The following is a 57,671-nucleotide window of genomic DNA, read 5'->3' as shown; positions in this document are numbered from 1 at the left end:
TAAGTTTACTTATGAGCATGATGGTAAGGAGTTTATTATCAAATTGTTAAAAGAAAAGAAAGGCGGTGTATTAATTAGTGCCCATATTGGAAATTTTGAGATAGCCGAGCATTTTTTTAGTGAAGTTGATTTTAATCTGCAAATAAATCTGGTTACTACCGATTTAGAGCATTCTGCAATAAAGAAATATCTTGAAAGTATTACTAAAAAACCTAGGATCAATTTTATATTAATAGGAGAAGATTTGTCTCATATTTTCGAAATTAATTCTGCACTGGCCAGAAATGAGTTGGTTTGTTTTACTGGCGATAGGTATTTTGAAGGAGTAAAATCGTTAAGCGAAAATTTATTGGGGCAAGAAGCTCTTTTTCCTGCAGGACCATTTCTTATTGCATCCAGATTGAAAGTTCCTGTTCTTTTTGTTTATGTAATGAAAGAATCTAATTTGCATTATCATCTTTATACCAGAGAAGCCAAAGTAAAGCACCGTGACGAAAAGGGTTTACTGAAAGAATATACAGAAAGTGTAGAAGGTATGATAAAAAAATATCCTTTGCAGTGGTTCAATTATTTCGATTTTTGGAACCAATTAAGTAATAAGTAATTTAACGTTTAATTATGCTAAAATTCAGTTTTTTCATTGATTTTGTATTTTGTAAAACCGCATGCAAACTATGAAAAAATATGATTCAATCATTATAGGATCAGGTGTAGGTGGATTGGCAACAGCAATTTGTTTAGCACGTGCTGGTCAAAAAGTTTTGGTACTAGAGCAGCATTACGTTCCTGGTGGATGGAGTCATAGTTTTACTTTAAATGGGCAACGATTTAGTCCAGGAGTTCACTATGTGGGACTTATAGGCAACGGGCAGTCTACGAATGAATTGTATCGCGGGTTAGGGATTGCAAATGATATGGTTTTTTTCCGAATGAATGACAAAGGATATGAACATGCTATTATTGGTGAAGAAACCTTTAGTTTTCCATCAGGGGTTGAAAATTTATCAGAAACTCTTGTTAAGCGTTTTCCAAAAGAAAAAAAAAATATTGTAGAATATTTAACTCTTGTGCAAAGAGTTAACAGAGAACTCCAATTAATACCTAAGTTAAAAGGGTTTTGGCAAAATATTACAGTGCCTTTTAGAACCAAACACTTTGGTAAGTTTTCCTTATTTTCATTAAAAAGAGTAATCAGTTGGCATATCAAAGATCCTTTATTAAAGGCTGTTTTAAATGTGCAATGTGGCGATCATGGACTTTCGCCAAAGAGAGCTTGTTTTCCGGTACATTGTTCTGTAATGAGTCACTATCTTGAAGGAGGATTTTATCCCATGGGCGGGGGAGGAGGAATTGTAAAGGCAATGACCAACGGTGTCAAGAAACATGGAGGCGAAGTTCGAGTCAAACAAGATGTAAAAAAAATAATTATAGAAAACAAGAAAGCAATTGGGGTTCAACTTAAAGATGGAACAGTAATTTATGCTAAAAATGTTGTTTCAAACGCTGATCCAGCTGTTACTTATTTAAATCTTATTGGAAAATCAAATCTCAGTAAAGGATTAGTAAAAAAATTAGAAAAAACAAAATATTCAGTCAGCTCACTTATTTTATTCTTGACCTTGGATATGGATGTCACTCAGTTTGGGATTGATTCGGGTAATATTTGGATGATGAAGGATGAAAATGATGATGCTAATTTTGATGATTTAATGAATAATGATATCACAGAGGGTGATTTGTTTCCAGCGGTATTTATAAGTTGTACCACAATAAAAGATCCAGTGAGTTTTAATGGCAGGTATCATAATTTTGAAGTGGTAACTTACGTGAATTATGATAATTTAAATGGTTTTAACGGGTTAGAGGATTATCACAATGAAGCATACATTATTTTTAAAGAAAAAGTAATAAATAAATTGATGAATAATATTGAGAAAATTATTCCTGGGGCAAAAAAAAATTGTGTTCAAGCAGAGTTGGGTACTCCTAAAACAAATGAATTTTATGTTAATTCAACAAGAGGAAATGTGTATGGAACTGAAAAAACATTAAATCAAGTTGGTCCGTTCTCATATAAAAATAAATCCGAAATAAATAACCTATATCTTTGTGGTGCGAGCACACTTTCTCATGGAATCGGAGGAGCTACACATTCTGGTGTTGTTGCAGCTTCGCTAATTTTGGGATGCCAACCCGATGATTTGATTATTGAAGATGCGAATCAAAAGTTAAGAATTTATGATGCGGAAGATACTGCAACATGGCCAGATTGGGTTCATGTTAAGAGAGCGCATAAATCAAGAAATTTTAAAGAAATAAATGTCTATTAGTCTTATGTATTAATTTAAGTTATATTCGCTTTTGTAAAAAAAAACATGTATGAAAAATGTCCTTGTAATCTATTATTCTCAATCGGGACAATTAGAAACTATTGCCAGAAATATAGCAAAACCGTTTTTAGATTCAGAAAAAATAAATGTAGTGTTTCATGAAATTAAAATGGAGCAATCTTTCCCATTTCCTTGGAATAATGATGCTTTTTTTAATGCTTTTCCAGAATCATTTTTGCAGATTCCTGCTCCTATTAAACCCATTCCAAATGAAATAATGGAAATGAAGTTTGATTTGATTCTTTTGAATTATCAGGTTTGGTATTTAACACCTTCAATCCCCGTAAATTCTTTCTTGAAAAGTCCAGAAGCCAAAATTTTATTTAAGGATACACCAGTTGTAACAATAAATGGTTCCAGAAACATGTGGTTCATGGCGCAGGAAAAAGTCAAGATTCTGTTAAGACAGAATAACGCCCTGCTAAAAGGAAATATTGCGCTGGTCGATAGAGTTGGGAATTTAATAAGTGTGATTACAATTGTAGAGTGGATGTTTTCAGGAGTTAAAAAAAGGTATCTTGGAATTTTTCCATTACCTGGAGTTTCAGATAAAGATATTCGTGAATCAACAAAATTCGGGGAAGTAATTCTTGCAGGCTTTAATGAGAATGATTTAGATAATTTGCAAACGAAATTGGTTGCGATTAATGCAGTAAAAGTAAGTTCCTACTTAATTAGAGTTGATAAAACAGCTAATAAAATTTTTTCAAAATGGTCAAATTTCATCATAACTAAAAGGGAATCAAGAAAATTTTGGACAAAAATATTTAAAGTGTATTTAATACTAGCTATTTGGGTAGTTTCACCAATAGTTTATATATTACACGTTCTTACGTATCCGTTAAAAATTAAAAAAATAAAGCAGGAATTAGAATATTATAAAGGAGTAAATTAGATTATATGTTTGATGTATATATTACAAAAGCGGCGAAGTGCTTGCCAAATGAAGCTGTTTTTAATGATGAAATGGAAGATTATTTGGGATTGATAAATGAAACAGCATCCAAAGGCAGAAGATTAATATTAAGAAATAATAAGATTGTAAGCCGTTATTATGCACGAGATAAAAATGGAAACAGTACTCACAATAACGCTGAAATAACTCATATAGCCATTCAGGGATTATTTGATAATCGTTTTACTGATCAAGATGTGGAATTGTTATCTTGTGGAACTGCTACTCCAGATGTTCTTGTTCCGTCTCATGCGGCAATGGTACATGGCTTATTAAAAAATAAAAATCTGGAACTTAATTCATCTTCAGGGGTGTGCTGTTCAGGGATGAACGCTTTAAAATTTGGTTATCTTTCAGTAAAATCCGGAAATACAAATAATGCAGTTTGCTCAGGTTCTGAAAAAGTTTCTTCGTGGCTGTCTGCCAATAGATTTGAAAATGAAATTGTTAATCTGAAAAAATTAGAAGAGCAGCCCATAATTGCTTTTAGAAAAGATTTTTTAAGATGGATGCTGTCTGACGGAGCGGGTGCCTTTTTATTGGAAAACAAGCCAACTGGAGCTATTTCCTTAAAAATAGAATGGATGGAAGCTTATTCTTATGCACATGAAATAGAGACATGCATGTATGCTGGAGGAGATAAATTAGAAAATGGCGATATAAAACCTTGGAATGATTTTGATCCAAATGAATGGCTCAGCGAATCTATATTTGCAGTTAAACAGGATATAAAAGTGCTTGATGAACATATTTTGGTTAAGGGTGCCGAAAGTATGAAAGAAGCATTGGATAAAAACAATATTACTGCTGATCAAATTGATTACTTTTTGCCACACGTTTCTTCTCATTATTTTGTAGATGGTTTAAGAGAATCATTGGCAGAAAAAGGAATGGTAATACCAATGGAAAAATGGTTTATGAATTTGGCATATGTTGGGAATGTCGGTTCGGCTTCAATTTATCTGGCCTTAGAAGAATTAATGAATTCAGGTAAACTGGTAAAAGGGAACAAAGTTCTTTTGTCTGTGCCGGAAAGCGGTCGTTTTTCGTATGCGTATGCTTATTTAACAGTGTGTTAATGACGATGACAGCTAATAATCCAATAGGCATCAAAGATTTTGTGGAGACTTTAATTCCTCAAAAAAAACCGTTTGTAATGGTCGATACTTTGTATAGCTATTCTGAAACTGAGTTAGTGTCTGGGTTTACCATTCAGGATGATGCTGTTTTTTTTAAGGATGATTCCTTTGTAGAATCTGGAATTATAGAGCACATGGCTCAGTCTGTGGCATTGCATACAGGATATCAGTTTTATTTGAGAAATGAACAGGCTCCCACAGGTTATATTGGTTCCATAAATAAATTGGAAATAAAAGTGCTTCCCAAACTTTATGACGAAATAAGGACAACAGTTACTGTTATACAGGAATTTGGAGGAGTAACTTTGGTAGATATTGTTAGTAAATTAAACAATGTAGAAATAGCCAAAGGACAGATGAAAACTGTTTTGGCTAAATAATTAAAAACAGTGAATAAGAAAGATACATCAAAACTTGTAAATAGTAACCATTACCTGCCTCATCTTGCTCCCATGCTGATGGTGGATTTTATTTTAGAGATTGATGATGAAAAAGTAGACACTATTTTTCAAATTAAAGCAGAAAATATATTTCTGAAGAATGATTTATTCACGGAATCTGGTCTGGTCGAAAATATGGCGCAAACCTGTTCGATGATTGTCGCCAAGGATTACTTTATTGATGAAAATAATAATGCCAAGACAGGAGCAGATGTGATTGGTTTTATCAGCGGAATTAAAACCTTAAAAATATATTCACTGCCAGAAGTTAATTCAACTCTTGTTACCAAAGCGGTATTAATTTCGAAATTTATTTCGGACTCATATAGTTTGTGTACTATACAATGCAAAACGTATAAGGAAGACGAAATGCTGTCAGAAGGAGAAATTACGTTGTTTATTCAAAATAATAATTCCTAGAGAAAGAAAATGAAAAAAGAAGAAGTACCTCAAGATAAAGGAAATCTTTCTAAAACAAATATGAAAGAGCTGGTGTATGCTACGGATGAAAATGGTAATTATACAACTGCCTTAAGTTCTGGCTGGGAACCAAAAAGTATTGCTCTTTCTAATTCGATTGAAGAAATTAGCGAACGAATTGCTGTTGCCAAGGCTCAGGTAGAAAACAACGAGGTAAGTCCTATTAGTTATTATATGGAGTTATGCAGAATGGATATCGGCGTACTTTCCAGTTATGTGGGAATGTGGCAATGGCGTGTTAAAAGACATTTTAAGCCTAAGGTTTTCGCAGGATTAAGTGACAGTATTTTAAAAAAATATGCCGACTCTTTTAATATAACTGTAGAGGAATTGAAAAATTTTAAGACTAATTAATGAAAACCGATTTTACACATTATCAATCTGCTCATTGTGAGAATGGAGTGGCTTCCAATTTGTTAAAACATAATGGATTGAATATTAGCGAACCAATGGTTTTTGGAATTGGTTCGGGACTTTTCTTCGTTTATCTCCCATTTCTAAAAGTAAATTACGCTCCTGCGATAAGTTATAGACCTATGCCGGGACAAATTTTCAATAGACTGGCGAAACGATTGGGCTTGAAAATTAAAAGACAAAAATTTTCCAGCCAAGCCAAAGCCGTTAAGACATTGGACGAAAATTTAAAAAATAATATTCCTTCAGGATTGCAGGTGGGTGTATACAACCTGACGTATTTTCCTGATGAGTACCGTTTTCATTTCAACGCACACAATCTGGTAGTTTATGGAAAAACAGAAACGGATTATTTAATTAGTGATCCAGTTATGGAAAACGTAACTACATTGACACACGACGAATTAAATAAAGTGCGTTTTGCCAAAGGGGCTTTTGCTCCAAGAGGTCAAATATATTATCCGATTCAGGTTCCTGCAAATGTAGATTTGAAAGGGGCAATTATAAAGGGTATCAAAAATACCTGTCGCGATATGCTGGCGCCAATGCCAATAATTGGTGTTCGCGGAATTCGTCTTGTTGCCAGGCTAATTAAAAAATGGCCAGTTAAGGAAGGAACTAAAAAAGCGAATCATTATTTGGCTCAAATTGTCAGAATGCAGGAAGAAATTGGAACCGGGGGTGGTGGTTTTAGATTTATATATGCAGCTTTTTTACAGGAAGCGGCAGTAATTTTGAATAATGACGAATTGCAAAAATTGTCGCTGGAAATGACTGCTATAGGTGATTTATGGAGAGATTTTGCTGTCGAAGCCTCACGGGTTTATAAAAATAGAAGTACCAAAGTGGATGTTTACAATTTGCTTTCCGACCAGCTTTTAAGTATTGCCGATAAAGAAGAAGTGTTTTTTAAGAAACTCAAAAAAGCAATAAGCTAAATACAATCATATTGAAGTCAATTATCCAAATATCACATCTGTCTAAATTATACAATGATGCCGAAATGTATTCATTGAATGATTTTTCTATGGACATAAACGAAGGAAATATTTTTGGACTGCTTGGGCCAAATGGAGCTGGTAAAACAACATTGATTTCGATTCTTTGCGGTTTGGTAAAACCTACTTCGGGATCTTTCACGATTGACGGATTAAATTACTCGGCCAATGCCAATGAAATCAAGAATAGAATTGGCGTTGTTCCTCAGGAATACGCTTTGTATCCAACCTTGACAGCAAGAGAGAATCTGCTGTATTTTGGGAGTATGTATGGTTTAAAAGGTGACGTTCTAAAAGAAAAAGTAATTGACAGTCTGGATCTTTTGGGATTGCTGAAATTTGCTGATAAGCGTATCGAGACTTTCTCCGGCGGGATGAAACGCCGTGTCAATTTGATTGCAGGGATTTTGCATAATCCAAAGGTACTTTTCCTTGATGAACCTACGGTAGGAGTCGATGTACATTCAAAAAATGTAATTATTGATTATCTCAAGGAACTTAATAAAAAGGGTACAACCATAATTTACACGTCACACCATTTATCCGAAGCGCAGGATTTTTGTAACCATATTGCTATAGTCGACAGAGGAGTAATTTACACTCAGGGGACACCTAAGGATTTAATTGCGGCTACAGCCAATGCCAGAAATCTTGAAGATGTTTTTATTTCATTAACAGGAAAAGAACTGAGAGATGCTATATAAACTTTGGATGTCTGTTTACAAAGAATTCTTGTTGTTGAAGCGGGATATGGGAGGTGTTGTGACTCTTTTTTTAATGCCATTGGTATTAATTATTACCGTTACACTTATTCAGGATAGCTCTTATAAAAAAGGACAAGAGACTAAAATTCCAATAATTTTAGTTAATTATGATAATGGAAAGGTTTCTAAAACGCTTTTTGATAATTTAAAAAAGAGTGATGTTTTTAGTGTCATTACCGCTTTTGACAATAAAAAAATTACTGAAGCTGAAGCCAAAGATGCTGTTTTTAGCGGAAAATATCAAATGGCAATTATCATTCCGCCGCATTTGAGCAGCGATCTGCAGGCCAAAATTGATCAGAATGTTCAAAAAATTGTAAGCAGTCTGGGTTTTTCAGATTCGTTGGCAACGAAACCAATTGCAAAAATTGTCGATCAAAAAGAGGTCAAGCTTTATTTTGATCCTGCGGTTCAATTGAGTTTTAGAAGCGGCGTGATGAATGCTATCGACAAAATGATTGCCCAAATAGAAACCAAATCGATTTATACTTCTTTTCAGGATGAACTTGGCGGCGAGGATGCTCAATTTGAACAAAAAAGTTTTATTACATTCAAAGAGATTATTCCGAAAATAAATGACAAAGAAATTCTTCCGAATTCGGTGCAGCATAATGTTCCTGCTTGGACACTTTTTGCAGTTTTTTTTATTGTAATTCCGTTGTCAATCAATATGGTAAAGGAAAAAAGTCAAGGGACTTTTGTGCGATTGCGAACCAATCCTGTTTCCAACAGAGTTGTTTTGGCGGGTAAAACAGTGATGTATTTAATCATTTGCCTGATACAGTTTTACATGATGATTGCAGTGGCTGTATTTCTGTTTCCGCATTTAGGGTTACCCCCTTTAAATGTTGAAGGAAATTTAATTTTAATGAGTATCGTAGCACTGTTTTCAGGTTTAGCAGCGATTGGTTTCGGAATATTATTGGGAACTATTGCCAAGACACAGGAACAATCGGCTCCGTTTGGTGCTACGTCTGTGATAATTTTGGCTGCTATTGGCGGTGTTTGGGTTCCGGTGTTTGCCATGCCCAAGGTGATGCAGATTATCGCACAATCCTCACCAATGAATTGGGGTCTGGAAGCTTTTTATGATGTACTTTTGCGCAACGGATCTCTATTGGATCTGCTGCCTGAATTATTTTTATTGTTTTTATTTTTTATAGTTACCACAACTTTAGCATTGCTGTATGATAAGAAGAAAAGAGCTGTATAAAGAAGCAGCTGCCTTGACTGTTTCACAGGAAATTCGTGTTCGATTTAACGAAGCAGATTCACTTGGAATAGTATGGCATGGTCATTATATTACTTATTTTGAGGATGGAAGGGAAGCCTTTGGACGTAAACATGGTCTTGCCTATCTGGATGTTTTTGCCAATGAGTTTACGACTCCCATTGTAAAAACAACTCTAGAACATAAATTGTCGCTGCGTTACGGTGATGTAGCCCGGATAGAAACGACTATTGTAGATACGCCCGCAGCAAAAATGATATACAGGTTTACCATTTACAATATAAAAAATGAAGTGGTCTGTACAGGTGAAACCGTTCAGGTTTTTTTAGACAAACACGGTGAATTAATGTTGACAAACCCTCCATTTTACACGGAATGGAAAAGAAAAGTAGGCTTAGTTAAATAGCATGGCAAAAGAAGTTTTTATAACCGAAACGAACTGCATTACACCCATTGGGTTTGATGTTGCTGCCAATATAAAAAACATTGGTAATGGGGTTTCCGGTATTCAATTGCAGGATAATCCAAAGTTACTGAATGCACCTTTTTATGCAGCTGTTATTAATGATGCTGAATTGGATTTGGCTTTCGCCAAAGTGACTTCTGCAGAGGGTTATTCGAGATTGGAGAAAATGATGATTTTGGCATTGGAACCAATCATTAAAAATGTAAAAGCGGCATCAGACGAGCGTACCGGTTTTATACTTTCGACAACCAAGGGAAATATAAACGCTTTAGAAAATTCAAGTAATATTGAATCCGCTTATTTGAATGAACTGGCTAAAAAAATTGCTGCTTTTTTTGGATTCAAAAACGAACCTATTGTGGTTTCTAATGCTTGTGTTTCAGGAATTTTGGCAGTTTCAGTTGCCAAAAGGTTAATTCAGGCGAATTTATATGACAATGTATTTGTTGTCGCTGGTGATGAAGTTTCAAAATTTGTTTTATCGGGATTCAACTCCTTTCAGGCAATGAGTAATTTGCCGTGCAAGCCTTATTCGGTTAACAGAACGGGAGTAAGTCTGGGAGAAGCTGCAGCCGCCGTTTTGGTTTCTTCAAATAAAGAAAACGCTAAAATAAAAATAATAGGCGATGGCTCCATTAATGATGCCAACCATATTTCGGGACCTTCCAGAACAGGAGAAGGGCTTTACCGAAGTATTCAAAGCGCTTTGGCGGAAGCCAAAATAGACAGTAATCGAATCGATTATATTTCAGCTCATGGTACGGCAACACCTTATAATGACGAGATGGAAGCTATTGCGTTAAACAGGTTAGAACTCGAAAATGTACCGGTAAATAGTTTTAAAGGGTATTACGGGCATACATTAGGAGCTTCGGGATTATTAGAAACCGTTATCGGAATAGAATCGGTTAAGGATAATACATTGTTTGCTTCATTAGGATTTGATACCATTGGAGTAACCCAGCCGATTAAGGTTATTGAAAAAAAGACGGATGCGGACATTCGTTATTTTCTAAAAACTGCTTCAGGTTTTGGAGGATGCAATACAGCTGTTTTATTTGAAAAAGTATACTAATGACAGTAAATAAAAATTATATTCACTCTTTTTGTACCATTCAGAAAAATACAGTTTTTTTGAATGGAGAAGCCGTTTTTACTGCCGAAGAGGATTCGTTTGCCGGTTTTTCAAAGAAAGGATATCAGCATTTTGAAATAAATTATCCGAAGTTTTTTAAAATGGATAATTTGAGTAAATTGGCTTTTTTAGGTGCCGAATTACTTTTGGCGACAGCCGAAAATTCAGCAGAAAGCAATACTGCATTAGTATTTGCTAATAAATCCTCGAGTTTGGATACCGATGTTAAGCATCAGAATTCGATTTCAGATTCTGAGAATTATTACCCAAGTCCGGCAGTTTTTGTTTATACATTACCTAATATCTGTTTAGGAGAAATAAGTATTAAACATCAATTGAAAAGCGAAAATTCTTTCTTTATATTTGCGGACTATGACCCGGTATTTATGGAAAACTACTGCAATATACTTTTGGAAACCCAAAAAGCAGACAAAGTTTTATGCGGATGGGTGGAATATTATAATGAAGAGTACAAAGCCTTTTTTTATCTGCTTGATAAAAAAGGCGAAAGAGAACACAATCACGAACAATTAAAAAAACTATACAATAAATAATTATGGAAGCATTAAAGCAGGAATTAAAAAGTAAAATAATAGAAGTTTTAAACCTTGAAGATATCACTGTTGCTGATATTAATGATGACGATGCATTGTTTGGAGATGGTTTAGGACTTGATTCTATTGATGCGTTGGAACTTATTGTGATGCTTGATAAAGATTATGGAATTAAATTAGTAGATCCAAAAGAGGGAAAGACTATTTTTAAGTCTATCGAAGTTATGGCAGCTTATATTTCGGAGAATAGAGTGAAATAATTTTAGAATTTAGAGGACAGATTTAAGTAATAATCTTTTACTCTGATTCAGCATCAGACATTGGGATAAATCATTTGACAAAAAATGTAAAATAGTCTATCTTTGAATTAAAACATCGCAAAATGACTTTTACAGACAAAAATATAATAGAAAATTATTTTGGATTATTCGAGAGTTTAGATTCAATGAGCAAACTTGAACTTATAGAAAAGTTAACGAAATCATTAAAGGCGGAAACTAAAAACAAAGAAAATAATTTTTATAAATCTTTTGGTGCTTTTTCGACTGAAAAAACTTCCGATGAAATAAATGCAGATATAAAATCAAGTAGAAAATTTAGAACGAAAGAAATTAAATTCTAATGAAATATTTACTTGATACTAATATTTGTGTACATTTTTTGCGCGGAAAATTTGAAGTTGACAAAATACTTAAATCAAAAGGTCTCGAAAATTGCTATATCTCAGAAATTACGGTTTTAGAATTAAGATTTGGTGCTGAAAATAGTGCCGACAAAATAAAATCGCACAAAGCAGTAGATATTTTTTTAAAAGGAATTGTCATAATTCCAATCTACGGTTCAATAAAAAAATACGCTGAAGAAAAAGTCCGTTTAAATAAATTAGGTAAACCTCAAAATGATGATTTCGATTTATTAATTGGTGCAGCTGCAATAGAAAATAAATTAATTTTAGTAACCGAAAATATTAAAGATTTCGAAAGATTGAAAGGTATTGAACTTGAAAATTGGATTGTCAGATAATAAGTTTTCAACTCACATTTTGGAGAGTTAAAGTTTAGAAATACTATTTTTATTTAATGTTCTGTTTATTCGAAATCTAAAATCAAAAAATCTATAATGAATAAAGGTGTCGCCATTACCGGAATGGGTATTATTTCTTCAATTGGAAATTCAGTTGAGGAAAATTATAATGCATTGCTGAATAGCCAGGCAGGAATTACAACGATCGAGAATATTGTAACCGTTCATGCCGATGTTATCAAGGTGGGTGAAATTAAAAAGACCAATCAGGAATTAATAGATGAGCTGGGCTTAGGGAAGGACAATAATTTTTCCCGAACCGCCATGCTTGGAACCATCGCTGCTAAACAAGCGGTAAAAGATGCCGGAATTACTTCTATTAACGAGTATAAAACGGGATTAATCTCAGCTACGAGTGTGGGCGGAATGGATATGACAGAACGCTATTACCAAGAATATTTTGAAAATCCTGATGTTGTAAAATACATCAGCTGTCATAATGCAGGTGATAATACCGATAAAATGGCAAACGAACTGGGGTTGGAAGGTTTTGTAACTACCATCAGTACTGCGTGCTCGTCGGCTGCAAATGCCATAATGCTGGGAGCCAGAATGATAAAATCCGGTAAATTGGATCGTGTTATTGTGGGCGGAACAGATGCAATGTCCAAATTTACCATCAATGGATTTAAAACACTGATGATTTTATCGGATGGTTATAATAAGCCATTCGATAATAATAGAAAAGGATTAAATCTCGGAGAAGCCGCTGCCTTTCTGGTTTTGGAATCAGAAGAATTGGTTAAAAAAGAAAACAAAAAAGTTTTGGCAAGAGTTTCGGGTTATGCCAATGCAAATGATGCTTTTCATCAAACTGCTTCTTCAGAAAATGGAGATGGTGCTTTTCTGGCAATGGAAAAAGCATTTAAGGCAGCCCAATTGAAACCGGAGCAGATTGATTATGTCAATGTCCACGGAACTGCAACTCCAAATAATGATTTATCCGAAGGGCGGGCAATGGTTCGGCTGTTTGGCGAAAATAAGGTTCCCGATTTTAGTTCTACCAAGCCTTTTACAGGACATACATTGGCCGCTGCCGCTGCTATTGAAGCCGTGTATAGTGTATTGGCAATTCAAAATAACGTCGTTTTTCCAAATTTGAATTTTGAGACGCCAATGGCTGAGTTTGATTTGGTACCCCAAACAGCTTTAAAGCATAAAAATATAGAACATGTGCTTTCTAATTCTTTTGGATTTGGAGGAAATTGTTCGACTTTGATATTTTCTAAAAGCGAATAAAAATAGAATACTAATTTTACGAATTAGCACGAATTGGTTTGTGAAATTAAAAGGCTAATGTTTTATATTCGTGTAAATTCGTGCAAATTAGTGCAATTCGTGTTAACTTTTTTGATTAAAAATGAGTAAGATTTTTATAAATGGATTAGGCTGTATTTCGGCCCAAAAAACCTTTGATAGTCTTTTTCTTGAAGAATCGGCAGTAAATGAGGTGGATACTGTTTTACCCATTAATCAGCCTGTTTATAAGGATTTTATATCTCCAGCAGCGAGCAGGAGAATGGCAAAAGGAGTTAAAAATGGTATAGTTGCTTCGACTCTGGCTTTGCGGGAAGCTCAGCTGGAGACCGTTGATGCCATTATTACTGGAACCGGAATGGGCTGTATCGAAGATTCGGAGAAATTTTTGAAGGCAATTTTGGATAACAATGAAGAGTTTTTAACGCCTACCTCTTTTATTCAATCGACACACAATACTGTTGGCGGTCAAATTGCGTTGGGACTGCAATGCAAAGCCTATAATTTGACGTATGTAAATGGTTCTATTTCTTTTGAATCGGCACTATTTGATGCCAAAATGATGATGGATGAAAATGATGCTTCTTCCGTATTGGTTGGCGGAATAGATGAAACGGCCGATTATACAATGTCACTTTTCAGACTTGCAGGTTTTGTAAAAAATGAAAACCAAGGACTTGATTCATTTTTAAAAAGTACAACCAAAGGTGCTGTTCAGGGTGAAGGAGCTGCGTTTTTTGTAGTTGAAAAAGAAAAGAAAGCAGCAACAATAGCTGCTGTTTTGGATGTTGAAATTCTGAATATATTGGAAATTGATAAAATTGAAAATAAAATCAGTTCTTTTTTGGCTTTCAATAATTTGAAGCTTACGGATATTGATGCAGTAGTTTTGGGTTATAATGGCGATGTGGATTCTGATTTGTATTATAAAGATTTATCAGAAGTTACTTTTGCAGATATACCACAGATTTATTACAAACATTTGAGTGGCGAGTATAATACTGCCTCGGCATTTGGGCTGTGGGTTGGAGCCAAAATTATTCAGACTCAAAGTATTCCCGATATTGTAAAAGTAAATGCAATAGATAAAGAAACGTATAATACAATTTTGTTGTACAATCAGCGCAACGGAATAGATCATAGTTTCACTTTAATTTCAAGCTGTTGAAGTATATCCTGACAAATGTATTTTTTATTTTACTGCTTTTGCTGCTCGCTTTGGCAAGCTTTTACGTAGTAATCGATGTCAGATATTTTGTATTTGTGGGTATTTTATGGTTTATAATTGTATTTATCGGGTCTTCTTTTATTGGATCAAATTACCATGTAAAAACCTTTTGCAGTAATCCATTAATAACTGAAAAGAAAATAGCAATAACCTTTGATGACGGTCCAAATGAAATGACAGCTGCTGTTTTGGAAGTTTTAAAAAAGTATGATGTCAAGGCTGCGTTTTTTTGCATTGGTAAAAATATCGAATCACATCCCGAAATTTTAACGGAAACCATAAAGCAGGGCCACGCGATAGGAAACCATTCGTACAGCCATTCTCCTTTTTTTGATTTTTACAGCAAAGCTAAAATCATCGTCGAAATTGAGAAAACAGATGCTTTAATTGAAACGATTTTAGGAAGGAAAACTACCTTGTTCAGACCGCCTTATGGTGTTACCAATCCTTCCATTCGTAAGGCATTGGCTGTGACAAGACACAAAACTATTGGATGGAATATTCGATCATTGGATGGAGTTTTTAAAAATAGAAAATTTTTATTGGACAGAATAATTAAAAGAATTAAACCGGGAGGAATTGTACTTTTGCACGATACCTCTATCGAAACGGTTAATGTGTTAGAGCAGTTACTGTCTTTTTTAGAAAAAAACAATTACAGTGTTGTTCCGTTGGAAGAACTCCTGAATATAAAAGCGTATGAAAACTAAAATTTTTATAGTAGTACTTTTTTTGAATGTTTGTCAATTTCAGTCTTGGGCACAAGAGCAAAAGATGAGTGACGGAGAAGTTACTGCATTTAAACAGTCAGTGGCTGTCGTATCTAAAAAAATAAAGACTTTGAGTACTGATTTTGTGCAGTACAAGCATTTGGATTTTCTGTCAAAAGATATTGAAACTTCGGGGAAAATGATTTTCAAAGAGCCTTATTCCTTGCTTTGGCAATATAAAAAGCCATACAATTATTCAATCGTTTTTAAAAATGGAAAGATACTTATCAATGACGAGGGAAAGAAAAGTGCCGTAGATATTGGAAGCAGTAAATTGTTTGGAAAAATCAACAAACTGATTGTTGGAAGCGTGAGCGGGGATTTATTTGATGACAAGGAATTCTCTATTTCGTATTTTAAAAATAAAGATCAAAACATCGCTAAGTTTATTCCCAAAGATGCGACTCTTAAAAAATATATCAAACAAATCGATTTAACTTTTGATAAAGAAGATGCGACTGTGATTCAGGTTAAATTATTGGAATCCTCTGCAGATTATACCCGAATTGTCTTAAAAAATAAAGTAATCAATACCAAAGTCGATGAAGCTTCTTTTTCGAATTAGTATCATAGCCTTTTTATTGGCATCATGTGCCGGTAATAAGTTAGTTAAGGATTACAAAGCTGTGCCTTTGGAAACAGCCGTTTTTGATGTTCCCTATTTTTCAAATCAGGAAATTGATTATGTGTATAAAGCCAATATTTTAGTTTACGGAAATGAGCTGACAGGCATTTTTATTGCCAAAAAAATAAACGATACCACGCATAGAATTGCTTTTACTACCGAATTTGGCAATAAGCTGCTCGATTTTGAAATTTCCGAATCAGATTATAAAGTCAATTTTATTCTGGAAGAATTGGATAGAAAGTTATTGGTAAATACTTTGGTAACGGATTTTAGATTGCTTTTGCGAAGTCATTATATCACAAGCAATCAATTTGATAACGGTGAGGAAAGCGTTTATGAGACTTTGGATAAAAATAAAATGAATTATTTATACGTTTCGAAAGGGACAAATAAATTAAGTAAAATTGTACACGCTACTAAAAGAAAAGCAAAAATTAACCTCTATTATACTTCTAAAAATGATATTTTTGCCGATAAGATTACCATCGAGCATAAAAATATAAAATTGAAAATCGAACTAAATTATTTTAATCAATAACTGAAGTTATGAATAATAAAAATCAATTAAACAAAGGTATACTGGTTTTATTTCTTGTCTTTTTTGGGACACTGCAAACGCAAGCTCAGGTTACTTTTAGGCCAGGATTAAGGGGAGGGGGCAATTTTACTCATTTTACAAAAGGAAATGACTACTATTATTATGATACTGACAATATAGATAGTCAAAGGGGGGATTACTCCACAAAAACTGATTTTTATCTTGGTTTTTATGGTGCTTTGAAACTATCAAAATTTTACACTTTGCAACCCGAAATTAATTATTCGGCTCAAGGTTCAAAATATAAATCACCAACTAATGACAATGGTATGTTTAATGTTGATTATTTGTCTTTTGGGGTCGTGAATAAATTTACTTTTGGTGATAAATTTAACATTCATTTTGGTCCAACATTAGATTTTGTAGTAGATAAAAATTTCAATACGGATGCGAGTGTCGATATGGCTTTTGTTTTGGGAGCAGGAATTAGCATAACTCCTAATTTTGGAATAGAAGCAAGAGTTAAAAAAGGAATCATTCCAGTAATTGATTATAATGAGAGTCATACTAATGTGGTTTTTTCGGTGGGAGGAACCTATACATTTGATATAAAATAAGATATGAAAAAAAGAGTAATTACTATTATTTGTTTTGTATTAATTGGAATTGTACAATCAAATGCTCAGGTGACTTTTCAGCCTGGTGTTAAAGGCGGTGTTGTTTTTTCGAGATTGACAAATTTTGATTCGGATTTTATGACCGGTTTTTATCTAGGAGGTCAATTAGCCATAAAATTTAATAAACTATATACTTTGCAGCCAGAGTTAGTTTATTCACAGCAAGGGGCAAATTCAAATTATAGTGACCTTCTTATAGATAATTATTACAACGAAAGTATCATAACCGTTAATAATTCTGTAAAGCATTCACTTGACTATCTTTGTTTAGGTGCTATCAGTAAGTTTTCTTTTGGAACTGGATTTCATGTTATTGTTGGACCTTCATTAGATTTTAAGGTGAATGATAATTTTGATAAAAGTTATTTTTATAGTGATTCTCCAATAGGATTTGATTTTGCTATTGTTGGAGGATTTGGATTTTCATTTCCAAATGGTTTGTCTCTTGATGCTCGTTTTAAACAGGGAGTAGTTGATATTTATGGTAATAACTACAATACAAATATTGATAACAACAATAATGGGAACTATGACGAAGTAGTTTTGAATCAATCATTTCAGCTTGGTTTATCGTATTCATTTGATATAAAATAAAATATGCTATTAAAAGATTTCTATACAGTAAAAGTGTTGAAAAACATTGTTGATTCCAAGTATAAAGCACAAATCACAATCAATGAAAAGCATGAAGTTTTTGAAGGACATTTCCCTGGAAATCCTATTATGCCGGGTGTATGCATGATGCAGATTATAAAAGAATTAACAGAGCAGATTACAGCCAGCTCCTTATTTATGGAATCTTTAAGTAATGTTAAATTTATGGCATTGATTAATCCATTTGTAAATCCGGATCTGCTTTTGGAATTAGATATAAATACAACGGATGATAATTTGATTAAGGTTAAAAATGTTAGTTATTTTGACCAAACAGTTGCCTTGAAATTAAGCTGTGTTTATAAGAAAATATAATAAATACTGTACCTGTTTTTAATTTTGATGTCATGAAAATTACCTTTCTTTTTATTTTCTTTTTTTTCGCAAATCCTTCGGTTACCGAAATCAGAAAGTTATATAAGACCGCTGCTGCAACGGAAAGCGTTGCAAAAGATATGGCAGTAAAATTAGCGGATGTTACCAAAGAGGACAATAATAAAGTCTTGGTTGCCTATAAGGGAGCATCAATAATTATTCTTTCCAAACTGGAAAAAAAAGGAACCGACAAATCTAAAAAATTCAAGGAAGGAGCAACATTGCTGGAATATGCCGTAACAGCCGAACCCAATGCCATTGAGATACGAATGATTCGTTTGAGCATTCAGGAAAATGTTCCCAAAATAGTCAATTACAGAGGGAATAAAAAAGAAGATAAGAAGTTTTTATTGGATCATTATAAAGAGCAGACAGGAGCCTTAAAAGCGTATGTTGGTGAATTTATTTCACAGTCCAATAGTTTTACCGCTATTGAAAAACAATTGGTTGAATAGCTTAAGAATTAAAAAATGAATACTAGTTTTTCAGAAGCAAAACGTATGGATCAGCATAAGGTTTGTGTTATTATCCCAACGTATAATAATCATAAAACTTTAAAGCGGGTTATCGATTCGGTTTTACAGTATACTTCTGCTATTATTATTGTAAATGATGGTTCTACAGATAGTACTGTTGAAATTCTGAAGGAGTATTCAAGTTTGGTTCAAGTCCACCACCCTAAAAATTCAGGAAAAGGGTTAGCACTTCGAAATGGTTTTAAAAAAGCTTTGGCATTAGAGTACAATTACGCTATTACAATTGATTCCGACGGTCAGCATTTTGCATCTGATATTCCTAGTTTTCTAAATAATCTGGAAACAAATCCAGATGCACTTTTGATTGGCTGCCGTAATATGGTTCAGGAAAATGTACCTAAAAAGAGCAGTTTCGGAAATAAATTTTCAAATTTTTGGTTTTGGTTCGAAACCGGAAATAAATTGGAAGACACTCAATCAGGTTTTAGATTATATCCTTTACGAAAAATTCCTGTTCATTATTTCACAAACAAATTTGAGTTTGAAATCGAGGTTATTGTTCGTTCGGCTTGGAAAGATATTACTGTAAAGAATATTCCTGTTCAGGTTTTGTACGATCCAAAAGAACGGGTTTCCCATTTTAGACCCTTTAAAGATTTCACCCGAATTAGTATTCTTAATACAGTTTTGGTTATTATTGCTTTGGTGTATATTAAGCCTAGAGATTTTTTTAGAAAACTAAAAAAAAAAGGACTTAAACAATTTTTTCTAGAGAATGTACTAGAAAGCAATGATTCGAATACTCGAAAATCGGCTTCAATTGCATTGGGCGTTTTTATTGGAATCTGTCCTTTTTGGGGATTTCAAACTATTTTGGTATTGTTTTTGGCTGTTTTCTTAAAGCTTAATAAAGCTATTGCTTTTGCATTTTCCAATATAAGTTTTCCTCCTTTCATTCCCTTTGTTATTTATGCTTCACTAAAGATAGGAAGTTATTTTGTTAGCAGCAGCAAACCATTGATATTGAACACGGATATGACATTTGATGATATTCAAAAAAATATTGCCCAATATCTTGTTGGAAGTTTTATTTTAGCGACTTTTATGGCCGTACTTTTTGGTCTTACAAGTTACTTGTTATTAACTTTGGCTGGTAATCTAAAACACAAAAAACAGTTACATGCAAAATAAATTATTCGATTTATATACATTTATTACTTCCAAGAAATTACTTTCGTTTGGTATAGCAATTTCGATTGTATTTGTTTTGGCATTTTTGGCATTTAGAATCTCTTTTCAGGAAAATATAAATCAATTGATTCCTTCAAATGATCAGTCTGGAATAACCTCAAAAGTATTGGATCAGGTAAATTTTGCCGATAAGATTACAATTATAATTTCTACCAAAGAAAATGGTTCATCGGAGAATCTTACTGAGTATGCCAATGTCTTTTTAGACAGTCTGGAACCTTGTAAGCCTTATATATCCAAAGTTCAAGGCAAGATTGAAGAAGAAAATATTCAGGAAACTTTTGATTTTGTATACGATAATCTGCCGCTTTTTTTGAACAAAAAGGATTATGAGCATATCCAAAATAAACTGCACAAAGACAGCATTGCTAATACTGTCGCTGCCGACTATAAATCGATAATTTCTCCTGCTGGATTGGTGTCCAAGGATTTTATTCTTAAAGACCCGCTGGGCATTTCTTTTATTGCCTTAAAAAAAATGGAACAGTTAAGTGTAGGTGATGACTTTGCTATCCAAAACGGATTTGTTTTAACAAAGGACAGGAAAAATTTACTGCTTTTTATTACACCCAAATTGGCGACAAATGAAACAGATCAAAACACGTTTTTTATCAGTAATCTTGATAAAATCAAGGCAAATTTAAATCGACAGTTTAAAGGTAAGGCAGAGATGAGTTACTTTGGTGCAACGCCTGTGGCTGTTGCCAATGCTACACAAATTAAGTCGGATGTTCAAAATACATCTATATTTGCAGGTGTTACCTTGATTTTGATACTGGCTTTTTTTTACAGAAGCGTTACCACTCCAATAATCATTTTTATTCCTTCGTTGCTCGGAGCCTTGTTTGCCTTGGCGGTTTTGTACGTCTGCAAAGGAAGCATTTCAGCTATTTCTTTAGGTATCAGTTCTATTTTACTGGGGGAAACCACGGATTATTCAATATATGTTTTAACCCATCTGAGAAACAATAGGAATGTTAAGTTGGTATTCAAGGATATTACAAGACCGTTATTGCTTTGCGGAATTACAACATCCATTACGTTTTTGTGTTTGTTTTTTATCAAGTCGGAAGCCTTACAGGATTTAGGTATTTTTGCTGGATTGAGCGTTGTTGCCACTACTGTTTTTTCAATAATTCTAATTCCGGTTTTGTACAAATTTGACTCCAAAAAGTTTATCCAAAAACCAAATTTGATTGACAGTTTAGGTGCATTTTCGTATCACAAAAGTAAGTTTCTGATAGGTTCAATGCTGGTATTGCTAATTGTTTCGCTTTTTACATATTCAAAAGTTACGTTTAATAATGATCTTTCGGATTTGAATTTCATGACTCCCGAGCTCAAACAGAATGAAAGGAAATTAGACAAAATTGCCAATAACAATGATTCCAAATCTATTTATTTGGCTATTTACGGTAAAAGTTATGATGAAGTTATAGCCAAGAATAATGCTCTTTTTAAAGTACTGGAAAAAGATAAGGCTGGAAAAGGTATCTTGAATTTTAGTTCTATTGGCGGAATTGTTTTTTCTGCCGATGTTCAAAATCAAAAAATTAACGAATGGAATTCTTTTTGGGATTCGCAGAAAAAAGCAAATTTGAATCAGACATTAATTAGTGAAGGAAGTCATTATGGCTTTAAGGCTGATGCTTTTTCAGGTTTTTTTGATTTGCTTGACAAAAGCTTTAAGCCAGTCACTATTGATGAATATCTTAGAGTGAAATCTTTTTTTCTGGATGAATTTGTGGCACAAAAAAATGGCTTTTTTACTATTTCCACCTTAGTGAAAGTGACCAGCGAAAAAAGAGATGTTTTTGTAAATCAAATTAAAAAACAGCAAAATTTGGTTGTAATTGACAGGCAGGAAACAAACGAAACATTTTTAGGAACTCTAAAAATGAATTTCGAAAACCTCGTTGATTATTCCTTCATTGCTGTATTTTTAGTTCTCATAATAGCCTTTAGAAGAATTGAATTGGCTATAATCAGCATCATTCCAATTCTTATAAGTTGGATTTTTACCACAGGTCTTATGGGACTTTTTGGGCTGCAGTTTAATGTTGTTAACATCATCGTTTGTACTTTGATTTTTGGAATTGGAGTAGATTACAGTATTTTTATGACTACGGCGTTACAAAAGGAATTTACATTCGGGAAAATTGAATTGCCAAGTTATAGAACCTCAATTTTACTTTCAGTAGCAACCACGATTTTGGGAATGGGAGTACTTGTTTTTGCCAAACATCCAGCACTAAAATCGATATCATTGATTGCCATTATCGGAATATTTTCGGCGCTGATGATTACATTTATTATTCAGCCGTTGATTTTTCATTTTTTTATAACCAATAGAGTAAAAAAAGGAAAAGCTCCGTATGAAATTAAGCGATTGGTGCATTCCGCTCTGTCATTTACCTATTTTGGATTAGGATGCGTAGTATTATCATTGGGAAGTGTCGTTTTGATGGCGATTTTACCTTTCTCAAGGAAATCAAAATTAAAAGGATTTCATTTTTTGATGTCGAAGTTCATGCATTCGGTTTTGGCAAGTTATCCATCTTTAAAAAGAAAAATAGATAATACTTCAAATGAGACCTTTGATAAACCTGCCGTAATTATTGCCAATCATAGCTCGTTCCTTGATATTTTGGCTATTGGAATGTTGAGTCCAAAAATTATTTTCTTGGTAAGTGATTGGGTTTATAATTCTCCGGTTTTCGGAAAAGGAGTTCGTCTGGCTGGATTTTATCCAGTTTCAAACGGTGTGGATAATGGCGTAGAACATTTGCGTTCCAAAGTGCAGGAAGGTTTTTCCATAATGGTTTTTCCAGAGGGAACACGGTCTGAGGATAATGCAATTAAGCGATTCCATAAAGGCGCTTTTTATTTGGCCGAACAATTAGAATTGGATATAGTTCCAGTACTCATTCACGGATATTCCGAAGTTTTGCCTAAAGGCGATTTTATTATTAATGGTGGAAATACTACGGTAACTATTTTGGATAGAATCAAGTTTGAGGATACCACATTTGGCACAAATCCTGCAGAGAGAACTAAAAAAATAAGCAGTTTCTTTAAACAGCACTATAAAAAACTGCGTTTGGAATTGGAAAGTTTGGATTATTTTAAGGCGAAGCTGATGAATAGCTATGCTTTCAAGGAAATTCAGATAGTAAAAGCGATAAAAGATGATGTTAATCAAAATTTACAGTTATATTTTGATTTAAATAAATGGATGGATTCTAAAGCTAAAATACTTCATTTTGGTGATGATTATGGGCAATTGGATATATTTTTGGCATTACAGGAGCCTCAAAGAAAAATTGATTCGGTTATACTTTCAGAAGAGAATAGAGCCATTGCCAAAACTAATTATATTCTAAAGAAAAGGACGATTCATTATTTCGATCAAGATAAATTGAATGCTCTCAAAAAGTATGATGTAGTATTGATTTCGAATGAAGAGTCAGTGTTCAATTTGGCTGAAGTATGTAATTTGGCAAGCAGAATAATTGTTTTGGGAAATAAAAATTTAAAAGAAAAAATAGTGTCATTTGGTTTTCAAACCGAGCATGAGACAGAAGAAATGATCGTATTAAAGAAAGTGATAGGATGAAAAAGCATTATGATGTTGTTATAATCGGAAGTGGATTGGGCGGACTTGTTTCGTCTATAATTTTAGCCAAGGAAGGCTATAGCGTTTGTGTGCTGGAAAAGAACAATCAGTTTGGAGGTAATTTGCAGACGTTTGTTCGCGATAAAACGATTTTTGATACCGGAATTCATTACATTGGAGGATTAAGCGAAGGGCAGAATTTATATCGATATTTCAAGTACATTGGGATTATGGATAGCCTGAATCTCAAAAAAATGGACGAAGACGGATACGATATAATCTCTTTTGAAGATGTAAATATGGAGTTTCCACATGCCCAAGGGTATGAAAATTTTGTAAATCAGCTGGTTAAGTTTTTTCCTGAGGAAAGGGAGGCAATAAATAAATATTGTGAAGCAATTATTAACACCTGCGATACATTTCCCCTTTATAATTTAAGTGCTGAAGGACGCTATGACAATGATATTCTTTCTGTAAATGCAAAGGATTTTATTGCAAGCCTCACTGAAAATAAAATGCTGCAGGCTGTTTTTGCAGGAAGTAATTTTTTATATGCAGGATGCGGTGAAAAATCCCCTTTTTATGTACACGCACTTACGGTTAATACCTACATGCAGAGTTCATGGCGCTGCATAAACGGTGGCAGCCAGATTACAAAACAGTTGATAAAACAGCTTAAAAAATATGGAGGTGATGTCTTTAAATATAAAGATGTCAATCAGTTGGTTGTCGAAGACAATGCTATTACCACAGCCAAAATGAAAGATGGCACGAGTGTGGACGGAAAATATTTTATATCGAATATAGATCCCAAGATTACCTTGAAATTAGCAGGAGAGAACCATTTTAGGAAAGCCTTTGTTAATAGAATTTCGAGTTTGGAAGGCAGTATTTCGGCCTTTAGCTTATATGTCGTTTTTAAACCAAAAACGTTTAAGTATATGAACAAGAATTATTACCATTGTAAAAATAGCAGTGAAGTCTGGGATGCTCAAAATTATAACGAACAGAATTGGCCAAAAGCTTTTATGGCTTCGATGAATGCTTCTAAAAAAGATGATGGCTGGGCAGAGGGAATGACTTTTATTACTTATATGAAGTATTCCGATTTGGATTCATGGAAAGAAACCTTCAATACCGTAGCCGATGTTAACGATAGAGGCGAAAGCTATGACGATTTTAAAACTCGTAAAACGAATCGTTTCCTAGATGAAATAGAGAAAAAATTCCCTGGAATAAGAGACTGTATAAAATCAGTTCATACTTCTACGCCATTGTCATACAGAGATTATATTGGAGGATATAACGGAAATATGTATGGCTATGAGAAAGATTGTGAAAATCCAATGAAGACATTTATTCCGTCAAAAACTAAGTTAGATAATTTATATTTAACAGGACAGAGTATCAACATGCATGGCGTTTTGGGCGTTACCATTGGTGCGGTTGTTACGTGTTCCGAGATTTTAGGAAAAGATTATCTGGTAAACAAAATTAATCAGGAAGTATAGTGAAATAAACAGAACATTGTCATAATGTTTAAAAACTAATCGAGAACCAAGAATAGTTGAATATGAAAAAACTTACAGCATATATTTTTTTCTTTGCCTTATTCCTTATTTCTTGCGGTACTTCAAAGTCGATGCGTCATCAGCCGGAGATAGCGGCTTATAATAATACAATCCCTATTGTTAAAAAACAATCTGATACCATTTTTTATACCGGAAATAATTTTCTGATCAAAAACAAACAGCATTTATGGGAGCTTTATGTCGAAGGTGATCCATTGGAAAGGGGATTGGCTATTGGGAGCCTGACGGACTCCTTGTTAAAAAAGCAAGAGCATGTCTTTTTTGACAAGATAAATGAATTGATTCCTTCTGATTTTAAAAAATCATTACTTCGAAATTTCCTGAAATGGTATAATCGAAAATTATATCTTAATGTTGATAATGAATTTCAAACTGAAATTTATGGAGTTTCCCAATATGCGCCTAAAGATTTAAACCATATTGCACCCTCTTTTTTAAGAGATTTGTATCTGCATGGTGCTCATGATATAGGACATGCAGTTCAGGATCTGGCAATGGTAGGCTGTACATCATTTGCTGCTTGGGGGAATAAATCAGATGACGGAAGTTTGATTTTGGGCAGAAATTTTGATTTTTATGCAGGAGATGATTTTGCAAAAGAAAAAATAGTTGCCTTTATTAATCCAAAAGAGGGTTATCCATTTATGATGGTAACTTGGCCCGGAATGATAGGTGCCTGTTCCGGAATGAATGCCGAAGGATTGACCGTAACCATAAATGCCGGTAAATCCAAGATTCCATTAATAGCCAAAACGCCTATTTCTATTGTGACCCGTGAAATTTTGCAATACGCCAAAACTATTGATGAAGCTGTTGCTATTGCTAAAAAAAGGAAAGTATTTGTTTCCGAGTCTATTATGGTTGGCAGTGCCAATGATGATAAGGCTGTTTTAATAGAAATTGCTCCCGATAATTTAGGTGTTTTTGAAGCTCCTGATGGCAATGAAATAATTTGTTCCAATCATTTTCAAAGTGATGTTTTAAAAGATAATAAAAGAAATTTGGCTCAAATAAAAGATAGTCATTCCCAATACCGTTTTGACCGAATGACTCAATTACTGAATGAGAATCAAAAAATAACACCACAAATTGCTGCCAATATCCTTAGAAATAAAGAAGGAATAGATAATGTGCCATTAGGGTATGGTAATGAAAAAGCGATTAATCAGCTGTTGGCTCACCACGGAATTGTTTTCAAGCCAGCCCAGCGATTGGTTTGGGTGTCTGCAAATCCCTATCAATTAGGGGAGTTTGTTTGTTATGATTTGAATACAATTTTCAAAAACAAAAAAGAGAATACAGCTGCTATTGTTTCATTGGAAAATTCAGCAATGAATATTCCTCCAGATCCATTCTTGAAAACAGAAGCTTATCAAAACTACATTCAATTTCGTATCGAAGACAAAAAAATGGATTCTTTTCTGGCTAAAAAATCCGATTTGCCATCGAATCAATATCTGGATTATTACCAATCTTTAAATCCTGATTATTGGGTTGTTTATTATAAAGCTGGATTGTACTTTTATCAAAATAAAAAATATAACTTGGCTGAGGAACAATTCGGGAAAGCATTGACAAAAGAAGTTACTTCACGTGTTGAAAGAGAAAAGATTAGCAGTTATTTAAAAAAAGCAAAAAGAAAACTATAATGATTCCAAAAATAGAATTAGCTGCCAAAGCCGATATAAAAGCATTTCAGGAGCAAAAACTGCAGGAAGTGCTGCAGTATGCAAATACAAATTCGCCCTTTTACAGCTCTATCTTTGCCAAAAGCAATATTGATGTTTCCAGTATAAAAACAATTGAGGATTTAGCATTATTGCCTGTTACATCAAAGGAAGATTTACAAAAGTATAATGATGATTTTTTATGTGTTCCAAAGAATAGGATTATCGATTATGCTACTACATCCGGTACTTTGGGCGATCCTGTAACTTTTGGATTGACTGATGAAGATTTGGATCGTTTAGCTTATAACGAAGCTATTTCATTTGACTGCGCCGGAATAAAAGAAGGTGATCTTGTACAGCTGATGACGACAATTGATCGTCGTTTTATGGCGGGATTGGCTTATTTTTTAGGTCTTCGAAAAATGAAAGTCGGTGTAATCCGAGTTGGTGCAGGACTTCCGGAGCTGCAATGGGATTCAATTTTAAAATACAAACCTACTTATCTAATTACTGTTCCTTCTTTTTTACTAAAAATGATTGAATATGCGGAACAGCACAATATTGATATTAACAATTCAAGTGTAAAAGGAGCTATTTGTATTGGCGAACCTATCCGTAATCAAGATTTTACCAGCAATACCTTGTGCCAGAAAATAACAGATAAATGGAATATTAAGCTGTTTTCTACCTATGCTTCGACTGAGATGAGCACTGCTTTTACCGAATGCAGTCATGGAGTAGGAGGGCATCATCATCCAGAGTTAATTATTGTAGAAGTATTGGATGAAAACAATAAGCCGGTTTCAAATGGCGGATCAGGTGAATTAACATTTACCACTTTGGGGATTGAAGCCATGCCGCTCATTCGTTTTAAAACGGGCGATATTGTACAGCTGCATTCAGATTCGTGTTCATGTGGGCGCAATACATTGCGTGTAGGTCCTGTAATTGGCAGAAAACAGCACATGATTAAATACAAAGGAACCACTTTGTATCCTCCGGCAATGAATGATGTTCTGAATAATTTTGGGAATATTGACAACTATATTATCGAAATTTCATCTAATGATTTGGGAACCGACGAGATTTTGATAAAAATTGCGGTTCAGAATCCCTCTTCTGTTTTTTTGCAAGAATTGAAAGATCATTTTAGATCCAAATTACGGGTAACTCCCAAAATTGAATTTACTGCAAATGAAATATTAATGCCATTAATTTTTAATCCAAACAGCAGAAAGCCTATTCGTTTTTTTGATAATAGAAAAAATGCGCTTTGAAAAGAGACTACATTTTTTAGCCCTTAGCATACATTTTTTTCTTATCAATCAAATACTTATTACTAGGCGTTTTTACTATTTTATAATCTTGTCTTTTTGCTTTGATTTAAGTGTGATTTTGATTAATAATAAATGAAAATATAAAATAGTTTAATTATTTTTCCTCACCCCAAGAGGCTGTCCGAAAAGGACAGCCTCCTCTGGTTTAGTTTTTAAATTGAATCATTTGGTTTTATCTAAAAAAGTTAAATGTTTGTCAGAGCAGGAGTATAAAATGTTAGCAGAAAGGTTTTGGTAATCTCAAAATTTTAGAGGCTTTTTTTTAGCAAATAAAAAAGTACATATAACACTTCAGCTTTGCAGCAAATAAAAATAATTACTTTAGAAATTTTCATGTTCAGACTTTATTCAGATTTGAGATAGTATTTTTACGGCATAAATTTTTATTATGCGCTATACAGTTTTTATTACTGCTCTCTTATTCTCTTTTGTGTCATTTGCACAACCTGCTGTAAATAAAGGTAAAATCATAGGTAAAGTAATTGATGCCGAAACGAAACTACCTATAGAAATGGCAATTGTCAGTATTTATAAAGGAAAGGAAATCAAAGTTTTTAACGGATTGAGTACTGATAAAAACGGCTCTTTTTCAATCAATAACCTTCCAGACGGCGATTATCGCATTACTATTGATTTTATCAGTTATAAAACAGCGACCATAAATTCCAGTATAAATCAGAAAGCAGGCGTGTTGAATCTTGGCACTATTATGCTTTCGCCAATGTCAAATCAGCTTAATGAAGTAAAAATAGTTTCGAAAACTTCGACAATTCAAAGTAAAATTGACAAAATGGTATACAGCCCCGCAAACGACCTTTCAAGTCAAGGAGGCACTGCCGCAGATGTTTTGAAAAATGTTCCAATGGTCAGCGTTGACATTGACGGAAAAATTGAACTGCAGGGTAATCCCAGTATTCGTTTTTTGATTAATGGAAAACCTTCCAGCATGTTTGGTGCGAGTATTTCTGACGCACTGCAGACCATCCCCGCTGATCAGATAAAGAGCATCGAGGTTATCACCAGTCCAGGGGTAAAATACGACGCTGCGGGTACGGGCGGCATCATAAATATCGTTCTGAAAGAAAATAAACTCGAAGGAATCAACAGCAGTATCAATCTATCGGCCGGAACACGTTTAGAAAACGGATCATTCAATTTTAATGCCCGTCATGGAAATTTTGGGGCAGGTATTTTTTTTAGCGGGAACAAACAATTAACTACAGAAACAAAAAGTTCCAGCGAGCGTATTTCTTATAGCGAAGCCAGAGACAGTATTAACAGACTCTATCAAAACGGAGTGAATCCTTTTGATAGAAGCGGTTACCGGACTGGAATTAATTTGAGCTGGAGCATCACTCCAAAGGATGAATTAGTGGCATCCTTCAGTTATAATTCTTTTTCCAATAACTCAACGGGACAAACGCAGCAGAACCAAACTTCCTATCTGGCTGATGGAACTCTTGTGTCTGAAATAAAAAGTGAACGAAATTCAATCAGTAATTTTGAAGAAAAAGCTATTGACTGGGGGCTTGATTATAAAAAAACTTTTGAGAAAGAAAATCGGGAACTGGATTTTCAGCTTACATCAAGCAACGGAAAAAGTGACATTAATTCGGGGCACCGAACTTCTTATGAGGAAAATATTCAGCCGTTATCGGGACTTAGAAACATAAATCCGGGCAAAGACCACCAAGTGGGACTTACGTTGGATTTTGCAGAACCTATCTCCGAAGGTTATACCCTTGAAACAGGAGTTAAAGCAAATTTTCAAAACATAGAAAACAATATCGTTACCGATACTTTGGACTCAGATGGCTCCTACATAAACAACAAAGGACAGACCTATGCGTTTAAATACAAGCAGAATATTTATGCGGTTTATGCTTCAAGCTCTTTTGCCTTTTTCAATGATTTTTTGATTGGTAAAGCCGGTCTTCGTTATGAACGTACTAATACTGTGGCAGATTTTGTGGGAGTGGTTATACCGGATTATAATACTTTTGCACCTTCGTTTACTGTTCAGCATAAGTTTAATAAAGATCAATCCATAAAGTTTGCTTACACTTACCGTATCGAAAGACCCGATTATGAAGATTTAAATCCGTTTTTTAATATCAGTGATCCGCACAATATCAGCACTGGAAATCCTTTTTTAAAACCTGAAATTGGTAATCGATATGAATTGGGCTACAGCCAAAATTTCAGTAAGGGGACAAATATTTATTTTTCGGGATACTACCGCCGAAACACTGACGATATCCAAAGTCTGACCACTTTTCATCCCACACTCACTATCAGCGGAACCGATTATACTGATGTAACTTTGACTACACGCTACAACATTGGCTCTGAGATCACCTATGGCGCCAGTCTTTTCGGATCAGTTTCAATGGGGGATAAAATAACAATTCGTTCCAATATTGAATGCGGGCAGAGAACCAACAGTACTCCGGGCTTTGAGAGTGTAAGCAGTTTTATTTACAGGGGAAATCTGAATCTGAATTACCAATTCAATTCAACTATGCTTGGCGAAATATCCGGAAATTACCGCTCCTCCCAGAAAATTGTTCAGGGAGACCGTCCAGCTTCTTATTTTTATAATTTGGCTTTTAGAAAATTATTTTTCAATAAAAATGCAAGTTTAGGAATTACCATGACAAATCCTTTTAATAAATATCTGAGCCAAAAATCGAATAGTTATGACGCAGATTACTCGCAGGTAAACATAAAGGAAATTCCCGTTCAATCCTTTGGTATTTCCTTCAGTTATAAATTTGGAAAACTTGAGTTCAAGAAAGGTGAAAATGAAAATAACGGCGTTCAGGAGCCGGCTTATTAAAGATTTCCTGCGAGCTATTATCTAATTATAATTCTCTCAAAGACGCAAATAAACATTCAATGATTTCAGTGATACTAATGTTTACACAAAATCTACGCCCAATATTGTCATTCCGAGGTACGAGGAATCTCCGCAGCTAATTCCATAATCAAAATCCCCAATCTTTGTTGAGTTTCTAACGGGTATTCCTCTTATCTCGGAATGACAAACTTGAAGAAGTAATCCCTCACAAACAAATTCAGAATTAATTCAGAATTAATTTTGTACTTTGTATTGGTTTTAAAATAGTTATGATGAAATGGTTCAGTTTTTTAATTGTATTTCTGTCAGCACATTTACTGTCAGCACAAAACAGTGTAACCGATACTATTGTAGTAAAAGACACTGTACAGCATTTAAAATTTAATTATAAACAGTTAATAATTCCTTCATTATTAATTGGTTATGGTGTTATTGGTCTAAACAGTGATCAGCTCAAGGGCTATAATCTTGAAATTCAGGACGAAGTAACTGAAAATATCGATCAGAAATTTTCGATCGATGACATTATGCAGTACGCACCTGCAGCTTCGGTTTATGCTTTAAATGCATGCGGAATGACCGGTAAAAATAATCTCAAAGACCGATCGATTATTTTGGCCAGTTCCTATCTGATGATGAGCGCTGCTGTTCTTTCTTTAAAAAATATTACACATGTAGAAAGACCTGACGGTTCTTCGAATAATTCCTTTCCTTCGGGGCATACTGCCACTGCTTTTGCCGGAGCGGAGTTTCTTTGGCAGGAATACAAAGACAAATCCATTTGGTATGGAATAAGCGGTTATGCTGTGGCTACGGCTACAGGTGCTTTTAGAATTGTCAACAACCGTCACTGGCTTACTGATGTAGCTGCGGGCGCAGGAATTGGAATATTAAGTACCAAAGCGGCCTATTGGATTTATCCTTACATCAATAGAAAAATTTTCAGCACTAAAGCAAAAGAAAAGAAAGTTTCCTCTATGGTTTTGCCTTATTATAATGGGAAACAAATGGGCTGTGGTTTGGTGATGCAATTTTAAATTTTAATAAATGAAACAGAAACATTTACCCCAAATAAACCTTTTTTATTGGGCATTAATTATTAGTGCCAATACTATGGGAGAAACAGCAGGAGATTTAATTTCTCAAACATTTAACTTAGGCTATGGGGGAGGAACAATTGCTCTAATCACACTGTTCTTAATTGCGCTGATCATTTCAATTTGTTCAAAAAGCCAAAAACCGCTTTTGTATTGGATAATAATAACTCTGGCAAGTACAGCCGGAACTACAATTTCCGATTTTATCAGCAGATCCTTCTTTCATTTGGAATTAGGATTTACAGAAAATGAGGGATATACATTTGGAACCTTACTACTGACTGTCGCTTTGCTGTTTACATTTGGTATTTGGAAATATCATTCAAAAACCAATACGATAGAAAACGGGCTGAACAAACGAACCGAATTTTTATACTGGACTGCAATTCTAACTTCAAGTACATTGGGAACTGCATTTGGTGATCTGCTGGCTCATAACACACCGTTGGGTTTTGAAGGAAGCACTTTACTTTTGGTGCTATTGCTTTCTGTTGTTGTCGGATTGGTTTATCTGACAAAAATTTCAAGAGAACTTTTGTATTGGTCGGCCATTATTTTGACACATCCAATTGGTGCAACAATGGGTGATTATTTGACAAAACCAGAAGGCATGAATTTTGGTAACATTAATGCAAGTCTGCTGTTGGTTGTTGTGTTTATTATAGTTATTGTGACAGGACAGCTGACAAAAAATAGAATTTTTAGAATGTAATGCTAAAACTGTGCAATTGGTTATTAAAATCGTATTTGATCTCCCACTGATTGATTTCGGTTATCTTTTTTATAATTGCCAGTCCAAGACCATTTCCCTGCGATGAAGGATTTATTTTGGAAAAACGATTGAACAGCTTTTCAATTGCTAATGGTGCCGATTGTCCAGTATTAAGGAAAGTTAATTGATTGTTTTGAATGCTGATGATTATGTTTCCGTTTTTTTCATTATGACGGATGGCATTCAAAAACAGATTATTAATTAAAACTTCGGTCAAAGCCGGATTTCCTGAAATAGAAAGGATAGAGCTGAATTCAGTTGTAATGCTGATATTTTTAGCTTCGGCTTGTTCCGTAAAAAAATCAAGATGTTTTTCAATATAATCATTTAAAACAATAGTGCTTTTTTCAAGATAGCTTTCGTTATCAATTTTGGAAAGCAGCAAAAGATTTTTGTTAAGACGGTTAAGTCTTGAAACATCATTATTTAAAGAACTTAAGACAGAAAATTGTTCTTTATTGAGTTCCAGCTGTAATAGAGTGTCAATTTTAGTCTGAAACAAAGCCAGCGGCGTCTGCAGTTCGTGCGCAGCATTTTCTACAAATTCCCTTTGGTTTTTATAAATGGCAGTATTTTTTTCAATGAGTCCTTCAAGGCTTTTGTTGAGCTGGTTAAATTCATTTATATCAGTTGGGAAAAAATGCGGCGGTTTATTTTTATCGATTTCAAAATCATGCATTTGATGAAGCGTATTATAAAACGGTTTCCATATTTTTGCGGCAGATCTTTTTGATATCCAGATAATTCCGATAAGCAGGATAATTATAATGCAAAGGAACATGATGGCAATATTTATTACCATTCCTTCCATTTCTACCAGACTTATTTTTTCTTTGTATGTATACCTTTTGCCATTTATAGTGACAGGAGCATAAATGATACGGAATGGTTCTTTTTCTTTGGCAACAGAGTCAAATGCCATTTCGTCAAAAATGGAATCTTTAGTTATTCCCATATCGGCACTAATCACGACATTCTGATTGTATTTATTCCAGGCTTCAATGTCATTTTCAGTGAAATTTTTATAACTTTCTTTTACAAATGCGCCTTTATGAAAATGAAGTACCTCATCCGTTTCATAAATATAAAGCTGCTGGCAGATGAAATAAAATACAGGAGCAGATACCAGCAGTATAATGATGGCAAATGCAAGAAAGCTGCTGGTGGTTTTATGTAACAGTTTTTTACTCATTTTCCCATTTGTAGCCTAAGCCATAAATTGTTCTGATGTAATCGCCGCTTCCTGCTTTGTGCAGTTTCTTTTTTAAATTCTTTATGTGGGCGTAAATAAAATCGTGGTTGTCAAGCATATCCGCCATATCTCCCGAAAGATGTTCGGCAATAGCTCCCTTGGACAGAACTTTATTATTGTTGCCAATTAAAAACAGCAGTAAGTCGATTTCTTTTTTGGTGAGATCGAGTTTTTGACCGCTGACAGTTACTGTTTTAGAGAAAATGTCAATAGTGATTTCGTTGAAAACAACACTATTGCTTCCCTGGAAATTCTTCCGGCGGATGAGTGCCTGCATGCGTACTAAAAGTTCCGAAAGATGAAAAGGCTTGGTCAGATAATCATCGGCACCAAGATTAAAACCTTCAATGCGGGTATCTAAATTTTCTTTTGCAGAGATAATAATAATGCCCTCGGTTTTGTTTTTGCTTTTTAATTCTTTTAAAATAGTAAACCCGTCTCCATCAGGCAGCATTAAATCCAATAATATGCAGTCGTAGTCGTAGTTATCAATCTTGGTAAGTGCCAATGCACAATTGGAAGCCGTTTCGCATTGAATGCCGTTGGTCTTAAAATAATCTGAAATGCTTTGAGCAATTTCCTGCTCATCTTCGATAATTAAAATTTTCATGCTGCAATTTACAAATCAATTTTGAAGAAAAACTGAATATTGTTATGCCTGCCATATTGTTGTAATAAAATTTTTTATTTTTTATGTTAATTCAGGATTAATTCAAAATTAAACTATTATTTTGCGCAATTATAAAATAATGTTCCGTATACCTCCAAACATGAAAAAATTCCAATTCTCCAAACCGCTCCTAAATTTTCTTTTAATTGGCTTGTCAATTCTAAGTTTTAGCCGCTTTGTATTGTTTTTTATTTTTAAAAACCGTGTTGCCGAAACTCCGGATTACGGTTACATTTTTCCAATAGGACTTCGGATGGATCTCATTGTGCTGTGCTATCTTCTTTTTTTGCCTTTGGCATTAACAGCTTTAGTGCCCGATTCTTTTCTGAAGAAAATCCAAGGTTTTTTGACCGTATATTTCATTTTGTTTTTGACACTGATTCTGTTTATGGAATTGTCAACGCTTGATTTTATTAATGAATATGACACTAGGCCTAATAAATTATTTGTTGATTATCTGATTTATCCGAAAGAGGTTGTCGGAACTTTGCTCAAAAGTTATCTTTCGTCGATTTTTGTTACCGTAATTGTCTTGGCAGGGTTTGTTTATGCATTAATCCGTTACCGAAAACCGCTTTTTGAAATTAGAGAAACCAATTATAAAACAAAGTTATTAGTATTTCCTCTAATTGCTTTTTTTGTGTTTTTTGGAGCAAGATCCAGTCTGACTTCCAAAAGACCTATTAATGCCAGTAATGCTATTTTTTCTACCGATCACCTTACCAATTCGCTTGGGCTAAATTCATTTTATACGGTTACGTTTGCTTTGTATTCAATGAAAAACGAAATTAATCCAGAGAAAATGTACGGGAAAATGGATTATGCCGAAGCTATTTCGAGGGTGAAAAAATATATGGATGTAAAACCTGCCGATTTTACAGACGATTCTATTCCGTTACTGCACATTCAAAAAGCGGACAGCATTAAAAAGAGACCTTACAATATTGTCATTATTTTGGAAGAAAGTCTTGGGGCAGAATATGTAGGTTCGCTTGGAGGTTTGCCACTGACTCCAGAATTCGATAAACTGACGAAAGAAGGAACATTATTTACCAATTTATTTTCGACAGGAACCCGAAGCGTGCGCGGTATTGAGGCGGTTGTAACTGGTTTTCTGCCTTCTCCGTCTGAAAGTGTAGTGAAGCTGAATAATTCGCAGCGAGATTTTTATACCATTGCCTCATTGCTGAAGCAAAAAGGATATGATACCAGTTTTATTTATGGCGGAATGGCCAATTTTGATAATATGGGATCTTTTTTCAGCGGTAACGGATTTGATAAAATCATCGATGAGGATGATTTTGATGCACAAAAAAGCGCTTTCCACGGAACTTGGGGCTGGTCTGACGAAGATGTAATGGCAAAAGCCAATAATTATTTTAAGAGTCTTGGAAACAAACCTTTTGTATCGCTAGTATTCTCCTCTTCAAATCATGAGCCATTTGAATTTCCTGATGGAAGAATTGCTCTTTATGATAAGCAAAAGAATACGGTAAACAATGCCATGAAATATGCAGATTATTCCATTGGCCAGTTTTTTAAACAAGCCCAAAAGGAGGAATATTATAAAAACACCATTTTTCTTGTAATTGCAGATCATAATACCAGAACCTACGGTAAACATTTGGTACCAATACATAAGTTTCACATTCCGGCATTAATTATTGGTCCGGGAATACCAAAAGGTGGGAAGTACAATAAACTGTGCAGTCAGATTGATATCCAGCCTACTGTACTGGGAAAAATCGGATTTGACACCGAAGTTCCTATGGCAGGACGTAATTTATTTAATTTACCTGACTCGTTTCAAGGGCGTGCGATGATGCAGTTTAATGATATCAATGCTTTTCGGGTAGGAAACGAAGTTGTCATTATGCAGCCGAATAAAGAGCCTTTGCAGTTTCATGTTGAAAAAGATACCATTTTTACCCCCGAAAAACTGAACAAAGATTTAGCTAAAGATGCACTGGCACATGTGATTTCTCCTTTCTATTTGTACAATCAGCAAAAATATAAGCTTAGAAATAATTAAGTGAAATTATAATCGAAATTGAACCTAAACATAATTATATGTTTGGGTTTTTTTTGTCTCATCTCAAAAAAATGCAAAAATAGTTATGAAACCAAAAAGGTGCGTATATATTTGCAACTAATTGGTTTTGTAATAAAAAAAGTAAAATGAGAAGAGATATTTTTCAGGCAATAACAGATCCAACAAGAAGAGCTATTATCGCACTCATTGCGCTGCAGGCTATGACGCCTAATGTTATTGCAGAACATTTTGACACTACACGGCAGGCTGTTTCAAAGCATTTGAAAATTTTGGCAGAATGTGAGTTAGTGAAACAGGAACTGCAGGGAAGGGAAATTTATTATAGTCTAGAGATAGACAAAATGAAAGAAATAGACAAATGGCTGGAGCAGTTCAAAAAGATTTTGGAAACCCGTTTTAACCAATTGGATGATTTATTAGTAACTTTAAACCTAGTTCGATTATTAATACGCTGATTTTATTGATGTTTATAATCCTGCAAGTTTTTTTTAAACCTTGTAGGTATTGCTATTAATGAGTTACCAGTAATTTAAAACCAAAAAAGGTGAAAACAATAATTATAATACTGACATTTATTTGTTCTTTTTCTTTTTACGGACAAAATAAAGAAATTGACAAAGATTGTAGAATCATACAATTTGTAAACAAAGATTCTATAAACAGTATTTCAAAATTAACCCCAATTTACAATAAGAGAGGTTTTTATTTAGTCACAAATGGAGTTTATGACTTTGTAATTGATGGGGAAAAGTATTTTCAATCTATACTACTGAAAATTGAAAATGATAAGTTTTATATTTCTAAAAATTGGCAATCAAATGAACAAAGCGAAATAATTACAGATTCAATTGCAATATCAATTAATCAAGAAATTCAAATTAGAATGGTGTCTATTGATAAAGGTGTTGGAAATATGCCGACTAAAACAAATTTGAAAAAATATAATGTAACAATTATTCCAACAGATAAATACTGTAGATTTGAGAATGTAGAAATATTGAGCAAAAGCGGAAAACATTTGGGTCATTATTATTTCACTGAAATAGGTTTCAAAAAATTAAAAATCGTGAACGAAATTCCTTTTCTATGTGAAGAAAACGGAGAATTTATATTAAGAAGAAACTAAACTACTGGTAATACTTGCTACAAGAGATTTGGGCATTTGGTTTAATTTGAAAATGGTCTTGTATTTGGGAAATTTTGGCAAATCCGAAAACAAGGCTTAATTTAATCCCAAACCTCTTGTAGCAAGGGAACGTTATACCTACAAGGCCATGAAAAAGACCTTACAGGATGAATCGAAAAGAACATAAGTTGTTGATTGTTTGTTTTATATCGATAAAATATTAATCGAACTCAGGTTTTAAAATAATTTAGTGATGAATACTAAACTGATTTTCGATTTAACTGTGGACAAAGAAACGCACACAGTACATGTAAAAAAAAGAATTTGAAGCTGGATTGGCATCGGTTTGGGATACTTTTACTAAGGCTGAATTACTGGATCAGTGGTGGGGGCCGAAACCTTGGTTTACTGAAACAAAATCAATGGATTTTAAAGAAGGCGGACAACGATTGTATGCGATGTGCGGACCAGAAGGGGAGAAACACTGGGCATTATCGGATTTTACTTCTATTTCGCCTAAAGCTAATTTCAAGTTTTTAAGCGGTTTTTGTGATGAAAATGGAAATATAAATAAGGAAATGCCTCTTTCTAAGTGGAATATTGATTTTATTGACAAAGAAAATACTACATTTGTTACTATTGCTATTAAACATGAAACTTTGGTCGATCTGGAGAAAATAATAGCAATAGGTTTCAAAGAAGGATTTACTATTGCTTTGAACGGACTGGATGAATTTATTACTAACTCTAAAAATAATTAATAATGAAAAACAAAATTTTCTTCGTTTTGAGTCTTTTATTTGGTCTGATGTTTATCAACGCAGGTCTGAATAAGTTTTTTTATTATATGCCAATGCCCGAAAATCTGCCTGAAAAAATGCAGAAGGCTATGAACGCTTTTACAGAAATCGGCTGGATTATGCCGCTTGTCGGCGCGGCTGAGGTTTTGGGTGGGGTGTTGATCATCATACCAAGATTTAGAGCTTTGGGAGCTTTAATCATTTTGCCGGTTTTGGCTGGAATTCTCCTTACAAATATTGTCCAGGATACCAGCGGACTGCCTTTAGTATTAGTTTTAAGCGCCATTTTGATTTCGATTATGTATCAAAACAAGGAAAAATATTCAGCATTGTTTTAAACTAAAAAACAATTTGAAATATCATAAAAATGCCCCCAAAGATTTCTAGTTTTTGGGGCATTATAATTTTGACCCCTCTCTTCTATTAAATTGAAGTTCTGCTGTTTAATTAAATCTTCGTTTTGATAGTTCCATTTAAGTTGACTGCAGCTTTAAAACTGATTTTTCGATTTTCGTTTACAATATCTGATCCGTTTAAAGTAAGCTGAAATACTTGATATTGATAACTTCTTATTGCATCATACTTTTGTTTGGAGATGGTAAATTCGAATTCACTGCTCCCTTTTTTTAGCAGAATCGGTGTGTCAAAAAATGGGACGAAATAGGTATTGTCATTTATATCGCTCCGATGATAAATCTGAAGACTGGTGTCAAAATTGATCTGAGAATCTACAGTTCCTTTGACCACTAAATTTCCATTAACAAACTGGGTATTATCATCAATTTTTGAATTTAATTTATTCAGTATTACTTTTTCCATTATAAGCTTTTTGGCGGTTATGGCTAACGGTGCTTCTACACTAACATCATAGGAAATTTTAGCAGCATCATTAATTGTATTTTCCCCCGAGCTAACTCCTTTGTTAAGAGTAATTGTTGGATTTAAAATTAATTTATCAATATTCAAAACATTAAAATTAGTAATCTTAAAAGTATAACTGTCAGGGTCGCTGTTTGGAATTGAGATTAAACTAATTGTTTTTGGCGTACTGTTTCCTTGGTAATAGCATAAGCCTCCATTTGAAAAATTTAAATCAATAGGTACGTTTAAACCGGTTTTATTCAGGTGAACTTTGACTATAACTTCATTGATTGCCATTTCACTGTCGGAACTGCCTTTGAAATTGCTGGGTACAGAAACAGGCAATGAAATTTGATTTGACGGAAGTTCCATTTCTCCAAAAAATCCATTAATAGCTTCATAATTCTGGCCAATATCAAAATCTATTGAAGTTTTTACAGTACCATTTGCAGGAGATGCTGTTTTGTAAATACTTAATTGAATGCCAACAGTTATATTTGGACTGAGGTTCAATGTGTATCCGCCGATATCATCTGAATAATTAAAAATCTGGGTTCCTGTAATTGGTCCTAGAGTTTTAGAATAAGCAATTCCATCTTTAACTAATGATGGTATTTTTATTGTTATGATAGATTGTGAGTTACTGTCTGCGTCTAAATTAAAACTAATTTGGGCACCCGGTTTTAGCGTAATATTTTTAATTACTGCATTGTCAGGTAATATAGTTTCTTTAAGAATTAGTGATGCGATGTCAAGATTTATGGTTTGTTCAGGAGCATCGAAATATATATTTTTTGGTGCTTTTTTGTAGTCGGTAAAATAGTTCAATTTATTCAGATTTATTTCCGCCGGTTTAGAATTAAACACAGGTAAAGTTATGTTCTCTATATTGTAATTGCTCGAAGTAGTATAGCTAAGACTGTAAAGTCCGTCTGCATCTTTTTTGGTTATAGTGTTTGGAGGCATAAACTTGCTTAATGGCATATCTGCCTCAGCCAAAGCTCCAATCATTGAACCGGAAGCTTCAACAGAATCGATAGAATTTATTTTATCCAGTTCGTCAGATATACCGCAGGAGGTTAATAAAAATATAGTAAAAATGCTGATTAGTAAAGAGTATTGTTTCGTAGAAAGGCTCATGCTTATTTTGTAGGTTTTTAAATTTATTGGGGGAAATTATTATTTGTTTTAACCTTGGTTTAAATCATACTGGACGGGTTTTGGAACCTTGTTTTTCCACACCCAGCTTAAACCGAACTGTAAGTCGGCAGACCGCATTTTTGAAGCATCAAATGCTCCTATGATGTTGTTTGAAAAAAGATGCATCTGCAGTACTTTTAGTTTCATAGACATTCCCATTCCTATTCTAAAAGGTCTGTCTTTGTTGTAGCCTGCATTCATTGTAAATTCAGAGAAATCGCCGCCGTTTAGCGTTCCGGCAACCGTTGCTCCCGGATAGGAGAAGGTATTGTCTGCTATATATGCATCTGCTAAAATAGTTGTGTGAAACCATTTTACAGGCTGATAAGTAATTCCTGCATTAAGCTGTGTATTTAAACTTGTTTTGAAAGAATTTGTCTGTGCAGTTCCATTATTAATTATTGGATCCAGATATAAATCATACTTCTTGGTATTATAGTCATACTTAATAGGATAAAAATCAGTGAGTGTAACTACGGTATTATAGGTTAATGGATTGTTTCCCCAGTTTATATATCCTAAATCGTTGAATCCAGCAAAAGCTTTAGTCTGTTTGTTGATTGTATATCCAATGCCAAAATCAGCTGCAAAACCAATATTTTTGGTTAAATTATCTACCATCATTGTTTTGACATCGTTTTTGTATGGAGTCAAATCCTGATTGTAAGCTTTATCGACAATTGGATTTAAAGATGAGGTTCTGATTTTTGAATTTATATCAAATGAGTTTCCGTTTTGAGCTGCAGTAACAATCAGTTTTGAGGAATAGAAAGATGCATAAGCGACACCTGTCAGGTATTTTAGCTTACCGCCCAGATTCCATTTTTTTCCAATTTTAGAGGTATAACCCATAGCTATTTCACTCCATCCCATAGCTCTTATTTTAGAATTGGTCAGATTGGAAACGGTAGGATTTGTATTGTCACTCTCTTCAAAAAAAACAGCAAGAACATTTTTACTGACCATATTCGTAGCAGCAGACGTTTTGAATCTTTGTGAAATTTCGATTCTGGAACCTTTTTTCCCGACTTTAAGGTATACATGCATTAAACTCATATTAGCTCCAGCGAACAAGTTTGAGTTTTTTGAATTTTTCATTCCGTCAATTACTGAGTTTAGATTTAAGACACCTCCGTGAATTGATGAAGTAATGGTCCCCAGATTTAATGCCCCGATTTCTATGTTTCCTCCAAAATCCACAGGGAGTATGGATACAGAGTTTTCCACTGTAGTTGAATCAGGTATCAAAACAGGATTAATTAATGTTGACTGGTAAATTCTTCTAAGTCCTAAAGATCCGTTAAAGGTTTCTTGGGCATAAAAATCATTGTAGAAAAAAATGAGAACATACAGAATTAATAAATTTAAAAACTTCATTGGGGGCTGTGATATAATGACTAGTACAAACTTTAACTAGAATATTACTTTAGGGCGTAATTTCCTGATAATTTGATGGGTATAAAACTAGAAAAGATTATCTATTAAATGCAAATTAAATCGTTATAATTAATTTTTTTATAACAAAAAGAAGTTAAAGACTACAAAAAAGGTGTTTGAAGTGTTTTTTTTACTGATAATGAACTGATAATTTATTGAATTTTCATACAAATAACAAAGTACCAGAGTAAAAACTTACTATTTGTAATTCTTTTGAAATCAGGAAGATATACTCTAAATGAGAATTAATGAGCTGTTTAGTTTAAAAAATAACTGATGGCTGTCATTTTTAAGTGTTTAGATTTTTTTAAATAGATGCCCTTTGATAATTCTTTCATTAAGCATAGAAATGAAAAACGCTGCAAAACTAAAGTCTTGCAGCGCAATCAAATTAAATAATAAAAAAAGGGTATTTTTAGCTGCTGAAAATTTATTCCAATATCAGTTCGGCTAAAGCTTCTTTACTGAACCCCACAAGCTCATTTGTTTTTCCAGCTTTTATTTTAACAGTCCAGTTGGGGTCAGAAAGCAGCGGTCTTCCAACGGCGGCTAAATCAAAATCGCCTCTGTCGAAACGTCTGTTTAGTTCGTCTAAGGAAGCTGGTTCAGAACTTTCGCCCGTAAAGGCACCAAAGAAATCACTGGAAAGCCCGATAGAACCAACCGTAATAGTTGCAGCTCCGGTTACTTTTTTGGCCCAGCCTGCAAAATTCAGATCCGATCTTTCAAATTCAGGTTCCCAGAAACGGCGCTGTGAACAATGCAGAATATCAACTCCAGCATCAACTAGAGGTGTAAGCCAGGCATCTAATTCCTGAGGTGTTTTTGCCAGTTTATAATTGTAATCCGAAGGTTTGAATTGAGAGAAACGCATAATTACAGCAAAATCATTTCCAACTTGTTTTCTAACTTCTTTCACCACTTCAATAGCAAAACGATTGCGTTCTTTTATGGTTTTTCCGCCGTAAATATCGGTGCGTAAATTGGTTTCAGGATTGAAAAACTGGTCAATCAAATATCCGTGGGCACCGTGAATTTCGATGGTATCAAAACCTGATTTTTTAGCATCAGCAGCTGCTTTTCCAAAAGCAGTAATGGTATCTTCAATGGCTGCCTCAGTCATCGTACTGCCATTGATAGTACCAGATTTGCTTAATCCAGAAGGACCTTCGAAAGGAACCGGAGGCACCCAGCCCGAATGATGATTGTCCATAATTCCCATGTGCCAGATCTGCGGTCCCATCTGACCGCCTGCTGCGTGAACTCCATCAATCACTTTTTTCCATCCATTCAATGCTTCATTTCCATAAAAATGAGGAACATTGGCATCATTTGAGGATGATGGCCTGTCGATAACTGTCCCTTCAGACAATATCAATCCCACTTCGCCCTCGGCTCTTTTTTGGTAATAAGCAGCAACCGCATCAGTCGGAATTCCGTTTGGAGAAAAAGAGCGCGTCATCGGTGCCATCACGATTCTGTTTTTAAGATGCAGCGACTTCAGGCTGAAAGGTGTAAATAAATTATTGGTACTCATGATTATTTAAAATTTAGATTATTAATTTGTTTTGGTTTTACCATTAAGAAATAAGACTCAATCTGTTTTACGGTTTACAAACCGTTTTTTTTACCATTAAGATATTAAGGGAATAAAGACTTAATCTATCTTAATGTCTTAATGGTTTATAAATCATTTACTATTACAATTAAGAAATAAAACTTAATTTCCCTTAATATTAATGGTTAAATAAAAATTACCTCCAGCCGCCGCCCAATGCGCGGTACAATTCGGTATTGGCTGTAAGCTGCTGTCTTTTAATATCCGCCAGTTCCAGTTCGCTCTGCAGTAAACTGGCCTGAGCAGACAAAACTTCCAGATATTCTGCCATTCCGTTTTTGAACAGCATTTTAGCATTTTTAATGGCCAATTTCAAGGTTTTTACACGTTCCTGCAGAATAGATTCCTGCTGGTTCAATTTTTCCACTTTTACTAAAGCATCCGATACTTCACTGACTGCGGTTAATACCGACTGCCTGAAATTTAAAACTGCTTTTTCTCTTTCGGCAGTCGCAATACGGTATTGGGTTTTCAGTCTTTTATTATTCAGCAATGGCTGTGTCAAACCACCGGCCACAGTTCCGAATAACGAAGCTGGTATATTGAACCAGCTGCTGGATTCAAACGAATTTAAACCGCCCTGAGCTGTGATTCTTAAAGCAGGATACAAATCGGCTTTGGTGATTCCAACATTGGCATTGGCGGTTTTCAGGGCCAATTCAGCACTTTTCACATCTGGTCTTCTGCTTACGATTGAAGACGGAATTCCGACTGATGCATTGTTTTTTACTTCAACTGCGCTAAGAGCAATGCTTCTTTTTTTAGAATTAGGAAAAGAACCTGTCAATACGCTCAAAGCATTTTCCTGAATGGCAATGTTTTGTTCCAATAGCGGCACCAATTGCGTCGCATTCAGTTTTTGCGCTTCCGATTGCTGAATAGCCAATGAAGTTACCTGTCCGGCATCAAATTTTAATTTGATGATAGTAGTGGTACTGTCAATCAGCTGTACATTTTTCTTGGCGATATCCAATTGAGCATCCAGCATCAAAAGATTGTAATATCCTTTAGAAACATTAGCTACAACAGTAGTCTGCAGTGCTTTTTTCACTTCTTCCGACTGAAGGTAACTGGCAAAAGCGCCTTTCTTCTGGTTTTTGATTTTTCCCCAGATATCTGCTTCCCATGAAAGTGAAGCCCCCGCAGAATAATCTTCAAGATGTTTCATACCCAATGCCTGATTCAGGTTCATTCCCGTAAAACTATTGTCTGACGGATTATTGGTATTGGCAGTTACCAATAAATTCACCTGCGGGACATTTCCCCATTTCGACTGCGTAAATCGGTATTGCGCAATTTCGATGTTTTTTGCAGCGATCTGCAAATCGTTATTTCTGGTAACGGCACTGTCAATCAGCTGCACAATATCTTTATCGGTAAAGAAATTTTTCCATTCTAAATCACCAATACTGGCTGTATCTTTTGAAACCGATGCATTCCTGAAATTCTCAGGAAATGCATCTTTTGGCGTTTCAATATCCTTTGAAACCGAACAGGATATTATTGTGACAATCAGAAAGGTAATCATCACGGTTTTGGTTATATATTTTTTCATTTTTACTTTATCGTAATTAAAATTTATTTTAAACACATAGAAGCATAGGATGTATAGTGTTTAAAAAGAGCTGTATAGACGTTTCACTTTTTCATAGTCCGTCTATGTGGAAAATAGTACTATTGCTATTTATTCTTTTTATTAGTCTTTAAATCTATGTATCTATGTGGTTCATTTTTTATTTATAGAATTACACCAAACGGGTTAGTTGTAATCTTAAATTTCAGGACAAGTGTCTTTTTTAGTTTCAAGATCTTTTGACACTTTATACGCTATGTACGTGAGGCTGATGATGATTGTCACCAGAATTGCTGTGATATAATTTTCCATTTTTATTTTCGTGATTATGAATTACAGCTACTGGTTTTCCAGTAACTTTTTCTTGTAAATATTGGAATACGATGAATAAAACCGGGATGATCAACAGCCCTAGAATTACTCCCGAAACCATTCCGCCCGCAGCTCCAATACTGATGGAGTGGTTACCCTGAGCTGACGGACCTTTGGCACTCATCATCGGAATCAATCCAACTACGAAAGCCAGTGATGTCATGATGATTGGACGCAGACGCAGTTTCGCAGCATCTATCGAAGCTTTGACTAATGCCTGTCCTGATTTTCTTTTCTGTACGGCGAATTCCACGATCAGAATTGCATTCTTGGCGAGCAGTCCGATGAGCATTACCAAAGCAACCTGTACATAAATGTTGTTTTCAATTCCGGTTAATCCGATTGCCGCAAATACTCCAAAGATTCCGGCTGGGATCGATAAGATTACCGCTAAAGGCAGAATGTAACTTTCGTACTGAGCGGCAAGCAGGAAGTAAACGAATATCAGACACAATAAGAAAATAGTTGTTGATTGTCCTCCCGAAGAAATCTCTTCGCGGGTTTGTCCCGAAAATTCATAACTGTAGCCTGCTGGTAATTGCTGGGCTGCGACTTCTTCGATTGCTTTGATGGCATCTCCGGAACTGAATCCAGGTTTCGGAATAGCATTCACCGAAATAGAATTGAACAGATTGTATCTCGAAGCGGTTTCCGAACCATAAATACGGGATAGTTTTACCAAAGTATTTATCGGAACCATTTCGCCGTTTTTATTTTTTACAAATACACGGTCAATCGCCGATGGATCGGCTCTGTCGGCAATATCGGCCTGAACAACGACTCTGTAATATTTTCCAAATCGGTTAAAGTCGGATGCCTGCGCGCTTCCAAAATACGCCTGCATCGTCTGTAGAATGTCTTTTACTTTTACGCCTAATTGATCGGCTTTTTCATCATTAATATCCAATTGCAATTGAGGATAATCGGCTTTGAAAGAGGTAAAGGCTACAGCAATTTCAGGACGTTTCATTAATTCGCCAATGAACGTTTGAGAAATACCACTAAACTTATCCAATTTACCACCGGTTTTGTCCTGCAGTACCAAATCCAAAGCTTCCACATTACTAAAACCTGGTACGGTTGGGAAACTAAATACAAAGAAACTTCCATCTGAAATAGCGCCTAATTTTCCTTGTACATCGGCCATTATTTCGTTGATATCTTTGATTTTTCCGCGTTCTTCATTTGGTTTCAGCAGTACAAAAACCACTGCCGATGATGGGCTGGTAGAATTCGTTAATAAGTTGAAACCTGAAATGGCAGTTACAAATCGTGATGATTCCAAACCTCTCAGTGTATTCTCGGCTTTGGTCATTACTTTCTGCGTTCCGTCTAATGAAGTTCCGGATGGTGTATTCACTGCAATAGCAATAAATCCCTGATCTTCTGTTGGAATAAATCCTGACGGAGTTGTTTTTACCATTACAATCGTTGCAATTGTAATTAAAGCCAGACCTCCTAAACTTACCCATTTGTTACGGATTAAGAATTTCAGTCCGCCAACGTAACGATTCGTTAAAGCTTCAAAACTATTATTGAATCCAGTAAAGAATTTCTCTTTGAAACCTTGTTTAGCGTAAGGAATATTTTCGCCGTGAGCACCGTGATTATCTTTTAAAAATAAAGCGGCTAGGGCAGGACTTAAAGTCAACGCATTTACTGCAGAAATAACAATCGCAATTGCCATCGTGAAAGCAAACTGACGATAGAAAAGACCTGTAGAGCCTTCCATAAAACCAACTGGCAGGAATACCGCAGCCATTACCAGCGTAATCGAAATAATCGCACCCGTGATTTCATGCATTGCTTCGTGTGTGGCAATTTTTGGAGACAGGCGTTTATGTTCCATTTTGGCATGAACCGCTTCAACAACCACAATCGCATCATCGACGACAATACCAATTGCCAGAATTAATGCAAATAATGTCAATAAGTTAATCGAAAATCCGAACAGCTGCATAAAGAAGAATGTTCCTAAAATCGCAACCGGAACCGCAATTGCCGGAATCAATGTAGATCTAAAGTCCTGAAGGAAGATAAAAACCACGATAAATACCAGTATAAAAGCTTCTAATAAGGTATGTTCTACCTGCTCAATAGACTGATCCAATGATACTTTTGTGCTGTAGAATATATTGTGTTTTATTCCTGATGGGAAATCTTTCGAAGCTTTAACCATCAGTTTATTAATCGCAATCTGAATATCATTGGAGTTGGAACCTGCCAGCTGAATCACACCAATAACGATTCCTTTTTTACCATTTAAACGTGTTAAACTGTTATAAGAATAAGCACCAAGTTCCACTCTCGCCACATCTTTCAGGCGGAGTACAGAGCCATCGGCATTGGAACGAATGGCAATGTTTTGATAATCTTCTGGTTTGGTTAGTTTTCCTTTGTATTTAATAACGTATTCGAAAACTTCGTTGCTTCTTTCTCCAAATTTACCTGGCGCAGCTTCAAGACTTTTGTCCTGAATGGCAGCCATTACTTCATTTGGCGTAACGTTATGCGTTGACATTTGCGTTGGATTCAGCCAAACTCTCATTGAGTAATCTTTTACACCACCAAAAATACTGGCAGCACCAACTCCCGGAATACGTTTAATTTCTGGTATAATATTAATTTGAGCATAATTGGCAACAAAAGTCTGATCGTATTTGGCTTCATCATCAGTATACATTCCGATGGCCATGATAAAACTGTTCTGCTGTTTGGCAGTGATAATTCCCTGCTGCACAACCTCCGCAGGTAATTGACTTGTAGCCTGAGCGACTCTGTTCTGAACGTTCACCGCAGCCTGATCAGCATCGGTTCCTAATTTGAAGAAAACGGTGATGGCTAATGTACCGTCATTACTGGCAGTGGAACTCATGTAAGTCATATTCTCCACACCATTTATAGATTCTTCCAATGATGGTGCCACCGAACGTAAAACCGTTTCGGCATTCGCTCCTGGATATACTGCAGTCACTAAAACCGAGGGAGGCGCAATGTCAGGAAACTGTTGTAAGGGCAGTTTTGTGAGTCCCAGTACACCTAATATCACCAGTAAAATGGAGATAACGGTTGCTAGTACGGGTCTTTGTATAAATATTTTGAACATCTTTGTAAAAATTATTTTTTGTTAATGATTTGAGCAACTTTAGTATCTTTTTTTTCTGGCTGGATCAATTGTCCTTCCTGAAGTTTGTCGATACCGCTTAATACAATCTGGTCGCCCGCTTTTATACCGTCTTTGATAAGATAATTGGTGCCGCTTTTTCCGATAACATTGATAGGCATTTTGGTAACTTTATTTTCTTTGCTTACTGCAAAAACAAATATTTTATCCTGCATTTCGATAGTAGCCGACTGCGGAATCAAAATTGCATCGTCGTGTTCTATTCCTAAACGGATTTTTCCTGTATTCCCGGAACGTAACGTTTTGTGCGGATTGAAGAATTTGGCTCTAACCGTAATAGCTCCAGTAGTTTTATCAAACTGCCCGTCGACCATATCGATTTTTCCCGTTTGCGGATAAGCGCTGTTATCGGCTAATAGTAATGTAACCGGAGGCAGGTTTTTGATTTTATCTCCAATGCTGTTTCCTGCATATTGTGATTTGAATTTGATGAAATCCGTTTCACCCAAAGAGAAATAAGCATAGACTTCGTTAACATCCGAAAGTGTTGTCAATGCTTCAATATCATTGGCAGAAACTAAGCTTCCTTGTTTTTTAGGCAGTCTTCCGATGTAACCGTTTACTGGAGCTGTAATATTGGTATATCCTAAATTAATTTTTGCCGATGCGGCTATCGCTTTGGCCTGTTCAATATTAGCGGCAGCAATTTTCTGAGAAGCTTTGGCGGTTTTCAATTGATAATCTGAGACTACTTTGTTTTGAACTAGCGGAGTCAGTTTATCTACTTCTAATTGAGCGTTGATATAAGCCGCTTCTGCAGCATGAAGACTGGCCAAAGCAGTATTTAATTGCTCACGGAAAGGACGTTCATTGATTTTGAATAAAGCCTGTCCCTTGGTAACATACGCGCCTTCATCAACCAGGACACGGTCTAAGTTCCCGCTTACCTGCGGACGGATTTCTACATCTACAGTTCCTTGTATAGCAGCAGGATATTCAGCATCGGTAGTGGTGTTTTCAGTAGTTACTGCCATAACAGGCAGAAGGGGAGCGGGTGCGGCAGCGGGCGCTTGGGTTTTATCTGCACAGCTGATTAAAAATGCTGCCATTAAGCTTAAAAGGGTTATTTTTTTCATAGTTGTTATTTGATTAAAGTTGGTCTTCGAGAGTGCGGGTATTTTTGGAATAATCGTTTCAGAATTCATGATGTTTGTTAGTTAAAGGTTATTGTTTCTGTGAATTGCCTTTCTGAAATAAACGTTTCAGAATCAAAGCTGTAATTTAAAAAATGGTATGCGTATTGGGAATTATTATCTGAAATAAACGTTCCAGAATTTAAGAAAAAAAGAGGAAGCTATTTAAATATATTTTTAATCAGGAATTCTGACATTTTTTTGATTTTGATTGGATTTTGATTGACGATGTATGATTGCTTCCAGCCTGTAAAGGAGGTTGCAATATACTCAGCCATTAATGAGGCATCTTCTGAATTGTCCATTTCACCATCATCCATAGCTTTTTGAACTATTGTAGCCATAAATTCAATGAAAATATCATTTTGTTTACTCATTACATTTCGTACTATGCTGTCATCTGGAGCAATTTCGAAAATCGTTTTCATTCCCAAACATCCTTTGTCACACGATACAATCCAATCTGCTTTATCTGTAATAACTTTCAGCAATGCTTGTTTGGCGGATGTTTCCTTGGCGACTTTTTGTTTTAATTCACACATGGCATTATCAAAATAATTGCCAATGCATTTCATAAATAACTGATGCTTGTCGCCAATAGTGTTGTATAAACTGCTTCGGTTGATCTGCATAGCATCCACTAAGTCCTGCATAGAAGTAGCATTATATCCTTTTTCCCAAAAGACATTCATTGCTTTTTCAATTTTTTCGACCTCGTTAAATTCTACACAGCGTGCCATAGCATTTTAATTTCACTCTGCAAATGTAAAACTATTTTTGAAACAAGCGTTCCAGAATGGATATTTTTTTAGAATTTTTTTCAAAAGGCCTATTTTGCTAAGTATATTGTACTTGATATTATTGGAAGATTATTGGTTTTGTAGTTTTTGGTATTTTTACAATATGAAAAGGCTGTGTCATTACACTGGTAACATCACCAGTCAATAAATTGGCAACAGTTACAATTATATTGTTTTGATGTTCAGCAATATTTGTAATATCAATACTGTGACCTCCATTTCCATAGATTTTATCAAAAATGGCTATTACAGTGTATTTACTAAAATCAATATTTGTCTCACTAAAGCTGTTTGTAACATTATTTCTTGTATTCATTTGCTGCATGAGCTGTGTCCAATCTGAATTTGAATTTATTATTAAATTTTGTTGATGTATTTTTTCATCTCCATTACCATACAGTATGTATTTCCGAATGGTTATTGGATTGATTGAGCTTCCAGCAGTTTCATTATCGATGTTGTAAATTAATGCTGGTTTTCCATTTACGCAGTCCACTTTGGAAGGCTGAATAGCAACATCACAAGTTGAGAAAATCCCCCATTTTTTATTGTACGCTGCTTGTGCTTTGGTGTAACTTTCTACTTTTTTAAGGAATGCGGGAACATCAATTTTCAAGGAATATGGAATAAAACCAACAGAACCGCCGCATGCTTTTGATCCAATCGCTGTAAAAGTCCATTCTGCGGGATTAGTGCATGGAGTAGTATTGGCCATCGAAGCGGTAATAATTTCGCTGTACGCTTTGGATAGGTTTTCCTGGTCTGATTCTTGTGTCGAAGAGTTATCATTATCGCAGTTGAAAAAGAAGATACTAACTGCAATAAATAAGAATTTTATATTTTTCATAGCTGGCTGTTTTGTAAATAGATGCTCTTTTTAATAATTGGTTGCGTTAGTAAAAAAAAGAAATTTTAATCAGTTTTATCTATGTGATATGTTTATAGCTGCTCTGGAGCTTTCGTTTGCAACAATTATTTACTTGCATTTGAAAAAAAACTATGCGGTTTTTAAAGTGCGGTTCCTTATTAATTGGCAGCCAAAGCGGGTTTCAGTTTCATTTAACCCGCGCTGTAAATACTGCGATTCATCTTTTAATTTTAGTAGGCAATCGCCGCAAGGCAGGCACTTCAATAGGTGATCAAATGAGCGCCAGCGACGATAAATTCAAAGATATTGAAAATATTATACTGTTACTATGATTTTTAATATTTACTTTATCGATTTCGGGACAAATTGTAATGTTATAAAAACTATAAAGCTTCATATAAAAGGATTTCAAGTCGTAAATTTGTGACAAATTAAATGGAATTTTATGACGGTACTTACTTTTACGTTAATAATGCTTTTTGGTGCTTTTCTAGCTGGTTTTATAGGTTCATTATCCGGGCTTGGCGGAGGAATTATCATCATACCATTATTAACAATAGTACTTGGCGTTGACATTCATTATGCAATCGGTGCCGCTTTAGTTTCTGTAATTGCCACTTCTTCCGGATCTGCAGCTGCTTATGTAAAGGAAGGAATTACCAACATGCGCCTTGGCATTTTCCTCGAAATTGCCACTACACTTGGTGCTATAGGCGGTGCATTGCTTTCTGCTGTTGCACCAACCTCATTCATTGCCGTTTTATTCGGATTAACATTAATTTTCTCTGCGATAAACTCTTTACGAAAAAAAGAAGAGCATATCGTTTTGGAATCTAGTCAGCTGGCAGGTAAGCTTCGGCTAAATGGTACTTATCCTACGCATGACGGTGAAGTTGTTTCGTATGGAACCAAAAATGTAATTGGCGGTTTCAGTATGATGGGGCTTGCCGGAATGATGTCTGGATTATTAGGAATTGGTTCAGGTGCTTTTAAGGTAATTGCAATGGATAATATTATGCAGATTCCTTTTAAAGTTTCTACTACAACCAGTAATTTTATGATGGGGGTTACCGCAATGGCAAGTTCAGTAATTTATATTCAAAAAGGGTATATAGAACCGGGAGTTTGTATGCCCGTTGTTATTGGAGTATTGTTTGGCGCTATGGCCGGAGCAAAAATATTAGTAAAAACTAACCCTAAAAAACTTAGAATATTTTTTGCCTGTTTAATTTTTGTATTGGCAGTAAATATGATTTATAACGGACTTAATGGAAAAATCTAGAACCATGAAAAACGAAAAATTTGGAGAGAAGGAGTTTCAGACGATTGTTGGAAATTTACTGCGTTATGGGGTTTGGATCTCATTGTCAGTTGCCTTTATTGGTGGAATTATTTACTTAATAAATCATGGGAATACAATTGAAAATTATTCTGTTTTTCATGAAAATGACACTAATATATTCAAATTAATTGCCAATGTATTTAAAGGAGTTGTTCAAGGCGAGGGCGAATCTATTATATTTTTCGGCATCGTATTGCTGTTTCTTACCCCCGTATTTCGTGTAATACTTTCACTTTTTTCATTTTTATTGGAGAAGGATTATTTGTACGTTGTTATAACACTAATCGTAATTGCCATAATTATAGGAAGTATTACACTGGGATTTTCGCATTAAAGCCAATACTTTTACCAAGGTATCATCTGTGTCCTATTTTTTTTAGATGTGTCCAGACGGCAAGACATAAATCCTCTTTGCGGCGATTCAGATTCCATATCTGTAAGGGTGGATGGATGCGGAGTGATTCCGTTCAACACGAGTTTTATTGTTTGTGCTGCGCACGCAACGAAACTCTAGCAGTTGGCAGTAGTTTTTATTTTTCGATATCTAAACTATAAAACTCTCCGAAATCTTTGCATTTTATAAATATTTCGTTTGGCAAGCCATTTTTTAAATTTACGACTGTTACTGCGTTGCAATCGCAATTATCTTTTTTATTGTATGCAAAATATAGTTTCCCATTTTCTAATTTGTCTGGAATTTCATAACTCATACTTAATCCATAATTTCCATAATACGTGTTATTTTGATTGAAAATCAGTATTCTAGTTGTTGCTCTATGTGATAAACCCCAGAACCAAATGGAGTTCATCACTTTGAATGTTTTTCCATTTTTTGTTTTTACTTTTCCTAAATATGTTAAGTGAGTTTCGGTTCCTCCTTTTTTTGACCATTTACCAAAGGTATAAGTCTTATTGGGAAGATTACTTCTAAGAACTGTTTGTTGTATCGAATTGTCATTTGTTTGTCCTTTAGAAATCATGGAAACAAATAACACTAAGAATTGTGTAATATATTTTTTGTGCTGTCTCATAAAATTACTGCCTACCTCCTGGGGCTACAAGAGGTTTGGGGTTAAATTAAGCCTTATTTTCGGATTTACCTAAAATTTCCCAGATACCTCCAAGAAATTGGATTAGGAAAGTTTACTTAGCCTAATCTTAAAGTAAATTATGGATAGTCCAAGATGTGTAAAGAGCTTTTGGATGATGATTTGCGAACCGCCGAGTACGTGAAGGTAAGCTCGGTGGTGTGAGAGGCGCACTCCGTTCCGTTGGGGCGGAGCCGTCTACTCGATTATGTGTGGGCTATTTAACGGAAATTGTAATTTCCACCGTGAATTTTCCGCGCTTTTATTATAAATTCCAATTTCCACGTTTCTAAAGTTAAATATTATTTTTTTAAATGATGTTGACAGAAGTAATTTTATATTTATTTAAACCAAATATTGTCGTTAGTTAATTCATTAACTGGAATATTAGAAATCTCTTTACCGTCTTCTTTTATAACTTTTAAAATGTCTTTAATAATAAGATAAGTATATTTTGGCATTGAATTGTCACAACTTATGTTTTCACTTTGAATAGTAAATTTTAGATTTTTTGTCGAAATTTTTTCAAACCTATATTCAATGCAGTTATTGGAATTTAAGTTAATTCTTCCAAGAAAATAAACATAATTATCATCAATAGAATAAGTCCAAGAAGAATAAATATCTCCAGATTTATGGAACTGAGGAACAACCTTTTGTGTTTTTTCTTCTTGTAAATCAAGTACTTTTAGTTGTTGAGGAAGATTATGGTCAGAAAAAGTTTCTACTATTACATATTCTTGACAATAGATTGATTCACAAAACAACAAAATTAGGATTGACAAAAATATTTTCATTTCATTGTAATTTTTAAGTTTCTACTGGTAAATCCAACTTTAAAAACTTTGATTTAGAATTTTTCTGCGGGTAGAAATATTTATTTTCAACTGTAATTTTTCTGCGTATTTTCTGATTTTAGCTCACACATAACGTTTGGCTAGTAGGCGATGGTCGGGGTTAAGTAAGCGTAATATTTCGGTTAATCACTATTTTTCCAAGTACAAAACTATTTTTAAATTAAGCCTAATTCCCGACTATTGCTTACTAGCTGTTAGGCACAGTAAGTTTACTTCTTTTTCGGTGACAATTTTTTTGGTGTAATTTGTTCTGAGATTTCAATTGCTTCTTCAATTGCTTCTTCAATCGCTTCTTCTTTTTCTTCTTGAATATTTTTATTCTGGCTTTCTTGAAACATTAAACTAGGCCATATTTTATGCAATGCCTTTTCAAGAAATTCAGTAATTTGAATACAACATTCATAAGATTGTAAAAAGTATTGGATATCAACAGGCAAATGTTGTCCTGATTCTACTCGTGCTAATGTATCTGCTTTCGATGTATAAATATCATTAGCGATTCCTCTATTATGAATATAAATATCGCGCGTCGCTTTGACTTCAATGAATTTATGAAATGAAGGTTTTTCTAATAAATTTACACCTATGAGTTTGTGAAATTCATCTGCAAAATCTTTTGGTGATTTATATGCTAATTCATTTATAACCGTATTTACTAAATGAATTTTAACTTCTTCTAAAGATTGTGCTTCTAAAACAAGTTCGTAATCTAATTTTCTCTTATTTGATATTTTCATTGGAAACTCAATCAAAGTTTCACGGATGATATCACCAAATAAAGACTCAATAGTTGTTACCAATTGATATAAACCGTTAATTGGCAGTTGGGTTAAACCAAGATATTGATATCTTCGAATTAAATATTCTTTCGAATACTTGTGAGTTGAATTTATTGGTGTATTGTCAGCTTTATAACCAATCGGATATGTTATTTCTATTTCTTCCTCTTCGGATTCATTTATAAGATGGATATATCTATCAAATGATTGATAAGTTAATTGTGCAATTTCACCTTGCTGAAAAAGATTACTCCTTGCATCACTTACTTTTTCATACAATTTATCTCCAAATGTTTCCATATTTCTGTGTCTTATTGTGCCTAACTACTATATAAGCGAAACAAACCTTCGTATATACACCCCTTTTTGGGTAGATTGGCGAATGTTTGGCTTTTCTTAGCTTTTTCCAAATATATTAAAATTTTGTTGTTAGCTGGTTTTTTTCTTACAGTATTTACTTATTTAGGATTCATTTCCCTAAAGGTTTCGAGCTGAATTTCCATCTTCTGGATCAGAGCGTCTTTCTGAGCCAGTTCCTCTTTCAGGCTTTTTTCAAGTTTGGTTTCAAAACGATAGGGCAGGTATTCACCCAATTGGGCAATAAAATTGTGTTTCATGATTATGCTCAGTTTCCATAAAATGGCAAACTGCAATGAATCTCTTTTGTAATAATCGTTCAATCCGGTTGTTAGTATCTCTAGCGCACGAGCTACATCGGCTTTCTTGATTTTATTCTGGAGAATGTGGTAATGAATAAAATTACCTATTGAGGGATAGGTTTTCCCGAGATCTTTCTTGTATTTGCGGTTATTGGTTGTCATTTTTTCTGTCTTTATCGTTATTGAATTTCTTTTAATGGTGCTAAAACAGGTGTTAATCACTAATACTATTGGTTATAAATACCTTTACTATTAGGGTTAAACACCAATACTATTAGTGTAAATCACCTATTCTATTGGCTTTAATAACCAATACTATTGGTGAAAAACACCTGCTCTATTGGCTTTTAACACCTGTTTTATTGGTGCTTAACACCAATAATAGAGGTGTTTAACACCTCTACTATTATGGTTTAACACCTGTTTTTTGTAAATTACGACTATTATGGAGCAGGTTGCTGCAGGTGTTTGGTGCAAAAAAAATGCCCCTTTTGGATATAAAGAGCCAGTATGTATTGTGAGAACAAAACGCATTAGGGCATAGGTGCTGACACTGGTGCTGTGGTTACGGCATATTCATTTTGTAAATTTTAACATCAGGCTAAAACCAGACGCAATTGATTTTATCATAAATAATGATAACCAATACATTAATCATTTATATAATAATTGAACTCAGGCTGCTACAAAAACAATCAAGCTATAAGACTAAAATGTAAGCAGGAAGCCCAAGCCGAATTTCGGTTTGGGCTTTGTTCTTAGATTTAACTATTTATGACTATCTGCAAAGCACACTAAATGTTTTTTTTGCCACAGATTATACAGATTCTCACAGATTTTACATGTGTTTTTTAGAAATCTGTGTTAATCTTTATAATCTGTGGCCAATTTTATCGATTTGGTATTAGTCACGGATAGTCATATTTTTTTAAATATAATCTCGCAGAGACGCAAAGAAAGCAGATTTTGACTTTGCGCCTTCGCGTCTCTGCGAGAGCAAATTAAAGTTAAGAGTTTTTTTGACCTCAGTGAGGTCTAATGTTTATATAAATAATCATGACTATTCGCAAAGCACACTAAATGTTTTTTGCCACAGATTTCAAGAAAGTGGTGTGACTTTGACAAAGAGTTGCTAACTTGTGTAAGCGTGTG

The 57,671-nt window shown here is 34.5% G+C and carries 54 protein-coding genes (1 of these 54 running past the window's edge); 40 read left to right on the top strand and 14 right to left on the bottom strand.

Features of this window, described 5'->3' with window-relative positions; translation table 11 throughout:
* From IRZ80_RS07575 to IRZ80_RS07415, 33 genes are all read left to right on the top strand, one after another.
* On the top strand, positions 1-604 hold the 3' portion of the coding sequence (locus IRZ80_RS07575) for a lipid A biosynthesis acyltransferase (protein ID WP_194640952.1). It extends 281 nt beyond the left edge of the window; 604 of the gene's 885 nt are visible here — the last part of the coding sequence; its start codon lies beyond the left edge, outside the window; the stop codon is at positions 602-604.
* A 70-nt stretch (positions 605-674) separates the two neighbouring features.
* Positions 675-2,330: a phytoene desaturase family protein gene (locus IRZ80_RS07570; RefSeq protein WP_194640951.1), complete on the top strand. Its 1,656-nt coding sequence runs from the start codon at positions 675-677 to the stop codon at positions 2,328-2,330.
* A 49-nt stretch (positions 2,331-2,379) separates the two neighbouring features.
* Positions 2,380-3,285, top strand: a complete 906-nt coding sequence (locus IRZ80_RS07565; RefSeq protein WP_194640950.1) for a dialkylrecorsinol condensing enzyme DarA — start codon at positions 2,380-2,382, stop codon at positions 3,283-3,285.
* Positions 3,286-3,290: 5 nt separating this feature from the next.
* A complete protein-coding gene (locus IRZ80_RS07560; protein ID WP_194640949.1) occupies positions 3,291-4,424 on the top strand; it encodes a beta-ketoacyl-ACP synthase III in 1,134 nt (377 codons plus the stop codon).
* Positions 4,424-4,864 (top strand): hypothetical protein, encoded by a 441-nt coding sequence (locus IRZ80_RS07555; RefSeq protein ID WP_194640948.1) that lies wholly within the window; start codon positions 4,424-4,426, stop codon positions 4,862-4,864. The genes IRZ80_RS07560 and IRZ80_RS07555 overlap by 1 nt, the downstream gene beginning before the upstream one ends.
* A gap of 9 nt (positions 4,865-4,873) precedes the next feature.
* Positions 4,874-5,344, top strand: coding sequence for an ABC transporter permease (locus IRZ80_RS07550; protein ID WP_317174744.1), 471 nt, complete (start codon positions 4,874-4,876; stop codon positions 5,342-5,344).
* A gap of 9 nt (positions 5,345-5,353) precedes the next feature.
* Entirely contained in the window at positions 5,354-5,758 is a 405-nt protein-coding gene (locus IRZ80_RS07545; protein WP_194640947.1) for a hypothetical protein, read from the top strand.
* Positions 5,758-6,756: a BtrH N-terminal domain-containing protein gene (locus IRZ80_RS07540; protein WP_194640946.1), complete on the top strand. Its 999-nt coding sequence runs from the start codon at positions 5,758-5,760 to the stop codon at positions 6,754-6,756. Before IRZ80_RS07545 ends, IRZ80_RS07540 begins: the two co-directional genes overlap by 1 nt.
* A 65-nt stretch (positions 6,757-6,821) precedes the next feature.
* On the top strand, positions 6,822-7,520 hold the full coding sequence (locus IRZ80_RS07535) for an ABC transporter ATP-binding protein (RefSeq protein ID WP_194641067.1): 699 nt from the start codon (positions 6,822-6,824) through the stop codon (positions 7,518-7,520).
* Positions 7,510-8,793: an ABC transporter permease gene (locus tag IRZ80_RS07530; RefSeq protein ID WP_194640945.1), complete on the top strand. Its 1,284-nt coding sequence runs from the start codon at positions 7,510-7,512 to the stop codon at positions 8,791-8,793. Before IRZ80_RS07535 ends, IRZ80_RS07530 begins: the two co-directional genes overlap by 11 nt.
* The gene (locus IRZ80_RS07525) at positions 8,768-9,217 is read left to right on the top strand and encodes an acyl-CoA thioesterase (protein ID WP_194640944.1); all 450 of its coding nucleotides are present in this window, start codon (positions 8,768-8,770) and stop codon (positions 9,215-9,217) included. Before IRZ80_RS07530 ends, IRZ80_RS07525 begins: the two co-directional genes overlap by 26 nt.
* Position 9,218: 1 nt before the next feature.
* Complete coding sequence (locus IRZ80_RS07520) at positions 9,219-10,352, top strand: beta-ketoacyl-[acyl-carrier-protein] synthase family protein (RefSeq protein ID WP_194640943.1); 1,134 nt, start codon at positions 9,219-9,221, stop codon at positions 10,350-10,352.
* The gene (locus IRZ80_RS07515) at positions 10,352-10,966 is read left to right on the top strand and encodes a 3-oxoacyl-ACP synthase (protein ID WP_194640942.1); all 615 of its coding nucleotides are present in this window, start codon (positions 10,352-10,354) and stop codon (positions 10,964-10,966) included. Before IRZ80_RS07520 ends, IRZ80_RS07515 begins: the two co-directional genes overlap by 1 nt.
* 2 nt (positions 10,967-10,968) lie before the next feature.
* Positions 10,969-11,226 (top strand): phosphopantetheine-binding protein, encoded by a 258-nt coding sequence (locus tag IRZ80_RS07510; protein WP_194640941.1) that lies wholly within the window; start codon positions 10,969-10,971, stop codon positions 11,224-11,226.
* Positions 11,227-11,348: 122 nt separating this feature from the next.
* Positions 11,349-11,588 (top strand): hypothetical protein, encoded by a 240-nt coding sequence (locus tag IRZ80_RS07505; RefSeq protein WP_194640940.1) that lies wholly within the window; start codon positions 11,349-11,351, stop codon positions 11,586-11,588.
* On the top strand, positions 11,588-11,989 hold the full coding sequence (locus IRZ80_RS07500; protein WP_194640939.1) for a type II toxin-antitoxin system VapC family toxin: 402 nt from the start codon (positions 11,588-11,590) through the stop codon (positions 11,987-11,989). Before IRZ80_RS07505 ends, IRZ80_RS07500 begins: the two co-directional genes overlap by 1 nt.
* 96 nt (positions 11,990-12,085) lie before the next feature.
* On the top strand, positions 12,086-13,288 hold the full coding sequence (locus IRZ80_RS07495; RefSeq protein ID WP_194640938.1) for a beta-ketoacyl-[acyl-carrier-protein] synthase family protein: 1,203 nt from the start codon (positions 12,086-12,088) through the stop codon (positions 13,286-13,288).
* Positions 13,289-13,409: 121 nt separating this feature from the next.
* Entirely contained in the window at positions 13,410-14,474 is a 1,065-nt protein-coding gene (locus tag IRZ80_RS07490; protein ID WP_194640937.1) for a beta-ketoacyl synthase chain length factor, read from the top strand.
* Positions 14,471-15,244 (top strand): polysaccharide deacetylase family protein, encoded by a 774-nt coding sequence (locus IRZ80_RS07485; RefSeq protein ID WP_228520836.1) that lies wholly within the window; start codon positions 14,471-14,473, stop codon positions 15,242-15,244. Before IRZ80_RS07490 ends, IRZ80_RS07485 begins: the two co-directional genes overlap by 4 nt.
* Positions 15,234-15,869, top strand: a complete 636-nt coding sequence (locus IRZ80_RS07480) for a LolA family protein (protein ID WP_194640936.1) — start codon at positions 15,234-15,236, stop codon at positions 15,867-15,869. The genes IRZ80_RS07485 and IRZ80_RS07480 overlap by 11 nt, the downstream gene beginning before the upstream one ends.
* Positions 15,847-16,470, top strand: a complete 624-nt coding sequence (locus tag IRZ80_RS07475) for a hypothetical protein (protein ID WP_228520835.1) — start codon at positions 15,847-15,849, stop codon at positions 16,468-16,470. The genes IRZ80_RS07480 and IRZ80_RS07475 overlap by 23 nt, the downstream gene beginning before the upstream one ends.
* Positions 16,471-16,478: 8 nt before the next feature.
* On the top strand, positions 16,479-17,087 hold the full coding sequence (locus IRZ80_RS07470) for an outer membrane beta-barrel protein (RefSeq protein ID WP_194640935.1): 609 nt from the start codon (positions 16,479-16,481) through the stop codon (positions 17,085-17,087).
* Positions 17,088-17,090: 3 nt separating this feature from the next.
* Entirely contained in the window at positions 17,091-17,741 is a 651-nt protein-coding gene (locus tag IRZ80_RS07465; RefSeq protein WP_194640934.1) for a porin family protein, read from the top strand.
* A gap of 3 nt (positions 17,742-17,744) precedes the next feature.
* Positions 17,745-18,116 (top strand): 3-hydroxyacyl-ACP dehydratase, encoded by a 372-nt coding sequence (locus IRZ80_RS07460; RefSeq protein ID WP_194640933.1) that lies wholly within the window; start codon positions 17,745-17,747, stop codon positions 18,114-18,116.
* Positions 18,117-18,148: 32 nt separating this feature from the next.
* The gene (locus tag IRZ80_RS07455; protein WP_194640932.1) at positions 18,149-18,631 is read left to right on the top strand and encodes a hypothetical protein; all 483 of its coding nucleotides are present in this window, start codon (positions 18,149-18,151) and stop codon (positions 18,629-18,631) included.
* A gap of 15 nt (positions 18,632-18,646) precedes the next feature.
* Positions 18,647-19,843, top strand: a complete 1,197-nt coding sequence (locus IRZ80_RS07450) for a DUF2062 domain-containing protein (protein WP_194640931.1) — start codon at positions 18,647-18,649, stop codon at positions 19,841-19,843.
* Positions 19,833-23,519, top strand: coding sequence for a 1-acyl-sn-glycerol-3-phosphate acyltransferase (locus IRZ80_RS07445; RefSeq protein WP_194640930.1), 3,687 nt, complete (start codon positions 19,833-19,835; stop codon positions 23,517-23,519). The genes IRZ80_RS07450 and IRZ80_RS07445 overlap by 11 nt, the downstream gene beginning before the upstream one ends.
* The gene (locus tag IRZ80_RS07440; protein ID WP_194640929.1) at positions 23,516-25,030 is read left to right on the top strand and encodes a phytoene desaturase family protein; all 1,515 of its coding nucleotides are present in this window, start codon (positions 23,516-23,518) and stop codon (positions 25,028-25,030) included. Before IRZ80_RS07445 ends, IRZ80_RS07440 begins: the two co-directional genes overlap by 4 nt.
* A gap of 62 nt (positions 25,031-25,092) precedes the next feature.
* Positions 25,093-26,760, top strand: coding sequence for a C45 family autoproteolytic acyltransferase/hydolase (locus IRZ80_RS07435; protein ID WP_194640928.1), 1,668 nt, complete (start codon positions 25,093-25,095; stop codon positions 26,758-26,760).
* On the top strand, positions 26,760-28,058 hold the full coding sequence (locus IRZ80_RS07430) for an AMP-binding protein (protein WP_194640927.1): 1,299 nt from the start codon (positions 26,760-26,762) through the stop codon (positions 28,056-28,058). The genes IRZ80_RS07435 and IRZ80_RS07430 overlap by 1 nt, the downstream gene beginning before the upstream one ends.
* 448 nt (positions 28,059-28,506) lie before the next feature.
* A complete protein-coding gene (locus IRZ80_RS07425) occupies positions 28,507-30,957 on the top strand; it encodes a TonB-dependent receptor domain-containing protein (protein ID WP_194640926.1) in 2,451 nt (816 codons plus the stop codon).
* Positions 30,958-31,250: 293 nt separating this feature from the next.
* Positions 31,251-32,015, top strand: a complete 765-nt coding sequence (locus IRZ80_RS07420; protein WP_194641064.1) for a phosphatase PAP2 family protein — start codon at positions 31,251-31,253, stop codon at positions 32,013-32,015.
* A 10-nt stretch (positions 32,016-32,025) separates the two neighbouring features.
* Positions 32,026-32,787, top strand: a complete 762-nt coding sequence (locus IRZ80_RS07415; RefSeq protein WP_194640925.1) for a hypothetical protein — start codon at positions 32,026-32,028, stop codon at positions 32,785-32,787.
* Here IRZ80_RS07415 and IRZ80_RS07410 read toward each other — a convergent pair.
* Both IRZ80_RS07410 and IRZ80_RS07405 read right to left on the bottom strand, forming a co-directional pair.
* On the bottom strand, positions 32,777-34,039 hold the full coding sequence (locus IRZ80_RS07410) for a sensor histidine kinase (protein WP_194640924.1): 1,263 nt from the start codon (positions 34,037-34,039) through the stop codon (positions 32,777-32,779). The two genes, IRZ80_RS07415 and IRZ80_RS07410, sit on opposite strands and share 11 nt — an antisense overlap.
* The gene (locus IRZ80_RS07405; RefSeq protein ID WP_194640923.1) at positions 34,032-34,709 is read right to left on the bottom strand and encodes a response regulator transcription factor; all 678 of its coding nucleotides are present in this window, start codon (positions 34,707-34,709) and stop codon (positions 34,032-34,034) included. Before IRZ80_RS07405 ends, IRZ80_RS07410 begins: the two co-directional genes overlap by 8 nt.
* Positions 34,710-34,869: 160 nt before the next feature.
* Between IRZ80_RS07405 and IRZ80_RS07400 the strand changes: the two genes are divergently transcribed.
* The 5 genes from IRZ80_RS07400 (at position 34,870) to IRZ80_RS07380 (ending at position 39,086) form a co-directional block, all read left to right on the top strand.
* Positions 34,870-36,801, top strand: coding sequence for an LTA synthase family protein (locus IRZ80_RS07400; RefSeq protein ID WP_194640922.1), 1,932 nt, complete (start codon positions 34,870-34,872; stop codon positions 36,799-36,801).
* A 146-nt stretch (positions 36,802-36,947) separates the two neighbouring features.
* Positions 36,948-37,277, top strand: coding sequence for an ArsR/SmtB family transcription factor (locus IRZ80_RS07395; protein WP_194640921.1), 330 nt, complete (start codon positions 36,948-36,950; stop codon positions 37,275-37,277).
* 89 nt (positions 37,278-37,366) lie between these two features.
* Entirely contained in the window at positions 37,367-37,948 is a 582-nt protein-coding gene (locus IRZ80_RS07390) for a hypothetical protein (protein ID WP_194640920.1), read from the top strand.
* A 335-nt stretch (positions 37,949-38,283) separates the two neighbouring features.
* Positions 38,284-38,709 carry an SRPBCC domain-containing protein gene (locus IRZ80_RS07385; RefSeq protein WP_228520834.1) on the top strand — a complete coding sequence of 142 codons (426 nt, stop codon included), beginning with the start codon at positions 38,284-38,286 and terminating at the stop codon, positions 38,707-38,709.
* Between the two features lie 2 nt (positions 38,710-38,711).
* Positions 38,712-39,086, top strand: coding sequence for a DoxX family protein (locus IRZ80_RS07380; protein ID WP_194640919.1), 375 nt, complete (start codon positions 38,712-38,714; stop codon positions 39,084-39,086).
* Positions 39,087-39,195: 109 nt separating this feature from the next.
* On the opposite strand, the gene IRZ80_RS07375 is transcribed toward IRZ80_RS07380, so the two are convergent.
* From IRZ80_RS07375 to IRZ80_RS07340, 8 genes are all read right to left on the bottom strand, one after another.
* Positions 39,196-40,749, bottom strand: coding sequence for a hypothetical protein (locus IRZ80_RS07375; protein WP_194640918.1), 1,554 nt, complete (start codon positions 40,747-40,749; stop codon positions 39,196-39,198).
* Between the two features lie 48 nt (positions 40,750-40,797).
* Entirely contained in the window at positions 40,798-42,186 is a 1,389-nt protein-coding gene (locus IRZ80_RS07370) for a DUF5723 family protein (RefSeq protein ID WP_194640917.1), read from the bottom strand.
* A gap of 490 nt (positions 42,187-42,676) precedes the next feature.
* On the bottom strand, positions 42,677-43,783 hold the full coding sequence (locus IRZ80_RS07365; RefSeq protein ID WP_194640916.1) for an NADH:flavin oxidoreductase: 1,107 nt from the start codon (positions 43,781-43,783) through the stop codon (positions 42,677-42,679).
* Positions 43,784-44,000: 217 nt separating this feature from the next.
* On the bottom strand, positions 44,001-45,419 hold the full coding sequence (locus tag IRZ80_RS07360; protein ID WP_194640915.1) for a TolC family protein: 1,419 nt from the start codon (positions 45,417-45,419) through the stop codon (positions 44,001-44,003).
* Between the two features lie 265 nt (positions 45,420-45,684).
* Complete coding sequence (locus tag IRZ80_RS07355) at positions 45,685-48,915, bottom strand: efflux RND transporter permease subunit (RefSeq protein WP_194640914.1); 3,231 nt, start codon at positions 48,913-48,915, stop codon at positions 45,685-45,687.
* 11 nt (positions 48,916-48,926) lie between these two features.
* Positions 48,927-50,069 carry an efflux RND transporter periplasmic adaptor subunit gene (locus IRZ80_RS07350; protein ID WP_194640913.1) on the bottom strand — a complete coding sequence of 381 codons (1,143 nt, stop codon included), beginning with the start codon at positions 50,067-50,069 and terminating at the stop codon, positions 48,927-48,929.
* Between the two features lie 218 nt (positions 50,070-50,287).
* On the bottom strand, positions 50,288-50,866 hold the full coding sequence (locus IRZ80_RS07345; RefSeq protein WP_194640912.1) for a TetR/AcrR family transcriptional regulator: 579 nt from the start codon (positions 50,864-50,866) through the stop codon (positions 50,288-50,290).
* Between the two features lie 118 nt (positions 50,867-50,984).
* Positions 50,985-51,773: a protease complex subunit PrcB family protein gene (locus IRZ80_RS07340; protein ID WP_194640911.1), complete on the bottom strand. Its 789-nt coding sequence runs from the start codon at positions 51,771-51,773 to the stop codon at positions 50,985-50,987.
* Positions 51,774-52,239: 466 nt separating this feature from the next.
* Here IRZ80_RS07340 and IRZ80_RS07335 point away from each other — a divergent pair, with 466 nt between their 5' ends.
* Positions 52,240-53,076, top strand: a complete 837-nt coding sequence (locus tag IRZ80_RS07335) for a sulfite exporter TauE/SafE family protein (protein WP_194640910.1) — start codon at positions 52,240-52,242, stop codon at positions 53,074-53,076.
* 4 nt (positions 53,077-53,080) lie between these two features.
* A complete protein-coding gene (locus tag IRZ80_RS07330; protein WP_228520833.1) occupies positions 53,081-53,470 on the top strand; it encodes a DUF1634 domain-containing protein in 390 nt (129 codons plus the stop codon).
* Between the two features lie 196 nt (positions 53,471-53,666).
* Here the strand turns inward: IRZ80_RS07330 and IRZ80_RS07325 are convergent, their stop codons facing one another.
* The 4 genes from IRZ80_RS07325 to IRZ80_RS07310 all read right to left on the bottom strand — a co-directional run bounded on the left by IRZ80_RS07325 (position 53,667) and on the right by IRZ80_RS07310 (position 56,681).
* Entirely contained in the window at positions 53,667-54,167 is a 501-nt protein-coding gene (locus IRZ80_RS07325; protein ID WP_194640908.1) for a hypothetical protein, read from the bottom strand.
* A 398-nt stretch (positions 54,168-54,565) separates the two neighbouring features.
* Positions 54,566-55,021 carry a hypothetical protein gene (locus tag IRZ80_RS07320; protein ID WP_194640907.1) on the bottom strand — a complete coding sequence of 152 codons (456 nt, stop codon included), beginning with the start codon at positions 55,019-55,021 and terminating at the stop codon, positions 54,566-54,568.
* Between the two features lie 269 nt (positions 55,022-55,290).
* Positions 55,291-56,160, bottom strand: a complete 870-nt coding sequence (locus IRZ80_RS07315; protein WP_194640906.1) for a hypothetical protein — start codon at positions 56,158-56,160, stop codon at positions 55,291-55,293.
* Positions 56,161-56,318: 158 nt separating this feature from the next.
* Positions 56,319-56,681, bottom strand: coding sequence for a transcriptional regulator (locus IRZ80_RS07310; RefSeq protein ID WP_194640905.1), 363 nt, complete (start codon positions 56,679-56,681; stop codon positions 56,319-56,321).
* Positions 56,682-57,671 lie beyond the last annotated feature (990 nt).

The organism is Flavobacterium sp. HJJ (genome assembly GCF_015351475.1).
Classification (GTDB): Bacteria; Bacteroidota; Bacteroidia; order Flavobacteriales; family Flavobacteriaceae; genus Flavobacterium; species Flavobacterium marginilacus.
The sequence above is the reverse complement of the archived record's forward strand: the minus strand, read 5'-3'. Positions and strand labels throughout refer to the sequence as shown.

Bases quoted from the DNA above. Each gene is read 5' to 3' on its own strand.
- IRZ80_RS07570 (WP_194640951.1), top strand. From the start codon at position 675: ATGAAAAAATATGATTCAATCATTATAGGATCAGGTGTAGGTGGATTG.
- IRZ80_RS07310 (WP_194640905.1), bottom strand. From the start codon at position 56,681: ATGACAACCAATAACCGCAAATACAAGAAAGATCTCGGGAAAACCTAT.
- IRZ80_RS07510 (WP_194640941.1), top strand. From the start codon at position 10,969: ATGGAAGCATTAAAGCAGGAATTAAAAAGTAAAATAATAGAAGTTTTA.
- IRZ80_RS07520 (WP_194640943.1), top strand. From the start codon at position 9,219: ATGGCAAAAGAAGTTTTTATAACCGAAACGAACTGCATTACACCCATT.
- IRZ80_RS07330 (WP_228520833.1), top strand. From the start codon at position 53,081: ATGAAAAACGAAAAATTTGGAGAGAAGGAGTTTCAGACGATTGTTGGA.
- IRZ80_RS07565 (WP_194640950.1), top strand. From the start codon at position 2,380: ATGAAAAATGTCCTTGTAATCTATTATTCTCAATCGGGACAATTAGAA.
- IRZ80_RS07370 (WP_194640917.1), bottom strand. From the start codon at position 42,186: ATGAAGTTTTTAAATTTATTAATTCTGTATGTTCTCATTTTTTTCTAC.
- IRZ80_RS07400 (WP_194640922.1), top strand. From the start codon at position 34,870: ATGAAAAAATTCCAATTCTCCAAACCGCTCCTAAATTTTCTTTTAATT.
- IRZ80_RS07470 (WP_194640935.1), top strand. From the start codon at position 16,479: ATGAATAATAAAAATCAATTAAACAAAGGTATACTGGTTTTATTTCTT.
- IRZ80_RS07460 (WP_194640933.1), top strand. From the start codon at position 17,745: ATGCTATTAAAAGATTTCTATACAGTAAAAGTGTTGAAAAACATTGTT.
- IRZ80_RS07410 (WP_194640924.1), bottom strand. From the start codon at position 34,039: ATGAGTAAAAAACTGTTACATAAAACCACCAGCAGCTTTCTTGCATTT.
- IRZ80_RS07375 (WP_194640918.1), bottom strand. From the start codon at position 40,749: ATGAGCCTTTCTACGAAACAATACTCTTTACTAATCAGCATTTTTACT.
- IRZ80_RS07350 (WP_194640913.1), bottom strand. From the start codon at position 50,069: ATGAAAAAAATAACCCTTTTAAGCTTAATGGCAGCATTTTTAATCAGC.
- IRZ80_RS07450 (WP_194640931.1), top strand. From the start codon at position 18,647: ATGAATACTAGTTTTTCAGAAGCAAAACGTATGGATCAGCATAAGGTT.
- IRZ80_RS07465 (WP_194640934.1), top strand. From the start codon at position 17,091: ATGAAAAAAAGAGTAATTACTATTATTTGTTTTGTATTAATTGGAATT.
- IRZ80_RS07505 (WP_194640940.1), top strand. From the start codon at position 11,349: ATGACTTTTACAGACAAAAATATAATAGAAAATTATTTTGGATTATTC.
- IRZ80_RS07525 (WP_194640944.1), top strand. From the start codon at position 8,768: ATGATAAGAAGAAAAGAGCTGTATAAAGAAGCAGCTGCCTTGACTGTT.
- IRZ80_RS07515 (WP_194640942.1), top strand. From the start codon at position 10,352: ATGACAGTAAATAAAAATTATATTCACTCTTTTTGTACCATTCAGAAA.
- IRZ80_RS07360 (WP_194640915.1), bottom strand. From the start codon at position 45,419: ATGAAAAAATATATAACCAAAACCGTGATGATTACCTTTCTGATTGTC.
- IRZ80_RS07530 (WP_194640945.1), top strand. From the start codon at position 7,510: ATGCTATATAAACTTTGGATGTCTGTTTACAAAGAATTCTTGTTGTTG.
- IRZ80_RS07555 (WP_194640948.1), top strand. From the start codon at position 4,424: ATGACGATGACAGCTAATAATCCAATAGGCATCAAAGATTTTGTGGAG.
- IRZ80_RS07335 (WP_194640910.1), top strand. From the start codon at position 52,240: ATGACGGTACTTACTTTTACGTTAATAATGCTTTTTGGTGCTTTTCTA.
- IRZ80_RS07355 (WP_194640914.1), bottom strand. From the start codon at position 48,915: ATGTTCAAAATATTTATACAAAGACCCGTACTAGCAACCGTTATCTCC.
- IRZ80_RS07340 (WP_194640911.1), bottom strand. From the start codon at position 51,773: ATGAAAAATATAAAATTCTTATTTATTGCAGTTAGTATCTTCTTTTTC.
- IRZ80_RS07490 (WP_194640937.1), top strand. From the start codon at position 13,410: ATGAGTAAGATTTTTATAAATGGATTAGGCTGTATTTCGGCCCAAAAA.
- IRZ80_RS07405 (WP_194640923.1), bottom strand. From the start codon at position 34,709: ATGAAAATTTTAATTATCGAAGATGAGCAGGAAATTGCTCAAAGCATT.
- IRZ80_RS07345 (WP_194640912.1), bottom strand. From the start codon at position 50,866: ATGGCACGCTGTGTAGAATTTAACGAGGTCGAAAAAATTGAAAAAGCA.
- IRZ80_RS07365 (WP_194640916.1), bottom strand. From the start codon at position 43,783: ATGAGTACCAATAATTTATTTACACCTTTCAGCCTGAAGTCGCTGCAT.
- IRZ80_RS07560 (WP_194640949.1), top strand. From the start codon at position 3,291: ATGTTTGATGTATATATTACAAAAGCGGCGAAGTGCTTGCCAAATGAA.
- IRZ80_RS07495 (WP_194640938.1), top strand. From the start codon at position 12,086: ATGAATAAAGGTGTCGCCATTACCGGAATGGGTATTATTTCTTCAATT.
- IRZ80_RS07315 (WP_194640906.1), bottom strand. From the start codon at position 56,160: ATGGAAACATTTGGAGATAAATTGTATGAAAAAGTAAGTGATGCAAGG.
- IRZ80_RS07500 (WP_194640939.1), top strand. From the start codon at position 11,588: ATGAAATATTTACTTGATACTAATATTTGTGTACATTTTTTGCGCGGA.
- IRZ80_RS07545 (WP_194640947.1), top strand. From the start codon at position 5,354: ATGAAAAAAGAAGAAGTACCTCAAGATAAAGGAAATCTTTCTAAAACA.
- IRZ80_RS07535 (WP_194641067.1), top strand. From the start codon at position 6,822: ATGTATTCATTGAATGATTTTTCTATGGACATAAACGAAGGAAATATT.
- IRZ80_RS07320 (WP_194640907.1), bottom strand. From the start codon at position 55,021: ATGAAAATATTTTTGTCAATCCTAATTTTGTTGTTTTGTGAATCAATC.
- IRZ80_RS07420 (WP_194641064.1), top strand. From the start codon at position 31,251: ATGAAATGGTTCAGTTTTTTAATTGTATTTCTGTCAGCACATTTACTG.
- IRZ80_RS07455 (WP_194640932.1), top strand. From the start codon at position 18,149: ATGAAAATTACCTTTCTTTTTATTTTCTTTTTTTTCGCAAATCCTTCG.
- IRZ80_RS07425 (WP_194640926.1), top strand. From the start codon at position 28,507: ATGCGCTATACAGTTTTTATTACTGCTCTCTTATTCTCTTTTGTGTCA.
- IRZ80_RS07440 (WP_194640929.1), top strand. From the start codon at position 23,516: ATGAAAAAGCATTATGATGTTGTTATAATCGGAAGTGGATTGGGCGGA.
- IRZ80_RS07540 (WP_194640946.1), top strand. From the start codon at position 5,758: ATGAAAACCGATTTTACACATTATCAATCTGCTCATTGTGAGAATGGA.
- IRZ80_RS07445 (WP_194640930.1), top strand. From the start codon at position 19,833: ATGCAAAATAAATTATTCGATTTATATACATTTATTACTTCCAAGAAA.
- IRZ80_RS07435 (WP_194640928.1), top strand. From the start codon at position 25,093: ATGAAAAAACTTACAGCATATATTTTTTTCTTTGCCTTATTCCTTATT.
- IRZ80_RS07480 (WP_194640936.1), top strand. From the start codon at position 15,234: ATGAAAACTAAAATTTTTATAGTAGTACTTTTTTTGAATGTTTGTCAA.
- IRZ80_RS07475 (WP_228520835.1), top strand. From the start codon at position 15,847: ATGAAGCTTCTTTTTCGAATTAGTATCATAGCCTTTTTATTGGCATCA.
- IRZ80_RS07380 (WP_194640919.1), top strand. From the start codon at position 38,712: ATGAAAAACAAAATTTTCTTCGTTTTGAGTCTTTTATTTGGTCTGATG.
- IRZ80_RS07395 (WP_194640921.1), top strand. From the start codon at position 36,948: ATGAGAAGAGATATTTTTCAGGCAATAACAGATCCAACAAGAAGAGCT.
- IRZ80_RS07415 (WP_194640925.1), top strand. From the start codon at position 32,026: ATGAAACAGAAACATTTACCCCAAATAAACCTTTTTTATTGGGCATTA.
- IRZ80_RS07325 (WP_194640908.1), bottom strand. From the start codon at position 54,167: ATGAGACAGCACAAAAAATATATTACACAATTCTTAGTGTTATTTGTT.
- IRZ80_RS07430 (WP_194640927.1), top strand. From the start codon at position 26,760: ATGATTCCAAAAATAGAATTAGCTGCCAAAGCCGATATAAAAGCATTT.